General features: G+C 63.8%; 54 protein-coding genes and 1 tRNA gene (1 of these 55 only partly in view). 29 read left to right on the top strand and 26 right to left on the bottom strand.

Features of this window, described 5'->3' with window-relative positions; translation table 11 throughout:
* From ACK4OE_RS05190 to ACK4OE_RS05170, 5 genes are all read right to left on the bottom strand, one after another.
* A protein-coding gene (locus ACK4OE_RS05190; protein WP_409883500.1) for a TolC family protein crosses the window boundary here: on the bottom strand, positions 1-1310 show its 5' portion. 115 nt of this gene lie to the left of the window's left edge; 1310 of the gene's 1425 nt are visible here — the first part of the coding sequence; it begins with the start codon at positions 1308-1310; the stop codon falls past the left edge of the window.
* Complete coding sequence (locus tag ACK4OE_RS05185; protein WP_409883499.1) at positions 1307-1663, bottom strand: hypothetical protein; 357 nt, start codon at positions 1661-1663, stop codon at positions 1307-1309. The genes ACK4OE_RS05190 and ACK4OE_RS05185 overlap by 4 nt, the downstream gene beginning before the upstream one ends.
* Before the next feature lie 187 nt (positions 1664-1850).
* Positions 1851-2312: a hypothetical protein gene (locus ACK4OE_RS05180; protein ID WP_409883498.1), complete on the bottom strand. Its 462-nt coding sequence runs from the start codon at positions 2310-2312 to the stop codon at positions 1851-1853.
* Between the two features lie 304 nt (positions 2313-2616).
* Positions 2617-3102: a hypothetical protein gene (locus ACK4OE_RS05175; protein ID WP_409883497.1), complete on the bottom strand. Its 486-nt coding sequence runs from the start codon at positions 3100-3102 to the stop codon at positions 2617-2619.
* 107 nt (positions 3103-3209) lie between these two features.
* Complete coding sequence (locus ACK4OE_RS05170; RefSeq protein ID WP_409883496.1) at positions 3210-3872, bottom strand: YitT family protein; 663 nt, start codon at positions 3870-3872, stop codon at positions 3210-3212.
* A 320-nt stretch (positions 3873-4192) separates the two neighbouring features.
* Between ACK4OE_RS05170 and ACK4OE_RS05165 the strand changes: the two genes are divergently transcribed.
* Genes ACK4OE_RS05165 through ACK4OE_RS05150 form a run of 4 tightly spaced genes read left to right on the top strand, consistent with a single transcriptional unit; the run spans position 4193 to position 8674 of the window.
* Positions 4193-4996, top strand: a complete 804-nt coding sequence (locus ACK4OE_RS05165) for a DUF3348 family protein (RefSeq protein ID WP_409883495.1) — start codon at positions 4193-4195, stop codon at positions 4994-4996.
* A complete protein-coding gene (locus ACK4OE_RS05160) occupies positions 4993-7413 on the top strand; it encodes a DUF802 domain-containing protein (RefSeq protein ID WP_409883494.1) in 2421 nt (806 codons plus the stop codon). The genes ACK4OE_RS05165 and ACK4OE_RS05160 overlap by 4 nt, the downstream gene beginning before the upstream one ends.
* Positions 7413-8072, top strand: coding sequence for an OmpA family protein (locus tag ACK4OE_RS05155; protein ID WP_409883493.1), 660 nt, complete (start codon positions 7413-7415; stop codon positions 8070-8072). Before ACK4OE_RS05160 ends, ACK4OE_RS05155 begins: the two co-directional genes overlap by 1 nt.
* Positions 8069-8674 (top strand): DUF2894 domain-containing protein, encoded by a 606-nt coding sequence (locus ACK4OE_RS05150; RefSeq protein WP_409883492.1) that lies wholly within the window; start codon positions 8069-8071, stop codon positions 8672-8674. The genes ACK4OE_RS05155 and ACK4OE_RS05150 overlap by 4 nt, the downstream gene beginning before the upstream one ends.
* Before the next feature lie 70 nt (positions 8675-8744).
* On the opposite strand, the gene ACK4OE_RS05145 is transcribed toward ACK4OE_RS05150, so the two are convergent.
* Positions 8745-9023, bottom strand: a complete 279-nt coding sequence (locus ACK4OE_RS05145) for a hypothetical protein (RefSeq protein ID WP_409883491.1) — start codon at positions 9021-9023, stop codon at positions 8745-8747.
* Positions 9024-9157: 134 nt separating this feature from the next.
* On the opposite strand from ACK4OE_RS05145, the gene ACK4OE_RS05140 reads away from it, so the two are divergent.
* A complete protein-coding gene (locus ACK4OE_RS05140; protein WP_409883490.1) occupies positions 9158-9541 on the top strand; it encodes a response regulator in 384 nt (127 codons plus the stop codon).
* Positions 9542-9572: 31 nt separating this feature from the next.
* Here the strand turns inward: ACK4OE_RS05140 and ACK4OE_RS05135 are convergent, their stop codons facing one another.
* On the bottom strand, positions 9573-10220 hold the full coding sequence (locus tag ACK4OE_RS05135; protein WP_409883489.1) for a cation transporter: 648 nt from the start codon (positions 10218-10220) through the stop codon (positions 9573-9575).
* 75 nt (positions 10221-10295) lie between these two features.
* On the opposite strand from ACK4OE_RS05135, the gene ACK4OE_RS05130 reads away from it, so the two are divergent.
* From ACK4OE_RS05130 to ACK4OE_RS05115, 4 genes are all read left to right on the top strand, one after another.
* Entirely contained in the window at positions 10296-10760 is a 465-nt protein-coding gene (locus tag ACK4OE_RS05130) for a Cd(II)/Pb(II)-responsive transcriptional regulator (RefSeq protein WP_409883488.1), read from the top strand.
* Positions 10761-10927: 167 nt separating this feature from the next.
* Positions 10928-11728 carry an MlaE family ABC transporter permease gene (locus tag ACK4OE_RS05125; protein ID WP_409883487.1) on the top strand — a complete coding sequence of 267 codons (801 nt, stop codon included), beginning with the start codon at positions 10928-10930 and terminating at the stop codon, positions 11726-11728.
* A gap of 63 nt (positions 11729-11791) precedes the next feature.
* Positions 11792-12823 carry an MlaD family protein gene (locus ACK4OE_RS05120; RefSeq protein WP_409883486.1) on the top strand — a complete coding sequence of 344 codons (1032 nt, stop codon included), beginning with the start codon at positions 11792-11794 and terminating at the stop codon, positions 12821-12823.
* Positions 12824-12837: 14 nt separating this feature from the next.
* Positions 12838-13512: a hypothetical protein gene (locus ACK4OE_RS05115; protein ID WP_409883521.1), complete on the top strand. Its 675-nt coding sequence runs from the start codon at positions 12838-12840 to the stop codon at positions 13510-13512.
* A 54-nt stretch (positions 13513-13566) separates the two neighbouring features.
* On the opposite strand, the gene ACK4OE_RS05110 is transcribed toward ACK4OE_RS05115, so the two are convergent.
* The 5 genes from ACK4OE_RS05110 to ACK4OE_RS05090 all read right to left on the bottom strand — a co-directional run bounded on the left by ACK4OE_RS05110 (position 13567) and on the right by ACK4OE_RS05090 (position 16104).
* A complete protein-coding gene (locus ACK4OE_RS05110; protein WP_409883484.1) occupies positions 13567-13947 on the bottom strand; it encodes a hypothetical protein in 381 nt (126 codons plus the stop codon).
* A gap of 165 nt (positions 13948-14112) precedes the next feature.
* On the bottom strand, positions 14113-14295 hold the full coding sequence (locus tag ACK4OE_RS05105) for a hypothetical protein (RefSeq protein ID WP_409883483.1): 183 nt from the start codon (positions 14293-14295) through the stop codon (positions 14113-14115).
* A gap of 245 nt (positions 14296-14540) precedes the next feature.
* Positions 14541-14630 (bottom strand) — tRNA-Ser (locus ACK4OE_RS05100).
* A gap of 80 nt (positions 14631-14710) precedes the next feature.
* Entirely contained in the window at positions 14711-15625 is a 915-nt protein-coding gene (locus ACK4OE_RS05095; RefSeq protein WP_409883482.1) for an SPFH domain-containing protein, read from the bottom strand.
* Positions 15626-15678: 53 nt separating this feature from the next.
* Positions 15679-16104 (bottom strand): NfeD family protein, encoded by a 426-nt coding sequence (locus tag ACK4OE_RS05090; RefSeq protein WP_409883481.1) that lies wholly within the window; start codon positions 16102-16104, stop codon positions 15679-15681.
* A 147-nt stretch (positions 16105-16251) separates the two neighbouring features.
* On the opposite strand from ACK4OE_RS05090, the gene ACK4OE_RS05085 reads away from it, so the two are divergent.
* Together ACK4OE_RS05085 and ACK4OE_RS05080 are read left to right on the top strand one after the other, a co-directional pair.
* Positions 16252-18621 (top strand): Orn/Lys/Arg decarboxylase N-terminal domain-containing protein, encoded by a 2370-nt coding sequence (locus ACK4OE_RS05085; protein WP_409883480.1) that lies wholly within the window; start codon positions 16252-16254, stop codon positions 18619-18621.
* Positions 18622-18816: 195 nt separating this feature from the next.
* Positions 18817-19377, top strand: a complete 561-nt coding sequence (locus ACK4OE_RS05080; RefSeq protein ID WP_409883479.1) for a fasciclin domain-containing protein — start codon at positions 18817-18819, stop codon at positions 19375-19377.
* Between the two features lie 84 nt (positions 19378-19461).
* Here ACK4OE_RS05080 and ACK4OE_RS05075 read toward each other — a convergent pair whose 3' ends face one another.
* Both ACK4OE_RS05075 and fabI read right to left on the bottom strand, forming a co-directional pair.
* Entirely contained in the window at positions 19462-20310 is an 849-nt protein-coding gene (locus tag ACK4OE_RS05075; RefSeq protein ID WP_409883478.1) for a DNA ligase, read from the bottom strand.
* A gap of 76 nt (positions 20311-20386) precedes the next feature.
* Complete coding sequence (gene fabI / locus ACK4OE_RS05070) at positions 20387-21187, bottom strand: enoyl-ACP reductase FabI (protein ID WP_409883476.1); 801 nt, start codon at positions 21185-21187, stop codon at positions 20387-20389.
* A gap of 115 nt (positions 21188-21302) precedes the next feature.
* On the opposite strand from fabI, the gene ACK4OE_RS05065 reads away from it, so the two are divergent.
* From ACK4OE_RS05065 to ACK4OE_RS05050, 4 genes are read left to right on the top strand one after another with little or no spacing between them, the layout of a single operon-like run.
* Positions 21303-23129 (top strand): extracellular solute-binding protein, encoded by a 1827-nt coding sequence (locus tag ACK4OE_RS05065; RefSeq protein WP_409883474.1) that lies wholly within the window; start codon positions 21303-21305, stop codon positions 23127-23129.
* A 27-nt stretch (positions 23130-23156) separates the two neighbouring features.
* A complete protein-coding gene (locus ACK4OE_RS05060) occupies positions 23157-24188 on the top strand; it encodes a microcin C ABC transporter permease YejB (RefSeq protein WP_409883473.1) in 1032 nt (343 codons plus the stop codon).
* A gap of 22 nt (positions 24189-24210) precedes the next feature.
* Positions 24211-25257 (top strand): ABC transporter permease, encoded by a 1047-nt coding sequence (locus ACK4OE_RS05055; protein WP_409883472.1) that lies wholly within the window; start codon positions 24211-24213, stop codon positions 25255-25257.
* The gene (locus ACK4OE_RS05050; protein ID WP_409883471.1) at positions 25254-26888 is read left to right on the top strand and encodes an ABC transporter ATP-binding protein; all 1635 of its coding nucleotides are present in this window, start codon (positions 25254-25256) and stop codon (positions 26886-26888) included. The genes ACK4OE_RS05055 and ACK4OE_RS05050 overlap by 4 nt, the downstream gene beginning before the upstream one ends.
* 140 nt (positions 26889-27028) lie before the next feature.
* Here the strand turns inward: ACK4OE_RS05050 and ACK4OE_RS05045 are convergent, their stop codons facing one another.
* A complete protein-coding gene (locus ACK4OE_RS05045; protein ID WP_409883470.1) occupies positions 27029-27625 on the bottom strand; it encodes a lipocalin family protein in 597 nt (198 codons plus the stop codon).
* 283 nt (positions 27626-27908) lie between these two features.
* Here ACK4OE_RS05045 and ACK4OE_RS05040 point away from each other — a divergent pair, with 283 nt between their 5' ends.
* The gene (locus tag ACK4OE_RS05040; RefSeq protein ID WP_409883468.1) at positions 27909-28496 is read left to right on the top strand and encodes a DUF1003 domain-containing protein; all 588 of its coding nucleotides are present in this window, start codon (positions 27909-27911) and stop codon (positions 28494-28496) included.
* Positions 28497-28657: 161 nt separating this feature from the next.
* Here the strand turns inward: ACK4OE_RS05040 and ACK4OE_RS05035 are convergent, their stop codons facing one another.
* The 4 genes from ACK4OE_RS05035 to ACK4OE_RS05020 all read right to left on the bottom strand — a co-directional run bounded on the left by ACK4OE_RS05035 (position 28658) and on the right by ACK4OE_RS05020 (position 34416).
* Complete coding sequence (locus tag ACK4OE_RS05035; RefSeq protein WP_409883467.1) at positions 28658-29518, bottom strand: universal stress protein; 861 nt, start codon at positions 29516-29518, stop codon at positions 28658-28660.
* 19 nt (positions 29519-29537) lie between these two features.
* Positions 29538-31019 (bottom strand): SulP family inorganic anion transporter, encoded by a 1482-nt coding sequence (locus ACK4OE_RS05030; protein ID WP_409883466.1) that lies wholly within the window; start codon positions 31017-31019, stop codon positions 29538-29540.
* A gap of 600 nt (positions 31020-31619) precedes the next feature.
* Positions 31620-33323, bottom strand: a complete 1704-nt coding sequence (locus ACK4OE_RS05025) for a hypothetical protein (protein WP_409883465.1) — start codon at positions 33321-33323, stop codon at positions 31620-31622.
* Positions 33324-33447: 124 nt separating this feature from the next.
* Entirely contained in the window at positions 33448-34416 is a 969-nt protein-coding gene (locus tag ACK4OE_RS05020; protein ID WP_409883464.1) for a PhnD/SsuA/transferrin family substrate-binding protein, read from the bottom strand.
* 222 nt (positions 34417-34638) lie between these two features.
* On the opposite strand from ACK4OE_RS05020, the gene ACK4OE_RS05015 reads away from it, so the two are divergent.
* The 4 genes from ACK4OE_RS05015 (at position 34639) to ACK4OE_RS05000 (ending at position 39550) form a co-directional block, all read left to right on the top strand.
* Complete coding sequence (locus ACK4OE_RS05015) at positions 34639-35493, top strand: hypothetical protein (protein WP_409883463.1); 855 nt, start codon at positions 34639-34641, stop codon at positions 35491-35493.
* A gap of 23 nt (positions 35494-35516) precedes the next feature.
* Complete coding sequence (locus ACK4OE_RS05010) at positions 35517-35990, top strand: hypothetical protein (protein WP_409883462.1); 474 nt, start codon at positions 35517-35519, stop codon at positions 35988-35990.
* Positions 35991-36119: 129 nt separating this feature from the next.
* The gene (locus ACK4OE_RS05005) at positions 36120-37340 is read left to right on the top strand and encodes a hypothetical protein (RefSeq protein WP_409883461.1); all 1221 of its coding nucleotides are present in this window, start codon (positions 36120-36122) and stop codon (positions 37338-37340) included.
* Positions 37325-39550, top strand: a complete 2226-nt coding sequence (locus ACK4OE_RS05000; protein WP_409883459.1) for an ATP-binding protein — start codon at positions 37325-37327, stop codon at positions 39548-39550. Before ACK4OE_RS05005 ends, ACK4OE_RS05000 begins: the two co-directional genes overlap by 16 nt.
* A gap of 110 nt (positions 39551-39660) precedes the next feature.
* Here ACK4OE_RS05000 and ACK4OE_RS04995 read toward each other — a convergent pair whose 3' ends face one another.
* Both ACK4OE_RS04995 and ACK4OE_RS04990 read right to left on the bottom strand, forming a co-directional pair.
* Positions 39661-40677 (bottom strand): NAD(P)-dependent alcohol dehydrogenase, encoded by a 1017-nt coding sequence (locus ACK4OE_RS04995; protein ID WP_409883457.1) that lies wholly within the window; start codon positions 40675-40677, stop codon positions 39661-39663.
* 295 nt (positions 40678-40972) lie between these two features.
* The gene (locus ACK4OE_RS04990) at positions 40973-41866 is read right to left on the bottom strand and encodes a LysR family transcriptional regulator (RefSeq protein ID WP_409883455.1); all 894 of its coding nucleotides are present in this window, start codon (positions 41864-41866) and stop codon (positions 40973-40975) included.
* Positions 41867-41981: 115 nt separating this feature from the next.
* Here ACK4OE_RS04990 and ACK4OE_RS04985 point away from each other — a divergent pair, with 115 nt between their 5' ends.
* From ACK4OE_RS04985 to ACK4OE_RS04975, 3 genes are read left to right on the top strand one after another with little or no spacing between them, the layout of a single operon-like run.
* Entirely contained in the window at positions 41982-43349 is a 1368-nt protein-coding gene (locus ACK4OE_RS04985; protein ID WP_409883453.1) for an acyclic terpene utilization AtuA family protein, read from the top strand.
* Between the two features lie 16 nt (positions 43350-43365).
* Complete coding sequence (locus tag ACK4OE_RS04980; protein WP_409883452.1) at positions 43366-43767, top strand: hypothetical protein; 402 nt, start codon at positions 43366-43368, stop codon at positions 43765-43767.
* Positions 43768-43784: 17 nt separating this feature from the next.
* A complete protein-coding gene (locus tag ACK4OE_RS04975; RefSeq protein WP_409883451.1) occupies positions 43785-44804 on the top strand; it encodes a Bug family tripartite tricarboxylate transporter substrate binding protein in 1020 nt (339 codons plus the stop codon).
* Positions 44805-45077: 273 nt separating this feature from the next.
* On the opposite strand, the gene ACK4OE_RS04970 is transcribed toward ACK4OE_RS04975, so the two are convergent.
* Positions 45078-45971, bottom strand: coding sequence for a LysR family transcriptional regulator (locus tag ACK4OE_RS04970; RefSeq protein WP_409883450.1), 894 nt, complete (start codon positions 45969-45971; stop codon positions 45078-45080).
* A 137-nt stretch (positions 45972-46108) separates the two neighbouring features.
* Here ACK4OE_RS04970 and ACK4OE_RS04965 point away from each other — a divergent pair, with 137 nt between their 5' ends.
* Genes ACK4OE_RS04965 through ACK4OE_RS04955 form a run of 3 tightly spaced genes read left to right on the top strand, consistent with a single transcriptional unit; the run spans position 46109 to position 48214 of the window.
* Positions 46109-46975: an MBL fold metallo-hydrolase gene (locus ACK4OE_RS04965; RefSeq protein WP_409883449.1), complete on the top strand. Its 867-nt coding sequence runs from the start codon at positions 46109-46111 to the stop codon at positions 46973-46975.
* Positions 46976-47023: 48 nt separating this feature from the next.
* Positions 47024-47566 (top strand): hypothetical protein, encoded by a 543-nt coding sequence (locus ACK4OE_RS04960; RefSeq protein WP_409883446.1) that lies wholly within the window; start codon positions 47024-47026, stop codon positions 47564-47566.
* 3 nt (positions 47567-47569) lie between these two features.
* A complete protein-coding gene (locus tag ACK4OE_RS04955; RefSeq protein ID WP_409883445.1) occupies positions 47570-48214 on the top strand; it encodes a DsbA family protein in 645 nt (214 codons plus the stop codon).
* Positions 48215-48335: 121 nt separating this feature from the next.
* On the opposite strand, the gene ACK4OE_RS04950 is transcribed toward ACK4OE_RS04955, so the two are convergent.
* The 3 genes from ACK4OE_RS04950 to ACK4OE_RS04940 form a co-directional block, all read right to left on the bottom strand.
* Positions 48336-49367 (bottom strand): alpha/beta hydrolase family protein, encoded by a 1032-nt coding sequence (locus ACK4OE_RS04950; RefSeq protein WP_409883444.1) that lies wholly within the window; start codon positions 49365-49367, stop codon positions 48336-48338.
* Positions 49368-49509: 142 nt separating this feature from the next.
* The gene (locus ACK4OE_RS04945; protein ID WP_409883443.1) at positions 49510-50496 is read right to left on the bottom strand and encodes an NAD(P)/FAD-dependent oxidoreductase; all 987 of its coding nucleotides are present in this window, start codon (positions 50494-50496) and stop codon (positions 49510-49512) included.
* On the bottom strand, positions 50432-50947 hold the full coding sequence (locus tag ACK4OE_RS04940) for an Rrf2 family transcriptional regulator (protein ID WP_409883442.1): 516 nt from the start codon (positions 50945-50947) through the stop codon (positions 50432-50434). The genes ACK4OE_RS04945 and ACK4OE_RS04940 overlap by 65 nt, the downstream gene beginning before the upstream one ends.
* Before the next feature lie 250 nt (positions 50948-51197).
* Between ACK4OE_RS04940 and ACK4OE_RS04935 the strand changes: the two genes are divergently transcribed.
* Complete coding sequence (locus tag ACK4OE_RS04935) at positions 51198-51917, top strand: class I SAM-dependent methyltransferase (protein WP_409883441.1); 720 nt, start codon at positions 51198-51200, stop codon at positions 51915-51917.
* A 14-nt stretch (positions 51918-51931) separates the two neighbouring features.
* Positions 51932-52396, top strand: a complete 465-nt coding sequence (locus ACK4OE_RS04930) for a cupin domain-containing protein (protein WP_409883440.1) — start codon at positions 51932-51934, stop codon at positions 52394-52396.
* Between the two features lie 621 nt (positions 52397-53017).
* Here ACK4OE_RS04930 and ACK4OE_RS04925 read toward each other — a convergent pair.
* A complete protein-coding gene (locus tag ACK4OE_RS04925; protein WP_409883438.1) occupies positions 53018-54409 on the bottom strand; it encodes a hypothetical protein in 1392 nt (463 codons plus the stop codon).
* Positions 54410-54643: 234 nt separating this feature from the next.
* On the opposite strand from ACK4OE_RS04925, the gene ACK4OE_RS04920 reads away from it, so the two are divergent.
* A partial coding sequence (locus ACK4OE_RS04920; RefSeq protein WP_409883437.1) for an ROK family transcriptional regulator occupies positions 54644-55485 on the top strand: 842 nt, incomplete at its 3' end.

Raw genomic sequence — 55485 nt, 5'->3', positions numbered from 1 at the left:
CGCTGTGCTTCGATGGCGTTGGCTACGGCCTGGGTGCTGTTGCGGGCTTCGGCCAGCATCTCCCACACGCTGGCCAGCATGCCGTTGTAGCGCAGGGTGGTTTCTTCGCTGATGAGCTGGCGCAAGGGCACGACCTCGGCCTGCTGCTGGCGCGCCAGGTCGAGCGCGGTGCGGTAGGTGAGCCAGGCGGCGCGTACCTCGCTGCGGGCCCGCACAGCGGTGTCTTGCAGCTGGGCGGCACTTTGCTCCACCTCGGCCTGGGCGCGGGTGCGTGCGGCGCCGCCCCAGTCGAACAGTGGCAGGGGCAGCTCGATCTCCCAGCCGCGCGTGATCTCGCGGTGGCCGCCGCCCGGCTCGGTCGCAGTATTGCGGCTGTAGGCCAGTCCGATATCACCAAACAAGGCGCCCGCACGGCTCCAGCCCTGGCGGGTGGCCTGGGTGTCGAGCTGACGGCGGGCCGCCTGTACGTCCAACCGCTCGCGCAGCGCGGTGGCTTCGATGCCGTCTGCAGGCAGGGCGGTGGCGGGCAGGGGCGGCAGCTGGTTGGCCAGCTGGTACTGCGTCTGCAGCCCCCACACACCCATGCGGCGGTTGAGCTGTTCGCGTTCGTTGGCTGCGGCCAGGCGGGCGCGGGCGCGCTGGCGGATGGCCTCTTGCAGCACGGCCTGCTCGCGGGCCTGCTGCAGGCGGCTCCAGTTGCCCACCTGCACCATGCGGCGGGCCAGCTCGGCCCCGGCCTCGGCGGCTTCGACCATGCGGTCATGCGTGGCGGCCACCTGCTCGGCGGCGGCGGCGCGCAGCCAGGCGCGGCGGGTGTCGGCGGCAAGCGTCACCACGTCCTGCGCGGCTTGCAGCGTGGCAACTTGCATGCGCTCGGCTTGCCGCGCGGTGCGCCAGGGCAGGGTGATGAGATCCATCAACCCAAAGGCCAAGGTGCGCTCGATTTCGCGCTCGTGCCTGTTGGTGAAGCGGCCCAGCGCAAGGTGCGGGTTGGGCAGGGTGATGGCCTGCACGCGCTCGGCGTCGGCCATGCCCAGTGCAGCCAGGCGGCCTTGCAGGCCGGGGTTGTTGAGCAGGGCGATGCGCACGGCAGCGTCTTGCGTCAGCGGCTGGGCCAGCCAATCCTGGATGGACTGCTGTGCAGCGGCGCGGGCGGCCGGGTCCGCAGCAGGCAGCGCGGCCACGGTACCGCCCGTGCGGCCTGCCGTGAGTGCGGCTACATCGCTGCGCAGGCCGTCAGGCGACACACTGGCGCAACCCGCAAGCAGCGCAGCTGCAGCCAGCATGGAGAGACGATGCACCGTGCTCATGGTTTGACTCCCTGGGCTGGATGATGGCTGTGGTTTTTAGGCTTGCTGCCGTGGCTGCCATGGCTACTTTTGTGCATGTCATGGTCGGCGGGAGCGTGCGGGCTTGTGGCGGTGGAGGGCGATGCGGCCTGGGCGCCCTGGCGGGCTTCCCACGCCACGATGTCGGCATGGCCGCGCGGGAAGGCGGCCACTGCCTTGTGCCCATCGCTCCAGGACTGGATGGACGGCGATGCCTCGGCAAGGGGCGGCTGGGGTGCCAGGCTGTGGTGAACAAGCGGCACGGTGGCCGCTTCCGGGTTGGCCGCATCCGCATCCGCATCCGCAGCGGCGAGGCCTTGGGCCTGCAATAGCAAAGGGGTCAGCAGCGAAAGGCAAACCAGCCGCCTTGGCCACAAAAGCCGAGACAACGGTGGAAAAAGTAGGGGTGTAGGGGCGCGCACGGCGATCTCCAGAAAACGAACAATGCATTGCGCTGCCGCCCAAATTTCGCTGTGTTCAGCGACATTCAGGCCATGGCAGACACACTTCGGGCGTCGGAGATCAGGCGATGGGTGGTTTGATGACCAGTGCGGCGGGCGCACTGTCAAACGGGGCGGCAAAGAGCGCTAGCAAGCTGCCTGGTGTTGAGGGCGCCAGCGCCGTCTGGGTGGGCGCGTCCAGCATGGCTGAATGGCAGATTTCGCAGGCAGAGCAGGGGCCAGAGTGGTGGTCATGCCCCGCGCAGCCCGTGGCAGGGTCGTCACAGGCGCCAGTTGCTGCTTGTAGTCCATGGTGGCTGGCATGTTCTGCGGCGGCTGTGCCCATCAAATTGGCAGCGTCAGCCTCCGTATGCGCACCATTGTCGTGGTGGTTGGGCTGTGCATGCTGTCCTTGCGGCCCCCAATGCTGCTCGGCTGGGCCATAGGCGGAGAGCTGCGGTAAAACCCCGGCGGCCATGGCAGTGCCGGCAAGACCCCGAAGGACCAGCACCATCATCAACACGAAATACAGGCCGCGACGCATGGGTGAATGATAAGGCGGCTGCCACAAGGTTCCACTGCGACTTGAATCGCACGAGTGCGGCGACAGACAATTGGAGGACAAACCTGCGCCGAACCGGGGCTACGACCGGGGTATAGCCCCACCATGTCAATGTGCTTGCCCTCCCGTGGGGTGGACGCGCGTGCCACGGGCCTTTTTTGTATCGTTCGATTGAAAAGGTCGGTATGTCGTCATGGTTGGCTGCGACAGGGAGCGCGTTCGTCGCGCCGAGTACGCGGCCAAGCGTACCGTGCAGTCTGTGGCTGTCGCGCTGCGCTGTGCAGGCTCAGTGCGCGGCGGGGTACGGCGGCACGTGCCCGCCTTGGGCTAGTGTGCTGGCCACGGCAAACATCAGCTCCAGGTCGATTTGCTCAGGGTCGCGCGGTACTAGGTCGTAGTGGCACAGGGTGCCCAGCAGCACGCCGCTGGAGTCCATGACGGGCACGCCGCAGTAGGCGGGCACGGCCTCGCGGGCGGGGTGGCCCTCTGTGCGTGCGTCGAGCAGGGCATGGGCGGTTTTGAACACGCCTTTGCTGTCGCGCACGTAGCAGCAGTAGGTAGCGGTGTCTGCGACTTCCTGGGCGCGTAGCGTGTTCGTGTTTTCCTTGTCAAAGTGCACGGCGGCATCGGCCTTGCCGTCCTGAAAACGCCAGATGCCGATGAAGCGGTAGTCCGTGAGGTGCACCAGGTAGCCCAACGCATCACGGACACCGTTGGTGTTGAGGATGCTCTGGAACTGCTCGAAATCACGGACGGTATTGACTTGGGCCACGGCCACTCCAGAGAGAAAACAACTGTTGGAGGCGCGATTTTATGTGGCGTAGCGACTTTGGCGGGTCTCAACGAGAATGGCCGCGATCCGGTTCTGCGCCCGTCTGCCTACGTTCCCATGTACCGCCCGGGCCGGTGGTTCATTGCCAGTACCAAGTTGAGCGCGACAGCCCCCGCGATGGACCATGCCACGCGCAGGGGGTCCACCGTCCACAGCGCCAGCAGCACGATGCAGCAATCGACAGCCATCTGAATCTTTCCGGCGCGCCATCCATAGCGGTCCTGCAGATACAGCGCAGCAATGCCCACGCCTCCTAGGCTGCAGCGATGCCTGAACAGCACCAAAAACCCCGTGCCCGTGATCAGTCCGCCCGCAATGGCGGCATACAGCGGCTGCAACTGCGCAAACTGCAGAAACTGCGACTGCAGCTCTGTGAGCAGCGACAGCAGCAGCACTGCAATGAATGTTTTCACGGTGAACGCGCGTCCCAACTTGCGCAGAGCCAGCCAGTAAAACGGCAGATTGACGAAGAAGAAAATCTTGCCAAAGCCGATGCCGGTGGCGTAGTGCAGCAAAAACGCCAGCCCTGCTGTTCCTCCCGTCAGCAGCCCGGCGTTGGTAAAAAACGCAACCCCTACCGAAATCAAAAGTACCCCGGTGAAGATGGCCACCGCGTCTTCTGTCAGCGTGTGCGGGGTGGCCACGGGTGCGGCGGCAGGTGGGGCAACCGGTGCCGGATGGGGCGCAGGAGCGATGGGCGAGCTGGACATGGCGTAAGGCGAAGTGCGTGAAGATACTGACGAGAACGCGCCAGCGAGAGGGAATTAAGGGATCGGGGGAATCGGCGGAATTGGAGCACGCAAGTCCTGTGCCTCTCTTGTCGCCCATCAAGAAAGGCCACGGTCCGTTTTTGATCCCTGATCCCTTAAGACAGGTGTAACACCTGCAACGCCGGGGCACTTGCACCTGACTGCCTTCGCGTTCCTGCGAAAATAGCGGGCTTTGCCCACTGGGGACCTGTTCCCTGATGCAAGCGCCCTCTGGATCCATGCCCAGGCGCGCTGCCAGCACAGTGAATGGCCTCCACCGGATGATTCTGCACCATCGACTCAACAGCTCCAGACTTGTTGTTCTGCTCCAGCAATGGGCGCGGGACGATGGCGCGCGGGCGGGGCCAACCGCAGCGCAGCCGCCTGCCCAGCCCGATGTGGCCGAGCAGCTGAGCCAGTGGCTGGGCCCTGTGGATGCCGTCAAGCTCAGCCGCGCGTTGCACGCGATTGAGGCCTTGCCCCATGAACCAGCTTCCGGAGAGCACCCCGGCGCGCCACTTGACGTGCGCGCTGTCGAGAGGTTTTTTGAAAAGACCAAGACCGAGTTGACCGCGCTGCTCACCGCCGGGATTGCGCCCGCAAAGCCCTTGCGTGCGCGGGCCGACAACACCTCGGCGCAAGCGCCAGACCCGCAGGCCGAGGCTGATTTTTCTGCCCATGGGCCCCGATATCTCGATCTGCAAAGGCAAATGGATACCCGTCTGCTGGCGTTGCGGGCGCAGATGCGGCATGCGCTGACCAAGGGCTCGGTCGCCCTCAGGCAACTGGTGACGCTGGACGCCGTCATGGAGCAGATGCTTGGAGCCCGCGAGCAGCGCATGTGGGCATCACTGCCTGGTCAGTTGGAGCGGCGCTTTGTGCACCGGCAACATAAGCACCAGCAGCGGTTGCAGGCCAGTGGCGCCGCCGATGAACCCCTGCGCTGGCGTCAGCCGGGCGGCTGGTTGTGGGCGTTTGAACAAGATTTACAGGCGTTGCTGCTCGCAGAGTTGCAGGTGCGTCTTCAGCCGATCACGGGACTGCTGGACGCAGCCCAGCAAGAGAACACAGGACTACAGGAATGAACAAGAGTGTGATGACGGTCGTCTTTGCCATGGGCCTTGCGGTCGTGGGCTGGGTGGGTTGGGGTTTTGTGGGTTCAAGCCCGCTTGCGTTGGCGATGACGGTGGTGATAGGCGGGGTGTATGTGCTGGGTGCGTATGAGCTGATGCAGTTTCGCGCTGCCACAGCGTCTTTGGCGAGTGCACTGGCCGACCCAACACCTGGCCCGCTGGCGGACATGGGGGAGTGGCTGAACAGGCTGGCGCCTTCGCTGCGCAACCCGGTACGCCAGCGCATCGAGGGCGAACGCGTGGTCTTGCCAGGTCCGGCGCTCACACCCTATCTGGTGGGGCTGCTGGTCATGCTGGGTATGTTGGGTACGTTTTTGGGCATGGTGATCACCTTCAAGGGTGCCGTGTTTGCGCTCGAGGCCTCGTCCAACCTGGAGTCGATCCGCGCGGCACTCGCGGCCCCCATCAAGGGCCTGGGTTTGTCGTTTGGCACGTCGGTGGCTGGTGTGGCGGCTTCCGCCGCGCTGGGCCTGCTGTCGGCCATGAGCCGCCGCCAGCGACTGGAGGCTGTGCGCTTGCTCGACGCGCGCGTTCCGACAGTGTTCCGGGCGTTTTCATCCGCGCACAGGCGCGACGAAATGCTGCAGGCTCTGCAAGCCCAGGCCCATGCGATGCCGCTCATTGCTGAGCGCCTGAACGGACTTGTGGAGGGGCTGGAGCGCCGCAATGAGCAACTTGGTGAACAGCTGTTGGCGCAGCAACAAGGGTTTCATCGCGAAGCCGCTGCGGCGTACACACAGCTGGCCAGCGCCGTGGGCACATCGCTGCAGGACAGCCTGGGCGCCAGCGCCCGACAGGCGGGTGAGGCGATTCGCCCGGTGGTCGAGCAGGCCATGGCCACGCTGGCGCAGGAGGCCCAGAAATCACACGAGCGCTTGCGCGAAGCCACCGATGGCCAGATGCAGGCGCTCTCGGGCCACTGGGAGGGCACTGTCCGGCAGGTGGCTGATACATGGACCACCGCGCTGCACGGCCAAGCGCACACGCACAGCGCCTTGGTTGAGAAGCTCGACGGCGCGCTGCAGACCGTCACCCAGGCGTTTGACCAGCGCTCCAGCGCTCTGGTGGCTGCGTTGAGCGAGTCCGCGGTGCAATCCCGTACTGCCCAGGTTGTTGCCGACCAGCAGCGCCTGGAAGGCTGGAACCAGTCGATGGACGGCATGGCCCGCTCCCTGACCGCCGAGTGGCAGCGCGCAGGCGCTGAGGCCGTGGCGCAGCAGCGGGATGTGAGCAAGGCGCTGCAAACCACCGCAACGCAGCTTGCAGGCACCTTGCAGACCGCTGCGCAATCGTTTGGCCAGCGTTCTGATGCGCTGCTGACGGCGTTGCAAGAGACGGTGACTCAGTCGCACACCGCCCAGCGCGTGGCTGACCAGGAGCGGGTGCAGGGTTGGGCCCGATCGATGGAGGCAATGACCACCACACTGGCCGACGAGTTGAAATGCGCTGGTGAACACGCGGCGGCCCGGCATCAGAGCGTATGCAATGCACTGGAGTCCACAGCCGCGCAGGTGACCGAGCAGTTGACCGGGCAGGTAACGCGCACCTTGGGCGGTGCCACTGCGCTGATGGAGCAGTCGGACGCGTTGCTGCGCGCACGCCTGGAGGCGGAGGCGCAGTGGGTGCAGGCCCAGGGACAGCGCATGGACGACTTGACGGGCGTTTGGCGCACCGAGCTGGTGGCCCTGCGCGACGCAGAGGCGGTGCGTGGCCAGGCTGCGGTAGATCGGCTCGACACGCTCCAGGCCGCCGTGGCGCAGCACCTTGCCACACTGGGGTCGGCACTGGAAGCACCGCTCACGCGGCTGCTGCAGACGGCTTCGGATGTGCCGCAGGCTGCGGCCGAGGTCATCACCCAGCTGCGCCACGAAATGACGCGGCTGAGCGAACGCGACAACCTTGCGCTGGCAGAGCGCACCGCCATGATGGAGCAGGTAGGGTCGTTGCTGGAGTCCGTCAGCAACGCCGCCGTGCAGCAGCGCAGTGCGATTGATTCCCTGGTGGCATCGGCCAGCCAGGTTTTAGAACAGGCCGGGGCGCAGTTTGCCCAGTCGCTTGGCGCGCAGGCCGGCAAGGTGGACGAAGTGGCCGCGCACGTGGCCGCCAGCGCGGTGGAACTGGCCAGCCTGGGTGAATCGTTCAGTCATGGCGTGGGGCTATTCAGCGCCAGCAACGAAAAACTCATGGAGAGCCTGCAGGGCATCGAGGGTGCCATCTGCCAGTCGATGAGCCGCAGCGACGAGCAACTGGCCTACTACGTGGCCCAGGCCCGCGAGGTGATCGACCTGAGCATCAGCTCGCAGCAGGGCATTGTGGAAGACCTGCGCCGCCTGCATGGCAAATCGTCGGCGCAAGAGGTGGCCGCGTGATGGCGGGTGCGGACGACACCTTTGATGATGCTACTGAGCAGACAGCCCCGGCGTGGGCCGTGTTTGGCGACCTCATGTCGGGTCTGCTGGGCGCGTTTGTGCTGATACTGGTCGGTGTGCTGGTGGTGCAGATCGACTTGGTTGCCAGCCTCAAGCAAGAGGTGGAAAAGCGCCAGATGGAAGAGCAGCGCCGAATGGCGCTGGAGAAGGCCCTGGCTATTCCGCTGGCCAGTGGCCGGGTGACGGTGAACGACGGCCGCATCGGCATCAGTGGCAGCGTGCTGTTTGCAGCGGGCTCCGACCAGCTTCGACCCGAAGGCCGCCAGCTTCTTCAAAGCCTGGTGCAGCCGTTGGCGGTGTACCTGCGGGAGCGCGACGAAATGCTGATGGTGAGCGGTTTTACCGACAACACCACCTTGCTGCGCGGCACGCACCAGCGCTTTGCCGACAACCTGGAGCTGTCGGCCCAGCGGGCACTTACGGTGACCCGTGCATTGATTGACGAGGGCATGCCGTCTTCGCAGGTGTTTGCCGCCGCCTTCGGGGCCGAGCAGCCTGTGGCCGACAACGCGGACGAAGCGGGCCGCGCGCAGAACCGGCGGGTCGAGATGGCGCCCGTGCCCAAGGCGTCCAATGCAAAGACAAAAGCCGCGCGATGAATGAGCCGACGCTGGAGTCGCTGCGGGAGCTTGGGGCTCATGAACATGACGCTGTGCGTTTTCACTACCTGGAGGTGCTGTCCCTGCGTTTGCAGACACAGCCACCCGCCGTGCAACAGGTGTTGGCATTGCGGCTGAACGCGGCAGTAAACGAATATGCCGAGCGCGCCAGACGGGCCTGTGCTCCGGTGGGGGTTGCGGTTGGTACCGAGGGCAAGAGGCCATCGATCGGATCCCCGCTGGCTGAGTTGAACCGGGATCTCAGCGCCCGCACTCAGACCGAGGCTGACGACGTGCTCCTTAGCGACAGTGCCAACGTATCTGACATGAAGAGCGTGCGGCAGTTCAGCGAGGTCTGGTCAAAGATCTCTGCAGACCAGCAGGTGGTGCAGGCCTTGCACCGAGGGCCTGAGAACGCGGGGCCGCTTAATTCTCACAAGCTCATGCTCCGCTCACTCAGCCTGATGCGAACGCTGTCGCCAGACTACCTGCGGCGTTTCATGTCGCAGATGGATTCCCTGTTGTGGCTGGAGGCGGTGAATGCCAAACCTGCGCGTGCGCCAGCTGCGCGCCAGGGGCGTTCGGGTCGAGCAAAGTCCTGATTGCGGTCAACGGCTTGCCGGGCGCGTCAGCGGCGTGACTGGGTGTGATCACAAGCCAAGCGGCGCAGATTCACTTGTCCGACTCTTCGGCCAGGTGGCGCTGAAGCTGCTCATTCGACTTTTCAAGCGCCTCGGCGGTTTCCTGCAGTTTCTGTTCCAACTGGTCGGTACGCTCCACGGCTGATTGCAGATCACCCTTGAGCGCATCTGACGGTATCTGGGTAGCGAGCACCGCATGCACAACGTCCAGTTCGTTGGCAGTGGCCTTGATCTGTTCAGCGGTCTCCAGATTCTGATTCAGGATCTCGGCCATATCCGCGGATGAAGTCTGTGGGGTGTTGCTGGGCATGGTCGAACTCTATAGGGTTGTGGAATCAACGTTCGCTACCGCCACCAAGCGGCGCAACGGCCTACATGCCGCATTCGGTCTGTAGCGTAGATTGTAGGCAGCATCACAACGAACGGAACATCCGGCTCCCCACGATGCCTCTCAATACCATCCTTGTCGAAGACAGCAAGACCATTCAGGACACCCTGGTGCCCGCACTGGCTGAGTTGGCCGACGCGCGAGTGGTCGCCATTGCTACCACCGCCACGGAGGCCAAAGAGGCGCTGGACCAATGGGCTGGCAAATGGCAGTTGATCGTGGTGGACCTGTTCTTGCGGGAAGGTTCGGGACTTGAGGTCCTCCAGGCGTTGCGACAAATGTCGCTACCTCGGTCGCCAATCCAGCATGTCTATGTGTTGACCAACTACGCCACGGCCGACATGCGTCGCAGGTGCGAGCAACTGGGTGCGGACGGGGTGTATGACAAGTCGACCGAGCTGGAGGCATTTTTTGACCGGTGCGTCGCGTTGCGACGTTGACCGGTCAGGGGACGTCAGCGTGTGCGCTGGCTCAGCGCACGTGCGGCAGAGGTTGTGATTCGCTGGCCAATTCCTGGCGTGCCTGTCGGATCACACTGGTACCCCCCGCAATGGCAAGCCACGCCATGATGGCTGCCACGGCCAGATCGGGCCAGGCGCTTCCGGTGCCAAACACGCCCAGCGCTGCGCCCATCACCGCGATGTTGCCCAGCGCGTCGTTGCGGGTGCAAAGCCACACGCCACGCATGTTGGCATCGCCCTCGCGGTACGCATACAGCAGCACGGCCACTCCAAGATTCGCCGCCAGGGCCAGCAGGCCTATGGTGCCCATGGTCAAGGGCTCGGGGGCCACACCGTGCCAGGCACCCCAGACCACGCGGCCCACCACGAACACGCCGAACGCCAGCATGCTGACCCCTTTGACCAGGGCGGCGCGCGCCCGCCATGTGAGGGCCATGCCCAACACCCACAGCGACAACGCATAGTTGGCTGCGTCGCCCAGAAAGTCGATGGCATCGGCCAGCAGCGATGCGGAGCCGGACTGCAAACCCGCACCCAATTCGACCGCAAACATGGCCGCATTGACAATCAGCGCCACCCACAGGATGCGGCGGTAGCGTGGGTCGGCGCTGGCCGGGGCGCCGTGATTGTCGTGATCGTGTTGGCAATGGGCAGACATCGGGTTCTTCTCCAGTCAGGGTTTTCAAAGCGATGGCATGATTTGAAACCTTAAAGTCACTTGAAGGTCAAGCCCATGTCGCAAAACACTGCGCAGTACCGCATTGGTGAGGCAGCGCTGCAGTCTGGCGTTTCCGCCGCCAACATCCGCTACTACGAAAAAGAAGGCCTGCTGGCCCCTGGCGCGCGCAGTGACAACAGCTACCGCATGTACACCGCCACGGATGTGCACCGCCTGCGTTTTGTGCGCCTGTGCCGCGCCATGGACATGTCGCTGGACGAGGTGCGCACGCTGCTGGCACTGGACTGGAGCCGCAAGGAAGACTGCGATGCAGCGCGTGATACGTTGGACGATCACCTGCAGCATGTGCGCGCCCGCCTGGCAGAACTGCAGGCGCTGGAGGCCGACCTGCTGGCGCTGCGCGGTCGCTGCGACGGGTCGGACGCGCATTGCCACATCATCGAGGCGCTGCACGCGCGCGCCGATGCACAGCCTTGGGCGGCGTCCGCCAGCACCGGGCCCGGCAAGCGCCATGTCTGACGCCCATTGCAGCACGGGTGTGAGGACATGTTTCTCACGGGTGTTGGTAACTCCTGATTTGATAGCTTCTAACGCTTTATGGATAAGCGCTAGAGGCCAAAAAAACCTTAATTTTCGTGCCCTGTGACTTTTGGGCCGTGCCAAACATGCGCCGCTATGATCCGACCATGATTTCGCGCTTGCCCGGCTTCTCTCTGCCCGAACGTGTGCTGAACACGGTGCGGCGCTGGGCGGTGGCGTGGTGGCGCATCCTGTACCTGGGTGCCGTGGTGTTGGTGCTGGTGCTGTCGCCGTCCAGCTACGGCAAGGGCACGCGCAAAGCGCTGGCGCGTCATCTGTACCTGGACACGGCCCCCGTGCTGCTCGGGTTTACGGTGTTGGCGGCGCTGATCAGTCTGGTGCTCACCCGCATCGTGGTGGTCACAGCGCTGAGCTATGGCTTGTCGCGCTACGCGCTGGAGATGGTGATCCGCGTGCTGGTGCTGGAGCTGATCCCGCTGACGGCAGCCTTGTTTGTGGCCATGCGCTGCACCATCCCCAATGGCACGCAGATGTCGCGGCTGCGCCAGTCGGGCCGGTTCGAGCAACTGCGCCGCCACGGGTCCGACCCGGTTCGGGTCGAGCTGCTGCCCCGTGTCATCGCCGGGGTGTTTGCCAGCATCACCTTGGCAGCCCTCAGCTGTGTGGTGGCGCTGGTGCTGGCTTATCTGGGTGTGTACGGCTTCAACCTGGCGGGGCTGCCTAGCTATACGCGCATGTTTGGACAGGTGTTTTCGCCCAGCGTGACCATGGTGTTTGCGCTCAAGACCGTGTTCTTCAGCCTGGCGGTTGCGCTGATTCCCATGGCGGCTGGTTTGCACGACACGGGCGAGCGCTCCCAGCCCGACTCTGAACTGGGAGGCCTTGCCCGGATGTTTGCCGTGCTGCTGTTGATCGAGGTGGCCTCGCTCATGGGTAACTACTACTGATGCGGTCGGCCACACGCCAGCCGTGTTCCACGCAAAACCAATCGATGACCCTGACCGTTGCCTATGACCAATAAAAACAACGACAGCCACGGCAGCACGCCGCCACCAGGCCCACCAGCTGCGGGCGAACTGCCTCCGGTGGAAACCTTGCGCCCGGTGGCCTATCTGGAGATCAAGGCCGCAGCACTGCTGCTGTTCACGCTGGCGCTCATCGTCGGGTCGGGGCTGTACCTGTTGTACGCGCGCGGGGCGTTCGAGCCCACGCAAACGCTCATCCTCACTGCCGATGACTCCGAAGGCGTGGTCGTCGGTATGGATATGACCTTTTCGGGCTTTCCCATCGGCCGTGTGCGCCGCATCGAGTTGGCCGATGAAGGCAACGCGCGCATCCTGGTCGACGTCCCTCGCAAGGACGCCCACTGGTTGCGCCAGTCGAGCGTGTTCACGCTGGTGCGTGGCATTGTGGGCGGCACCAATATCCGCGCCTATACCGGCATGCTGACGGACGAGCCCCTGCAAGACGGCGCAGTGCGTCCTGTGTTGCGCGGCGACGCCACCGCCGAGATTCCCCAGCTCATGTCGTCCGCGCGCGAGCTGCTGACCAACCTCAATGCGCTGACCGCGCAAGACGCCGCGCTGGGCAGCAGCCTGACCAATGTGCAGGCGCTCACCGATCGCCTGAACGGCCCGGGTGGTGTGATGGGTGTGCTGATGGGTAACGAGGCCGACGCCAAAAGAATTGTGACCACGCTGGAGCGCACCAACGCCTTGCTCGCGCGGCTTGATGGCATGGCGGCACGTGCAGATCGCCAGGTGTTTGGCAGCGAAGGCAGCCAAGACGCACTGGTGCCCGAGGTGCGCGCCACAGTGGCGCAGCTCAACGGGCTGTTGGCAGACACCCGTACCAGCCTTAAAAAGGTGGACGCCGTTCTGGTCGAGGCCCAGGCCATCGGTGTCAACGCACGGGAGGCCACCACCGACCTGGGAGCCCTGCGTGCCGAGGTAGAGAGCAACTTGCGCAAGGTGGAAAGCCTGGTCAACGAGATCAATCGCAAATGGCCCTTTGCAAGAGACACGGAGCTCAAGTTGCCATGAAGCAATCATTACGGATGACTCTTGGACGGCGATCGTTGGGAGCGGCCGTTCTGGGCGGTTCCTTGCTGCTGATCATGGGCTGCTCCAGCAAGCCCCCGGTGCCGGACTGGCAGATGAATGCCCAAGCGTCCTCACAGAAGGCAGTGGAGGCATATCTGTCCGGCAACGCCCGTGTTGAAGCGCTTGAATGGAACCGCGCCCGAGCGGAGGTGGCCCGCACGGGCCGTCCCGATCTTCTGGCGCGGCTGGAGCTGCTGCGCTGCGCTGCCCAGGTTGCCAGTCTGATGGTGGGCCCGTGTGAGCGGTTCGAGTCGCTGCGTGCCGACGCCGCCCCGGCCGAGCGGGCCTATGCTGACTATCTGGTTGGGCGCTTGCAGCCGGAACAAGCCCCGATGCTGCCGGAGGCGCAGCGCAAGGTGGCAGCGGCGGGAAATGTGGCGACCCTTTCAGGTCTGGAAGACCCCCTGTCGCGCCTGGTAGCCGCCGGCGTGCTGTTCCAGTCGGGGCAAGCCAATCCAACGATCATCGCTGAAGCGACCGATACGGCATCGGCCCAGGGGTGGCGCAGGCCTTTGATGTCGTGGTTGACGCTGCAGGTGCAAAGGGCTGAGGCGGCCGGAGATGCGCAGGCCGCCACCGCATTGCGCAGACGTATCGCCGTTGCCGAGCAAGGTTCGCCTGTTCGGTAGCGCCCCGGTGCTGGCTGATTCAACCTGTGTGGGGCATGTAGCGCAACCCGCCATTCAGCGCAGACGAGCTTGCAACTGGGTCTCTATGTGCTCGCGCTCCATGGCAAATTGCCGGGCATCGATTTCATTGGCTTCGTATTTGCGAGCCGTGGACAGCAGCAGAACGATATTTTCCAGCCGCGTATCCTGCTGGATCGATGGGGGAAGGGCAGTCAACCGGTCAAAGCTCTGTTTGTAGAGCTCGCTCCAGGCCAGGGTTCCCGCCTGCGCCTGGGCGCGCGCGTTGTCGTGCCAGCGGCCAAATTCTTCCAGCGCCACATCGCGTGGGCTGGTGCAGCCGACTAACGCGGCAGCCAATGTGGTCAGAGCCAGTGAGCGGACAAAGGGTGAAAAAGAATCCAGCCTGTTCGCAGAGTATCGAAAACGTGGTGTCACGATCGTCCTCCATTCCTGAATAGCACCGAACTGTCGGTGCGCAGCGCCGAATGGTACTCCGATGCTATGGTTTTTGCTACTGCTGCAGTTTTACTTGGCGCAGCGAAATGTGTTGGGTGCTAAACGTTGCAGTCGCCTCGCCTTGATGGGCGGCCATGGGGGGACCTATTTAGAGGCCCCAACGGGCAGTATCTGATCCAAACCACTGGGTAGCGCCGTCAGAGAATCTACTGCGGGACCAGCAACGTCAGGGGTTAAAAGCGCCATGGAAGCCAGCAGCGCCAGCACCACAGTGCCAAGAAAGGTAACCAACGCACGTGCTCGGGGTGACAACGAACGGTGTTTCATGCTGGAGTCCTCAAAAAGGGTGCGGGGGCCACAATGACCGCCCAGTCAGCCTCAATGGCTGGTGGGTGAGATTTCAGCAAAAGGCCCCGGTTCCGTCTGTCAGACAAGTGCGATACCGCTGCTGTTTGGCCTGCTGTTACGGTTGGTTGCGGTTTCGGAAAACACGTGCCAAAAACAAAAAACCCGCACTGTTGATGGTGCGGGTTTTGTGGGGGTGCTTTCGTTGGAAGTGAAAGCTTGCTAACTGGCGGAGAGGGCGGGATTCGAACCCGCGGTGGGGATTAGCCCACACACGCTTTCCAGGCGTGCGACTTAAACCGCTCATCCACCTCTCCGAAGCCCTCGATTATAGCCATACGAAAACGTCGATTTGGCGGTCAGCGCAATTCGGTGCAAAAAACGCCAGGTTCGGGGGTCAAACTACTTTTTGCGCCTGCACCATTTTCATAGCCGATCCGATGAGCGCCGACACCTCGGTCATGTTGCTGGGCACGATGAGGGTGGTGTTCGAGTCTGCAGCTACCTGGCTGTACGCTTCCACGGCTTTTTCGGCGACCTTGAGTTGTACGGCCTGCTCGCCCCCGGGCTGGCGGATGGCGTAGGCCACGCGTTCGATGGCCTGTGCATTGGCCTCGGCAACGGCCTTGATGGATTCAGCCTCACCCTGCGCCTTGTTGATAACGGCCTGCTTTTCACCTTCGGAGCGGGCAATGAAAGCTTCGCGTTCACCCGTGGCGATGTTGATCTGCTCCTGGCGGCGGCCTTCGGAGGCTGCGATCAGCGCGCGTTTTTCACGTTCTGCGGTGATTTGTGCCTGCATGGCGTGCAGGATCTCTTTGGGCGGAGTCAGGTCTTTGATTTCGTAGCGCAGCACCTTCACGCCCCAGTTCAATGCGGCTTCGTCGATGGCTTGTACAACCTGGGCGTTGATGATGTCTCGCTCTTCAAAGGTCTTGTCCAGCTCCAGCTTGCCGATGACGGAGCGCAACGATGTCTGGGCCAGCTGTGTCACCGCCATGATGTAGTTGCTGGAGCCGTAGCTGGCACGCATGGGATCGGTCACCTGAAAGTAGAGGATGCCGTCAACCTGCAGTTGGGTGTTGTCCCTCGTGATACAGACCTGGCTGGGTACATCCAGCGGAATTTCTTTCAGGCTGTGTTTGTAGGCGACCTTGTCGACAAAAGGCACCAGAAAATTAAGCCCCGGGGTGAGCGTGCCCGCATATTTGCCCAGCCGTTCTTTGACCCAAGCGTTTTGCTGGGGAACGACCTTGACGGAGCGTGCTATGAAGATCCCGGCAATGATGAGAATGACGATAGCGATTTCCATGGATGCCTACTTTCTTGTAAATCTGTTGCGAGAGTGAAATTCAGGAGCCCGCTTTACACAGGGTCGACCAGCAGGCGATTGCCTACCAGTTCTGCCACGCGGTGCATGCCGGTTGATGGGGTGACGCCAGGGCGATGAATGGCAGTCCACGTTGCTCCCCGGTATTTCACAGAGGTGGTGCCGTCAGCGTTCCAGCTTTCGATCATGATGGTTTCGCCCACATCCAGATTCACGCTGCGGTCTGCCCGGGCGGAAGGGTCTCCCGGGCGCCGTTTTTTGACGAGATACCACGCCACCACAGCGCCGCCGCCAACGATGGCCGCAGCGATGATTTGCAGTGTCATTGGCAGCCCTAAATGCGCGGCCAGCGCTGCGGCCACCAGTCCCACGGCCACCATGAGCAGGTAAAAGGTGCCGGTTAGCAGCTCCGTGGCGACCACGGCCCCCGCTGCCAGCCACCAGATGGTGGATTCCTCCATGTCATACCTCCTCGTTATGGTTGTGTTTACCGCACCACATTCTGGGTCAAAAGGGTTGCAGTTCAAAGGCGCGTCAAGGTTATTCCTTACACTTCGCGCCTATTTCGTTTTTTGGCCGGGCAGGCCACGGTTGCACGGAGGCTGCGCATGAAGTTTCGCTTTCCCATCATCATCATCGATGAAGACTATCGTTCAGAGAACACATCGGGCCTGGGCATTCGTGCGCTGGCGCAGGCCATTGAGGCCGAGGGCTTTGAGGTGGTCGGCGTCACCAGCTACGGTGACCTGTCGCAGTTTGCCCAGCAGCAAAGCCGTGCAAGCGCTTTTATTTTGTCGATCGACGATGAAGAGTTCACGGGCGGAGACGGGCTCGACCCCATTGTTCTGAGCCTGCGCAACTTCATCGGCGAGGTGCGTCGCAAGAACACCGAAGTGCCTATTTACGTGCACGGAGAGACCAAGACCAGCCGCCACCTGCCCAACGACATCCTGCGCGAGCTGCACGGGTTCATCCACATGTTCGAGGACACCCCCGAATTCGTGGCGCGCCACATCATCCGTGAGGCCAAGAGCTATCTGGAGAGCGTGCAGCCCCCGTTCTTCAAGGCGCTGCTCGACTATGCAGAGGACGGCTCGTACAGCTGGCACTGCCCCGGCCATTCGGGAGGCGTCGCGTTTTTGAAGAGCCCCGTGGGCCAGATGTACCACCAGTTCTATGGTGAAAACATGCTGCGCGCCGACGTGTGCAACGCGGTGGAAGAGCTGGGCCAGCTGCTGGACCACAACGGCGCCATTGGCGAATCGGAGCGCAATGCCGCGCGTATCTTCAATGCCGACCACTGCTTCTTTGTAACCAACGGCACGTCTACATCCAACAAGATGGTGTGGCACCACACCGTCGCGCCGGGCGACGTGGTGGTGGTGGACCGCAATTGTCACAAGTCCATCCTGCACAGCATCATCATGACGGGCGCGATCCCCGTGTTCATGAAGCCCACGCGCAACCACTTCGGCATCATCGGGCCCATCCCGCAAAGCGAGTTCGAGCCTGCCGCAATTCAGGCCAAGATCAAGGCCAACCCGCTTTTGAAGGGCGTCGACCCCAAGAAGGTCAAGCCGCGTGTGCTTACGCTCACCCAGTCCACCTACGACGGCGTTCTTTACAACACAGAGACCATCAAGAGCATGCTTGATGGCTACGTGGATAACCTGCACTTCGACGAGGCCTGGCTGCCCCACGCGGCCTTCCACCCCTTCTATGGCACCTACCATGCCATGGGCAAGAAGCGTACGCGCCCCAAGCACTCAGTGACCTATGCCACGCAGTCCATCCACAAGCTTCTGGCTGGTATCAGCCAGGCCAGCCACGTGCTGGTGCAGGACTCGCAGACCACCAAGCTGGACCGCCACCTCTTCAACGAGGCCTACCTGATGCACACCAGCACCAGCCCGCAGTACAGCATCATCGCCAGCTGCGACGTGGCTGCTGCCATGATGGAGCCGCCCGGCGGCACCGCGCTGGTGGAGGAAAGCATCCTGGAGGCGCTCGACTTCCGCCGCGCCATGCGCCAGATCGAAAACGACTTCGGCAAGAAGGACTGGTGGTTCAAGGTCTGGGGCCCCGACAAGCTCGTGGATGAAGGCATGGGCCGTGCGGAAGACTGGATCATCCGCAGCGACAGCAAGAGCAAGAAGGCTGGCGCCAAGTGGCACGGCTTTGGCCAGCTGGCCGACGGCTTCAACATGCTGGATCCGATCAAGTCGACCATCGTCACCCCCGGCCTGAACCTGGATGGCAAGTTCGACAAGACCGGTATCCCCGCGTCCATCGTCACCAAGTACCTGGCCGAGCACGGCGTGGTGGTCGAGAAGACGGGCCTGTACAGCTTCTTCGTGATGTTCACCATCGGCATCACCAAGGGCCGCTGGAACACGTTGCTGACTGCGCTGCAGCAGTTCAAGGACGACTACGAGAAGAACCAGCCCATGTGGCGCATCCTTCCCGAGTTCTGCCAGCAGCACAAGCGCTACGAGCGCATGGGCTTGCAGGACCTCTGCCAGCACGTTCATGAGATGTATGCCAAGTACGACATCGCGCGTCTGACGACCGAGATGTACCTGTCTGACCTCACGCCCGCCATGAAGCCATCGGATGCGTATGCGCACATCGCGCACCGCCAGACGGATCGCGTGGAGATCGACCAACTCGAGGGCCGCATTACCGTGGGGTTGGTCACGCCATATCCACCGGGCATTCCGCTGCTGATCCCCGGTGAGGTGTTCAACAAGAAGATCGTGGACTACCTCAAGTTCGCCCGCGAGTTCGCCAAGCTGTGCCCGGGCTTCGAGACCGACATCCACGGCCTGGTCGAGGTGGAAGACGAAAACGGGCAGGTGCGCTACTACGCCGACTGTGTGGCCGAGCGAGCCAAACCCGAAAAAAATCCGAAGCCCTTGGCCACGGCCAAAAACCTGGTGCAGGTGGGTGATGACGGGCCTTACGGCCGCAATGTCTAAGGTTGTGCCCAGGATTTGGCGGGTGCTTTAAACGAGCCCCTGTCCCAAGTCCCTGTCCAAAGAATCGCTCCCCAGCGCTTGCTGTGGAGCGATTTTTTTTGACAGGTTGAATCCGCAAATGGATTGCCTGCGTATTGACTGACAGCCGCGTGATTCTTCATGCGGTGACAGTTCATCCACACTCAGGAGATTCTCATGACCTTTCGTTTGACTGCCCGCCTTGCTTCCATTGGCATGACTGCCGTCTTGGCCGCTGCTGCAGTGCCTGCCATGGCGCAAGTGATGGTGGGCGGCGCCCCCATGCTGGCCAGCAAGGACATCATTGACAACGCCGTGAATTCGAAGGATCACACGACGTTGGTCGCAGCCGTCAAGGCCGCTGGCCTGGTCGACACCCTCAAGGGTGCAGGTCCGTTCACCGTGTTTGCGCCGACCAATGCCGCATTCGCCGCTCTGCCTGCTGGTACGGTCGACACCCTTCTCAAGCCAGAAAACAAGCCCACGCTGACGAAGGTACTGACGTACCACGTGGTGGCAGGAAAATACGACGCAGCCGCTCTGTCCAAAATGATCGCCGACGGCAAGGGGATGGCCAGCTTCAAGACCGTGGCGGGCGGCACCTTGACGGCCAAGGCCAGTGGCTCCGCCATCATGGTGAGCGACGAAAAGGGTGGAACTGCCAGCGTGACTATCGCTGACGTGTACCAGTCCAACGGCGTGATCCATGTGGTGGACAAGGTTCTGTTGCCCAACTAAGGCTGGAAGAGCACACACTCTCCAGAGGCGCGGGGCCCCAGGGTGGGGCCCCGTCTTCTTGGGATTGCAGGATCAGCGTATGGACTAGTCAGGCCGCACGCGCACAAAGCTCGCAAACCGCGGTAGCCCGCCGTCGTGCGTGCCGCGAAAGCGGTAGGTCACCCAGCTGCCAACCGGCGGTGGGTCGGTGCGTTGCACGTCGGTGAACCCTGCGCCCAGCTTGAAACGCTGGCCGTTGGGCATCTCCACCAGCAGCGCACCCATGCGGCCTGCGTGTTTGCCCTTGCCCGGCAGGTGGGCCACCACGCGGGCTTCGGTGTCTTCGTGGGTTTTGACCTTGATGAGGTCATCGCTGCGGCCAGACCGGTAGAGCGATGCTCCCCGGTGCAGCATCAGCCCTTCGCCGCCCGCGCGCATAGTGCGTTGCAGCAGCGCCTGCAAAGCCGCATCGCTGGCCACGCGTTTTTGCGGTACGGCCTGCACCCAGGGCTGGCCGATGCGCTGCACCAACGCGTTGAGCGTGGGCAGCCGTTCATCAAAGCTGCCGCCTTGCTGGGGCAGGTCAAACACCATGAATCGGATAGAGCGCCACGCCGCGTCGTCGGCCTGCTGGGTGCGTGTAGTGGACTGCGCCTGGCTGAAGCGTCCGCGCCCGGCCCACAGTTCGCCGTCCATGGGCGTGTCGGGCCAGCCTGCCGTGAACCAGGCCGGTACCGCCACCGTTTCGCCGCCGCGTGTGCGCAGCGTGCGGCCATCCCAGTAGCCGCGCACTCCGTCGTACTTTTCGCTCACCCAGTAGTCCGCCAGCGGCATGCCGGGGCGGTACACATTGGCAAGAAGCAGCGCAGGTGCGTCCGCCGCGTGTGCGGGCAGCGCCGCTATCGCCAAACAGGGTAGGCAGGCCAGCCAAACCAGGCAACGTCTGCGGAGCATTTGCTACTGAATGTATAGCTGCTAGCGCTTATTCAATAAGCGCTAGAGCCTGTTTTGGCTCAAATTTACGCCGCAATCAGACCTGATCGGCGCTCAGGCCTGCTGTCTGGCTGAAGCCGCCGTCCACATACGTGATCTCGGCTGTCATGCCAGATGCCAGGTCGGACAGCAGGAACGCCGCCACATTGCCCACGTCTTCAATCGTCACGTTGCGGCGCAGAGGCGATGCGTCGGCTACGCGGCTCAGTAGCTTGCCAAAGTCCTTGATGCCGCTGGCGGCCAGCGTCTTGATGGGGCCTGCGCTGATGCCGTTGGCGCGGATGCTGCGGCCGTCTTCGGTGCGGCCCACGGCCTCGGCCAGGTAGCGCACGCTGGCTTCCAGGCTGGCCTTGGCCAGGCCCATGGTGTTGTAGTTGGGGATGGAGCGCAGCGCGCCCAGGTAGCTCAGGGTCAGCAGCGACGACTTGTCGTTCAGGTGCGGCAGCGCGGCCTTGGCCATGGCCGGGAAGCTGTAGGCGCTGATGTCGTGCGCAATGCGGAAGCCTTCACGCGACAGGCCGTCCAGAAAGTTGCCTGCGATGGCTTCGCGGGGGGCAAAGCCGATGCTGTGCACAAAACCGTCAAACTTGGGCCACACCTGGGCCAGGTCTGCAAACATGCGGTCGATCTGCTCGTCGCTGCCCACATCGCAGTCAAAGATCAGCGTGGAGTCGAACTCGGCAGCAAAGTCGGTGATGCGGTCCTTGAAGCGGTCGCCCACGTAGCTGAAAGCCAGCTCAGCGCCTTGTGCGTGGCAGGCCTTGGCGATGCCGTAGGCGATGGAGCGGTTGGACAGCACGCCCGTGATGAGCAGCTTTTTGCCGGTCAGAAAACCCATTGTTCTTCTCCTGAGGAATGCGAGGAATTGGCGTTGAGCGTGGCAGCCGACCGGCCTGCGGGGAAATCCCCACAGGCTCTGCGGTGGCGCCACCGACGTAGTGCAGAATTGTCGCATGCGGTATTGGCTGACTTTTCTGCTGTTGGGTTGTGCTGGTCCGGCGTGGGCCGCGCATGCATATGCTCTGTGGGGCGAGCCTCGGTACCCCGCCGGGTTTGCACATTTCGACTATGTCAACGCTGACGCCCCCAAGGGCGGCGAGCTACGGCTGGTGAGCAACCTGCGCACGTCCACGTTTGACAAATACAACCCGTTCACCATCAAGGGCAACGCGCCTGCGTACCTGTCGAGCCTGATGTTCGACTCTTTGCTGGTGGGCGCCATGGACGAAACTGCCACGGGTTATGGCTTGCTGGCTGAAGACGTTGACGTGTCGGCCGATGGCCTGTCGGCCACCTTTCGCATCAGGCCCGAAGCGCGGTTTCACAACGGCAAACCCGTGCTGGCGCAGGACGTTAAACACAGCTACGACACCCTGGTGGGCCCGTTCACCTCGCCCGCCTACAAAACCACCTTGATCGACGTGGCAGGGGTGGACGTGCTGGACGACCGCACCGTGCGCTACCGGTTCAAGCAACCCAACCGCGAGCTGCCGCTAACGGTGGGAGGCCTGCCCGTGTTCAGCCGCGACTGGGGCGTAGAGAACGGCAAGGCCAAGCAGTTTGACCAGGTGGTGATGGACATCCCCATTGGCAGCGGCCCCTACAAGATTGGCCCGGTGCGGTTCGGCAAGGACATCACCTACGTGCGCGACCCGCAGTACTGGGCGCGCGACCTGAACGTGCGCAAGGGCACCGCCAATTTCGACCGCGTGCTGGTCAAGATCTACAAGGACAGCACCGCGCGGCTGGAGGCACTGAAGGCTGGCGAATTCGACCTCATGCGCTTTTTCAGCGCTGGCGACTGGGCCCGGCGCGTGACGGGCAAGAAGTTCGACACCGGCGAGCTGGTCAAGGGCGAGTTCCAGCACAAGCTGCCGTCGGGGTTTCAGAGCTACGTGCTCAACACCCGCCGGCCCCTGCTGCAGGACGCCCGCGTGCGCGAGGCACTGGGCTTGGCCATGGACTATGAGTGGATGAACCGCCAGCTGTTCTACGGCGCCTACCAGCGGGTCAACGGCCTGTTTGGCAACACCGCGTGCGAGACACGCGGCACCCCGTCGCCCGAAGAGCTGGCGCTGATGGAACCGTACCGCAAAGACATTCCCCCCGCAGCCTTCGGCCCCATGACGGTGCCGCCACGCACCGATGGCGATTCATCCCTGCGGGCCAATCTGCGCCGGGCGCAGGCGCTGCTCAAGGACGCTGGCTGGGAGGTGCAGGGCGGTGTGCTGCGCAATGCCAAGGGCGAGGCCATGGTCCTTGAATACATGGACAGCAACGAAGGCGGTGTACGCACCATCACGCCATGGATGCGCAACCTGGAGAAAATCGGCATCACGATGCGTTTTCGCTCGGTGGACTTTGCGCTGTACCAGCAGCGGCTGCAAAAGTTTGACTTCGACATCACCTCGCTGGCCTACCAGGGCACCAACAACCCCGGCCAGGAGTTTGCCGACATGTTCGGCAGCCAGGCCGCCGATACGGAAGACTCTGGCAACTTCCCCGGGGTCAAGAACCGGGCCGTGGACGCCATGATCAAGGCCATGACCTCGGCCAAAACCGAAGCGCAATTGCTGCCCGCTTGCCACGCACTGGAGCGCATCATCGCGCACAGCCACTACCTGATCCCGCAATGGACGGCGGGTACCCACCGCATGGCCTACAACGCCTGGCGCCTGGCCAAGCCCGAAACCGTGCCGCCCTATTCAAGCGGTGAAGGTTGGGTCATCGACACCTGGTGGGCGCGGGTGCCACTGCAGACCGCGCCAGACAAGAAGTAGCCACCTTACGCACCCACCAACTCGCCCATGTTTGCCTACATCCTCAAACGCATTCTGCTCATGCTGCCCACCTTGTTCGGCGTGCTGCTGCTGACCTTTGTGGTGATCCAGTTTGTGCCCGGTGGCCCGGTAGAGCAGTACATGGCCGAAGCCAAAGCGGGAGCGGGCGGTGGTGGCGCTGAAGGCGGCGGGCTGAGCTACCGCGGATCGCAGGGCGTGGACCCCAAGCGGGTCGAGCAGATCAAGGCGCTTTACGGGTTCGACAAACCCGCCCACGAACGCTTCTTTCAGATGCTCGGCCAGTTCGCGCGGTTTGACCTGGGCAAGAGCTTTTTCCAGAACAAGGACGTGTGGCAGCTCATCATCGAGAAGCTGCCGGTTTCGATCAGCCTGGGGCTGTGGACGTTTCTCATCAGCTACCTGGTGGCTGTGCCGCTGGGGGTGGCCAAGGCCGTGCGCGCTGGTTCGCGGTTTGACTTGGTGACCACGCTGCTCATCCTGGTGGGCTACGCCATCCCCGGCTTTGTGCTGGGCGTGGCGCTGCTGGTCATCTTTGGCGGGCAGTTGCAGTGGTTCCCGCTGCGCGGGTTGACGTCGGCCAACTGGGACGAGCTGAGCTGGGGCGCGCGCATTGTGGACTACCTGTGGCACATCACGCTGCCGGTCACGGCCATGGTGCTGGGCAGTTTTGCGGTGACTGCCATGCTGACGAAGAACGCCTTTTTGGAAGAGATCCGCAAGCAGTACGTGCTGACGGCTCGCGCCAAGGGCCTGAGCGAGCGGCAGGTGCTGTGGAAGCATGTGTTCCGCAACGCGCTGATTCCCATCGTCACTGGGTTTCCTGCTGCGTTCATCGGCGCATTTTTTGCGGGCTCATTGCTCATCGAGACCTTGTTCTCGCTCGACGGCCTGGGCCTGCTCAGCTACGAAAGCGTCATCCGACGCGACTACCCCGTGGTGTTGGGCACGCTGTACTTCTTCACGCTGATTGGGCTGGTGACCAAGCTGGTCAGCGATCTTTGTTATGTGTGGGTAGACCCCCGCGTGAAGTTTGACTAGCCCGAACGGACCCATTGCACTGATGAGCCCCGCTTCCACATCGATCTCCCTGTCCCCCTCGCGCCGCGCCTGGCTGCGCTTCAAGCGCAACCGTCTGGGCTACTGGAGCCTGCTGATCTTTTGCACCCTGGTGCTGGTCAGCTTGGGTGCCGAGCTGGTCAGCAACGACAAGCCACTGGTGGTGCGCTATGAGGGGCAGACATATTTCCCCATGCTCAAGGACTACCCTGAAAAGACCTTTGGCGGTGACTTTGAAACCCCCACCGACTACCTCGACCCCTTCATCAAGGACCGGCTGACCACAGGCAGCAACTGGGCGCTGTACACCATCAACCCTTACGGCCCCAACACGCTGAACTACTTTGCCAAGTCACCCAACCCTTCGGCACCCACCGGCGACAACTGGCTGGGCACCGATGATCGGGGGCGTGACCTGCTCGCGCAGCTGTTGTACGGGTTTCGGGTGAGTGTGCTGTTTGCGTTGGCGCTGACTGTGACGGGGGTGTTTCTGGGCGTGGTCACCGGCGCCATCCAGGGCTTTTTTGGCGGCAAGACCGACTTGGCTTTTCAGCGTTTCATCGAGATCTGGGGATCCATGCCCGAGCTGTATCTGCTCATCATCTTCAGCGCGGTGTTTGCGCCCAGCATTGCGCTGCTGCTGGTGTTGCTGTCGCTGTTCGGCTGGATGGGGCTGTCGGACTATGTGCGGGCCGAGTTTCTACGCAACCGCCAGCTTGACTACGTAAAAGCGGCGCGCGCCCTCGGGGTGAGCAACACGCAGATCATCTGGCGCCACATCCTGCCCAACAGCCTGACCCCGGTGGTCACGTTCTTGCCGTTTCGCATGAGCGCGGCCATTCTGGCGCTCACCTCGCTCGATTTTCTGGGCCTGGGCGTGCCGCCGGGTACGCCGTCGCTGGGCGAGTTGCTGAGCCAGGGCAAGAACAGCATTGATGCGTGGTGGATTTCGCTGTCTACCTTTGCGGTGTTGGTGACCACCTTGCTGCTGCTGACCTTCATGGGCGACGCGCTGCGCGACGCCCTTGATCCCCGAAAGGCCGACCAGTGAACCCATCGGCCAATACTCCGTTGTTGCAGGTGCAGGATCTGCATGTTCGCTTTGGCTCCAAAGAGGTGGTGCGGGGCGTCAACTTCAGCATCGCGGCCGGTGAAAAGCTCGCGCTGGTGGGCGAATCCGGCTCGGGCAAGACCATCACCGCGCTCAGCCTGCTGCGGCTGGCGGGCAATGCCGCCATCACCGGGCAGGCGATGCTGCAGGGCCGGGGCGACCTGCTGGCGCTGACAGAACGCGAGATGCGCGGCGTGCGGGGTGGCGACATTGCCATGGTGTTCCAGGAGCCCATGACCGCGCTCAACCCCCTGATGACCATCGGCTTGCAGATCGCCGAGATCCTGCAGCTTAAGCAGGGCCTGACCGGCGCCCAGTGCGCGCAGGCCGCCATCGAGTTACTGGCCAAGACGGGCATCCCCGAGCCCGCGCGCCGAGCCAACAGTTTTCCGCACCAGCTGTCGGGCGGGCAACGGCAGCGCGCCATGATCGCCATGGCCCTTGCCAGCGCACCCAAGCTGCTGCTGGCCGACGAGCCCACCACCGCGCTGGATGTGACCTTGCGCGGCCAGATCCTGGACCTGTTGAGTGACCTGCAGCGCCAAACCGGCATGGCCGTGTTGCTGATCACGCACGACCTGAACCTGGTGCGCCGGTTTGCCGACCGTGTGGCGGTGATGGAGCAGGGCGTGCTGGTAGAGCAAGGCCCGGTGGCCGATGTGTTTGGCAACCCTCAGCACGCCTACACCCGCCGCCTGATAGCCAGCCAGCCCAAACGCGATGTGGTCGAGGCCGACCCACCTGGGGGCACTGCCCCGGTGGTGTTGTGCAAAGCCCTTCGTGTGGTGTACCCCACGCCGTTGCCGGGGGTGCGAGGGTGGTTCAAGAAGGGCGAGTTTGTAGCGGTGCAGGGCGCCAGTCTGCAACTGCTGCCCGGCCAAACGCTGGGCGTGGTGGGCGAATCCGGCTCGGGCAAGTCCACGCTGGCCCAGGCTATTTTGGGCCTGCTGCCTTATGGCGGGGACCTTCAGGTTGGGGGGCAGGCCTGGCAGCAACCCGCCATGCGCAACACGCCCTCCAACCAGAAGCTGCGCCGCCGCGTACAGGTGGTGTTTCAAGACCCGTTCTCGTCGCTGTCGCCACGGCTCACGGTCGAAGAAATTGTGGGCGAAGGCCTCAAGGTGCATGAACCCGCCCTGGGCGTGGCCGAGCGGCGCGTGCGGGTGCAGGCTGCACTGGCCGAAGTGGGCCTGGCCGAAGACCAGTACCCGCGCTTGCTGGAGCGCTACCCGCACGAGTTCTCGGGCGGCCAGCGCCAACGCCTGGCCATTGCGCGCGCGCTCATCGTGCAGCCGCAGGTGCTGGTGCTGGACGAGCCCACCAGCGCGCTGGATGTGACCATTCAGCAGCAGGTGCTGGGGCTGCTGCAGCGCCTGCAAAAGGAAAAGGGTTTGAGCTACCTCCTCATCACCCACGACGTCGATGTGATCCGCGCCATGGCGCACGACGTGCTGGTGATGAAAGACGGCGAGGTGCTGGAAAGCGGCACTGTCACCGAGGTGATGGAAGCGCCCAAGCACCCTTACACCCAGAAGCTGGTGGCGGCGGCTACCGTGCCACACCCGGTCTGAAATTTTAATGAAATTGGCCTCTAGCGCTTGATGGTAAAGCGCTAACAGCTATCAATAGTGTAGTGTTTTGCGGTGTCTATGCCCGGTGCCAAGCCCACGGCGTGTTGGGCGCAACCCATCGGAACGCCGCTGAACTGAGTTCAGGTGCGCACAGCCTGCCTGGCGTGCTGCTCGCCCGCTGGTGGCGCAAACACAATCTTGCTCACGTCCACACCCATGGCCCGGGCACGCTCCAGCAAGTGTTCGCGCACATGCCAGGGCAGGGCGGGGGTGCGCGACAGGATCCACAGATAGTCTTTGTTCGACCCAATCACCATGGCCCACTGGTAGTTTTCATCCAGCGCCACCACGTTGTAGCCGCCGTAGAACGGCCCGAAGAACGACACCTTCAAAGCCGCCTGGTCGGGCTCGCCCACAAAGCGGGCGGTGCCCTCGGCTTCTTTCCATTCCTTGCGCACGGGGTCGTAGCCCCGGTTGACGACCTTGATGGTGTTGTCTGCATTGCGCGTGTAGGTGGCAGTGGCCTGGGTGAGGCCCCGTTCAAACGAGTTGTCGATGCGCGCCACTTCATGCCAGTGCCCGGCGTAGCGGTCTACATCAAATCCGCTTACCGCCTTGATGCCGTCGGGTGTGCGCGGCGTGGAGCAGGCAGACAGCGCTAGCACCGCCATCAACGCTGCAGCACCCATCAGCAGCGGCCAGGGCGAATGGCGAAGGGGTGGGCTGTAAATGCGCATGGGGCTTTCTCCTGAGGCTGTTGCAGCGGGCGGCGGTCACTTCAAACCATGGTCACCAACGCGTGTGTTGTGATGTGTTTTCAAGTTGCTCTCTGTTGTGAATGAATGTAGGCAGCCCGCCACGGGTGCTGTGTAGGAGTGCGCTGGCAGCGCATGTCGGCCATTGCGGGGCGGGATAGCCGCCAGTGCTGCGACTGGCCTGATGTTGTGCGCGATCCCAGGGAGTAGAGTGCAAAGACGCCCTGGTGTTGGGTTGCCTTCACCGCTCTTGCTGAGAAAACCCATGACCAAAACACCTACTCACGCTGGGACCCCCACGCAAACCCCTGTGCAGACGTCTGTCGAGCACGGCAAGCCGCCGGTGGACCATCTGCGCTTTCACCGCCCCCATGCGCATCTGGCGCCCACGTTTGGTACAGACCGCTTTGCATTGCGCGCCGAGGCCTTCGCGCGGTTCTTTGGAACGCCGTTGTTTCTGGGAGCGCAAACGTTGATCGTGGCCGCGTGGATCGCCATCAATGCGCTGGGTGTGGCCCAGTTCGACTTGTATCCCTTCATCCTGCTCAATCTGGCATTCAGCTTGCAGGCGGCCTATGCAGCACCGCTCATCCTGCTGGCCCAGACGCGCCAGGCTGCGCGCGACAAGTCCCAGGCAGAGGCCGACGCCCAGCACCGCGAAGCGCTGGCCGTGGCTAACGAACAGCGCCTGGCCATCGCCGCAGCCAATGCGGCCCAGGTTCTGGAGCTGCTTCAGCAAAACACACTGCTTACCGCACAAACCCGCGAGCTCACGGCACGGATTGAGGCGCTGACCGTCGAGATTCATCAACGCTTTGTGGGGCAGGCCGCCCAGCCGCGAAGCGCATCCTGACGCGCCCGTTGCTGTGCCTAGCGCAGATCCGTGTTGCGGAGTTGCTATGAGAGCGTTTGGATGATTTTGGCCTCTAGCGCTTATCCATAAAGCGCGAGTAGCTATCAAAATGATATTAATTCATGTCCCGGCGCTGGGCCGGGGCATGAGGGTGTGGCGCCTCAGCGCAGGATCAGCACCGGTACTTCGCTCACTCGCAGTAGTGTGGTCGTGGTGCTGCCCACAATCAGCTGGCGGATGCGCGAATGGCCGTAGGCGCCCATCACCAGCAGGGCGGCGCCCTGGGTTTTGAGCAAGGCGGGCAGGTCGGTTTCCGGCTCGCCGGGCAGCAGCGTCACATCGGCGATGAAACCGGCGGCTTGCAGAATCTGCTGGGCCTCTTGCAACTGCTGGTGGGCGGCCGGGGTGTCGGCGCCCGCCATGGCCAGCAGTGCGGGCAGGCCTTTGAGCAGAGGGCTGCGCGCCACGGTTTCCACCGTCTTGCGTGCGGTGGCGCTGCCGTCGTACGCCAGCACAAACCGCTCGGGCGCCACAAACTGCTCGGCCGTGGCCACCAGCACCGGGCGCTTGACTGCGCGGATCACACGCTCTACATGGTGGTCCAGATGGATTTTGCGGGTACCGCTGGCGCGGTAGTGCTCGCCCAGCACAAACAGGCGGGCATCAGGCTCCAGGTCCAGCGCGGTGTCCGCCAGGTCGCCGTGGCGCATGCGGCTATCGACCTGTGCAATACCAGCGGCCGTGGCCCGCGCGCGTGCCTGCACCAGCATCTGACGGCCTGCCTCTTGCGCGATCTTGCCGCGCTCTTCGTCCAGCGCGCTCAGCTGCTTGAGCAGGATCTCCTGCGCGCCCAAGCCGATGGCTCCGCTGTAGTCGCCCACGGGGGGCAAGGCCTCGGGGGCGCGTTCCAGCACGTGCAGCAGTTCCAGCGGCACATCAAGCCGCAGGGCCGACCAGGCGGCCCAATCGATCACAGCGGCGGTGGCCGCAAGGCCGTCAATGCAGGCGTATACCTTGTTCATGGTGTTTGTCTCCTGTGTATTAGTGCATCAGCTTTTCAACAGCGCCGGGCTTGTCGTGAATGGCAAAGCGGTCCACCAACGTGGCGCTGGCTTCGTTCATGCCGATCACCTCGACCTCTGTGCCCTCGCGGCGGAACTTGAGCACGGCCTTGTCCAGCGCGCTCACGGCGGTAATGTCCCAAAAGTGTGCGCGGCTCACGTCAATACGTACCTTGGGCACCACTTCCTTGAAATCGAATGCGGCCAAAAACGCTTCAGACGACGCAAAGAACACCTGGCCGACCACGCCGTACACCCGTGTGCGGCCATCGTCTTCGCTGCTGCGGTCCACGCGCAGCACGCGGCCCACTTTGTGCGCAAAGAAGATGCCCGACAGCAGCACGCCCACAAACACGCCCTTGGCCAGGTCATGCGTGGACACGGTGACCACCACGGTGGCAATCATCACGATGGACGAGCTGGGCGGGTGCTCGCGCAGCTTGCGCACCGAGTCCCAGCTAAAGGTACCAATGCTCACCATGATCATCACTGCTACCAGTGCCGCCATGGGTATCTGCTTGACCCACTGGCCGAGGAACACCACCATCAAAAGCAAAAACACACCTGCCAGCAAAGTGGAAAGCCGACCTCGGCCACCCGACTTCACGTTGATGACCGACTGGCCAATCATGGCGCAGCCTGCCATGCCGCCGATAAAGCCGGTGGCAATGTTGGCCACGCCTTGGCCCATGCATTCACGGTTCTTGTTGCTGGGGGTGTCGGTCAGCTCATCCACGATGGATGCCGTCATCATCGATTCGAGCAGGCCCACCACAGCCAGGGTCACCGAGTAGGGGAAGATGATTTGCAGCGTTTCCAGGTTCAGCGGGATGTCGGGTATCAGAAACACCGGCAAGCTGCTGGGAAGTTCGCCCATGTCACCAACGGTGCGAATGTCCATGCCCATTGCGATGGAGATGCCCGTCAGTACCACGATGGTGACCAGCGGCGACGGTATCGCTTTGGTGATGTAGGGGAAGCCATAGATGATGGCCAGGCCTGCAGCTGTCATTGCATACACCTGCCAGCCTACGTTGGTCAGTTCGGGTAACTGGGCCAAGAAGATAAGGATCGCCAGCGCGTTCACAAAACCCGTGACCACAGAGCGGGAGACAAACCGCATCAGCAGGCCCAGCTTTAAAACACCCGCCAGGATTTGCAGGATGCCGGTGAGCACCGTGGCGGCCAGCAGGTACTGCAGGCCGTGTTCTTTGACCAAGGTGACCATGAGCAACGCCATGGCGCCGGTGGCGGCAGAGATCATGCCGGGGCGCCCGCCCGCGAACGCGATGATCACGCAGATGCTGAAGGAGGCATACAGCCCCACTTTGGGGTCCACGCCCGCGATGATGGAGAACGCAATCGCCTCGGGAATCAGCGCCAGCGCCACCACCAGCCCGGCGAGCACATCGCCCCGAATATTAGAAAGCCATGTCTGGCGGAGAGAAGAAGAGAAGTTCATAGGCAGTCGAACAGAAAAATACAACGCAAAGCGCACGCAGCGCCGCACAAAAATGCGGGACGCAGGGCACTTCAAAAAAGATGGGAATGGGGGTGGGGTTGGCGCGCACCCGCAGGGGGTAGAGCCAATCGCCAGCGCGCTAGCCTCGCGCTATGGCGGCGTGACGGAGCAGAAATACCCGCGTGGCAACAGCTTGCACCGGCTGCTGCCCGGGGAGTGCAAGAGGGGTTGTTGCGGGTTGTGCATCGCAGCATTGTAACGAGGCATCTGCGTAGCGACTCTCCGCGTGACCGTCCGCGCAGTGCTCGTCGAAGCCAGGGCGCCACCCTCCCGTTCAGGCCTGTCGAAGCCTTGCGCTGATAGTGGTGCGTGCCTTTGTTGAAACCGGAGGCCGGGAGTCGCCCGGCATGCGAATAACTTTCTTTTGGTCGCAAAGAGAAAGTTACTGCGCCGCCGGGCGCACACCCCGGCCTCCACACTCGAAAAAAGACATGCAGATTACTACTAAAACAATAGCTGCTAGCGCTTTATAGATAAGCGCTAGCGGTCAATAACACCACAAATTCTCGTACTGAGGCCTCCCTCCATCCCCGAACCCTCTTAAATCCCAAACACCTTGAGTAGCGAATCCGCCACCCCCTCCAACCCCCTCCGCGCCCGCCCGCCCTTCACCTGCGTGTGCGGCATTTCCTCGTACACATAAAACCCGTCTGCTCCGTGAAAGCTGTCATTCAGCAACCCCTGCTTGCCCAGCAGATACGCGCCAAATGTATCGCTGCGCCGGGTGGTGTAGGCCAGGTTGGCGTTAAAGCCGATGGTGGCCGCCTGCTGGATGTTGCGGCCCTGGTCGGCGCGCTCCACGCGCACGCCACGGCAGCCCTGCACGATGAGCTGCGCCGGGCCATGGAACGCCAGGTAGCGCAGTTGCAGCGTCAGCCACGCATGCAGGCTGCCCAGCCGCCAGTGCGACGTGATGCGCACCGGCTCGCCCCGGCGCTGCAGCACGCCGACCAGGTTGTGTGGCTGCATGACCAGCGCGGCGCCTGGGGGCAGGTGCAGCATGCCGATTTCGCTGTGCGGGTCTTGCGTGGCCGAGATCACGTAGCGCGCCGTGGCCTGCGTGCGCACGCGGGTCAGCGCCACCATGCCCGATGCGAGGCTGGTGAACGGGTAGCGTTTGCTGAACAGCCAGCACGTGTCCTTGTCGCCCTGCACCGCAGTGCTTTGCAAGAACTCGGGGTGCACCAGCAGTTCATGGTCCGGGTCTACGCTCACCTCATGCGACACGGCTGAGGGGCCGGGCACCAGCGCCACCCCGCCCAGGGTGTGTGGCAGCAGCTGCACGGGCGGCCGGCGCTGTGCCAGGGGCGCCAGCACAAAGTACATCACCGCCTTGATGCCCAGCGGCGTGAGCACGATGCCCAGCAGAATCAGCAGCGCCGTGGGCACCACCTGCTGCACGGGCGCGGCAAGGCGGCTGGCCCAGTGCTGGGCCTGCTCGGTGATCAGCGCGGCCTGGCGGGCTTGCAGTGTGCGGAGCAACTCCTGCAGCGGCGCCTGGTGGGGCTCGAATTCACCCAGCGGTGCGGGGGTGGGTGCCGCCTGTTGCACCCGCACGCGCTGCGCAGCGTGGTCGGCAGCGGCGCGCTGGTTGGCGGCCAGCAGGGCGGCCTGTTGCTGGCGCAGGTCTTCGCATGCCGTGCGCTCGGGCGACGCCACGGGCAGGCGGCATTTGATGGGGTGGCTCTCCAGCAGCGCCTGGCGCGCGGCTTGCACGGCCTGCCATTGCGCATACAGCCGCTCGTGTTCCTGGCGCAGGCGTTCCAGGCCGGCGCGCTGCTGTTCGGCGCTCTGGGTGGCCTGCAGGCGCCAGCGCAGCTCTTGCACATAGGCGCGCTCTTGCTGCAGCAGCTGTATGTCCACGTCCAGGCGCATGGCCTGCAGATGGGCTTGAACAAAAGGCGTCCGTTCGGAGTCCAGCAGCACCACGCCCTTGAGGCCCTCGCGCGCCTGCTGCTTGCTGCGCAGGCGCTCGTCCAGGGTGTGGATACGCTCCGTCAGCACGGCCAGCGGGGCCGATGCCAGGCTGGCGGTGCGCTGGCGGCTGGCGGTGGTTTGTTCGTCAATGTGGCCCGACAGCGCGGCCTGCGCGGCCGTGAGCTGGGCTGCCTCGGTGCGCAGGTCTTGCCACGTGCGCCACTGCGCCCAGCCCCACTGCGCAAGCAGCAGCACGCAACAGATCAGCAAGAACGACAACAGGTGGCGCAGCACAAAACGGCCAAGGGCCGTGGCAAGGGCGATCAACGGGCTTCTCCAGCAAGGTGGGGTGGTAGTGGCCTGCCCCAACTTAACATGCAGACCGCCGTGCCGGTGTCAGCCTTGTCCCCCGGATCGCTGCATGGTGCACCGGGGGTGTCAGACCAGGGGCTTATTTACCCTTGGCCGCCTGGGTCTTGTTGTAGACCTCCATCACGGTTGCAAAGTCGCGTTCGAAGCTGATGGGCAAGAAGGTGTCATTGCCCGGCAGCAACTGGCGCAGTTTGGGCGAGAAGCTGTAGCTGTACGAGCATTTTTTCACGCGGTTTTGCAGGTCAGCCGACACGTCCTTGCCCATGGTCCAGGTTTCGGTCATGAAAGGCGGGCTTTCCCACAGCGTGCGGATGCTGGAGCCCTTCACGTCGCCCTTGAGCACCATGCGCTGGTACAGGTCGCTGGCCACGGCGGCAGCGGGGTAAAAGCCGTGCATCACGCCAGTCACAGAACGCTCGTGGCCGTTGGAGAACACCACTTCGTAGTTTTGGTCCGGCAGCAGTCCCAGCGCCGGGAACAGGGCGCGCGGCGCCAGGTTGCCGGAGTTGGACGTGGGCGTGGAATGCGCAATCTTCTTGCCGATCAGGTCCTTGGGTTTTGTAAAGGGGCTGTCCACCCGCGAGATCAGGATCAGCGTGTACGAGTTGCGTTTGCCGCTGGCCTTGTTGCCGGGCACGCTAAACGGTGCGGGCTGGCCAGCGCTCACCAACTGGGGCACCAGGCCAGGGTTGACCTGTGCCAGCTGCGCCTTGCCGGTAAGGATGTTGTCGATCAGTTCCTTTTCGCCCAGCACATCGATGTTGGTGCTCTTCTCCAGCGATTCGCCTTGCAGGTTCTGCAGATCGATGTTGCCGCAGCGTGCGAGATGGTTGAAGTAGTCGCCCCACAGCAGCATGGTTTCGCTTTTGGCATAGGTCTTGGGCATGGCCACCACCATCTTTTCGCGGGGGCTACTTGCAAAGCTCGTGGCGGCAGGGGCTGCGGCGGCGGTGCGGGCAGTTGCGCCCCGGTCGGTCTGTGCAGCTACCGGGCCCAGCATCAGAGCGGTGCCAGACAGCAGTGCGTAAAAGCGGGTATCGAATCGCATGGTGGTTTTCCCTCCAGTTGTGGGTGAAAGCGCGCACCGCGCGCAGGTCGTCGAGTATGCATGAACGTTTTGTGACAATCATCGCCTTGGCGACTCGTGCCGGTGGACGTTTTGTCAACCTTGCGCCGCCATTGCATGGACAAGCCCGCAGGGGACACGCGCGGGCCTGGTCCACACAATCCCAATCCATCGCAATGCCTACCGCTGTGAACAGCGTTTCCCATGTCGCAAAACACCCTGACCTTGCAATTGTTTTTCGAAGAGCCTATCAAGCTGAAGATCGCTCAGCTGACGTACCAGTACCTGTGCTCAGACAACACAGAACAGGCCCAACGCTGGGCCGACAAGCTGGGGGCCTCTGACCTGGAGGCCCTGTGGGACGCGCAATGGTTCAACACATCGGTATCTGCCGCTACCACGCACCTGCTGCTCCGGTTCGACACGGGTACGAGCGACCCACCACCCCTGCGCCAGATCGAAACCCTGTTCGCCCACGGCCTGCGGGCTGCGGTGCTGGAGATCTTCTACGACCAGGTGGGTGAAACCGAGCGCATGCACTTCGACCGGGGCCAGTGGGTGTCACGCAAGGCATTCATGGATGCCAACCCGCAGTGGCGCACGGTGGTGGAGCCCGCGCAGCAGGACAGCGAAGACAGTGAGGGTGCGGCGGATGACCCCTACGCCTGCTCCAAAGACCCGGCCAAACCCCTTGCCGTGGCCAAAATGCGCCAGCAGGAAGAAAAGCGCATGCGCGAGGCCCAGGAGGCGGCCGAGGCGTTTATCGACATGGCGCGGGCCATGGGCAAGAGCGGCAAATCGCCCATGCAGGGCCTGATTGCGGTGCTGCTGCTGCGCGCCGGGCTCAAGGGGCTGCTGCACGCGGTGGCATTCACGGTGGTCACCGTGCTGCTGTTCAAAGGCTTCTGGCTGTGGATGGGCCTGGGGCTGGTGCTGGCCGTGGCGCTGCCGCTGTACTACATCGTCACCGAGCACAAGGAGCTGCGCGGAGACGACGGAGACGATGACGCCAACCCGCCTGGCGACGATGGCCCCGCCACAGTGATGGCCCCCCAGTAAGTGAATTTAAGGAGAACAACAACATGCTGACGCAAATCGAATGGTGGGGTGGGGTGATCTTTGTGCTGGGGGCGCTGACCTACCGCATGGTCATGGGCGCGCTGGAAAGGCCAGCGGACGGCTTTCCCTGGTACCGGCTCATGATGCACGTGTTCTTTCTGGCCCCGGCCGCGCTGTTGGCGGGCTATTTTTACCCGCTCACGCAGCCCGCGCTGCAATATGGCTACCTGGCGCTGCTGGCCGTATCGCTGCTGGTGGTGGCCGTGATGCTGGTGCAGGAAATGACCGGCGATTCTGGACCAGGAGAGGAAGAAGGCGGCGACAAGGAAAAGGGGAAGGAAAAAGTGAAGGGGGGCGAGGCAGCCGAAACCGACGAGGACGAGGAGCCAGGCTGGCTGATGTCGGTGGTGGGCGCCATCGTGCTGTACAGCCCGGTACTCACGGCATGTGGCTTGGCCTGTACCAAAGCGTGGCCCATGGTGCAGAGCTTGACCTAGCGCATCCATCCAGCCCCGTCGGCGGCTGTTGGCCTGCCAATGGTGACAATCCTCGCCAGCCACTCGCCGATTTTTCGCGGGCCCGCTTTTGTCTGGCGTACCGGTCCTCGCCCTTCAACTTCCCTATCCATGCCTCTCGAATCCTTCGCTGATCTCTTGTCGATTTACATGCGCCGCATCCGCGCCAGCGCCTCGGGCGTGGCCACCGAAATCGGCCTGAGCCGCGAGGCGGTGAACAACTGGCGCAACGGCATCTCGGTGCCCAACCCCCGCTCACGCGACCGCGTGGTGGCCTGCACACGCTACCTGCGCCTGACAGAGAGCGAGGCCAACCGCCTGCTCAGTGCCGCAGGCTTCGCGCCTGAGTTTCCGCTGCAGGCCGAGTCGGTGGGCGCGCAGCCGTTTGCTGGGTTTCAGGACAAGGTGTTCGCCCAGCTTGCGCAGGCCGTGCCGTACCCCATCTCGCTGCTGCTGTCGCCCGCGCACTGGGGGCAGCCACCGTTCCGGCATGAGCTGCTGCAGCGCGCCCGCGCGCAGTACGGTGAAGGCTCGGTGCTGCACATTCAGCCGCCCTACAGCGTGAGCACCGTGCCTGCAGAATATTTCGCCGCCATCGCCCGCCAGTGTGGCCTGGGCGATGTGGCGTCGGACTATGAATTCGAGTCGGCGCTGGAGCGCCGCCTGCTGGCAGGCGAGCGCATTTTCTGCCTGGTCAGCCGCTTCGAACAAGGCACGCCCGCGCTGCGCGAAACCCTGGCGGGCATTTTGCGCAGCCTGAGCGAGATGCACAGCGGCCGGCTGCACCTTCTACTGTGCGGCGGCGAAGCGCTGGCCGACCTCAAGTACCGCAGCGGCGACCTCTCGCTGCTCAACATCGCACAGGTCCACCACTGGCCCGACCCGTCGCAGGGCGACCTGATGCAACTGGCCCGCCGCCGTTGGCCCGAGCACACCTGGACCGAACCCGTGGTGGCCGACTTGCAGGCGCTCAGCGGCGGCCACCCCGCGTTGTTTGAAGAAGGGCTGCAGTGGCTGGTAGACCAAGGTGTTGGCGATGGTTATGCGTCGTCTGCAGCGCTGCGCACGCACCTGGCCAGCAGCCCGCGCCTGTGGCAAACCTTTTTGCCTCTGGCGCAGGCGCCCGCCAGCCGCGCGCGCCTGCAGCAACTGCTGCAGGCCGACGACCTGGGCCGTGCACGGCCCTATCTGCAGGACGACGAACTGCGCAGCCTGTTCTGGGGCAACCTCATCCACATCCGCGGCACGGGCGATGCAGCGAGGCTGCACTGGCGCTGCGCCACCATTCGGGATGCAGGCTTGATGGTGCTCGAATCATGTTTGAGCGCTTAAGCCCCTTTTTCTCCAGGGCCGTGGTGCGCGCCGTGGTCATTGCGGTGGTCACGCTGTTCGTGGCCAGTGCGCTGTTCACGCCCCAGCTCAACCCGGTCACGCGCGGCTCGTTTCTGGCGTCGGTCAACGTAGGCCCGGTGTGGGGCGAGTTGGTGCAGTGGCGCGTCGCCATGATCGAGGCGCGCAACGAGCTGGATGGCTGGCCCAAGGACATCCACAAATACGCGCCGCCCATTGCCAACCCGCAGCTGCGCGTGACCTCCCCACGCCCCAACGTGCTGCAGGCCGACATTGCCCACAACCCCGAGCTGGGCAAGCTGGCAGGCACGCAGGTGGTGGTGGAGCTGAAACCTGGCACCCACACCTGGACGTGCCGCCCCGGCAACCCGCCTATTCCACCCGGCTATCTGCCCATCAACTGCCTGGAAGGCAGCACCGACGACTTTGAGCCCGCCAAGCCGACTGCTACTGCCGCCGATGCCGACCCGTTCGGCTGGCTGCGCTCGCTCATCCTGTGGTGCGGCGTGATCTTTGCCGTGGGCGCCGTGGTGTGGGTGGTGCGCCACCCCATGATCGGCGCTGGCCAACTGCGCCCCGCGCGCCTGCGCCGCACCCCGCTGGCGCGCCTGCCGCAGATCGACCGGCTGCTGCGCTGGCTGCGGCGGCTGGAACCCACGCTGCTGGCTGCCGACATCCGCATGGTGGACTGGCGCCGCGCTGTGCTGTGCGCGCAGGCCACCGGCGCCGACCACGCCCCGGCCCTCGCCCGCGCGCTGGCCGAGCGCGTGTCGGCCCGCTGCCAGCCCAGCACCGACTGGGCACTGCCCGGCCAGGTGTTTGAGTGGCAGTTTCCGCCCGACCTGCCGGTGTCGCTGGACCGCTGCATGGTGTTTGTGCCCACGGCGGGTATCGACGAAGCCACCGTGCTGCGCCAACTGCGCGCCGCACAGACCGGCAGCGATGTACTGCTCATCCTGAGCCCGCACAGCGTAGACACGCCCTGGCCGCTGCTGCACGCCCACGCCAGCGACCGCGCCAACCTGCATGTGATGGTCGACAGTGCCAGCCAGACCGAATGGCTGATCGGCGGCGATGCGCTGCAAGTGTTGCTGCGCCAACTGGCCGCGCAGTTGCGCATCACGCGCATCTCGCCCTACCAGACACGCGGCGGCGTCACGCGCGAAGGCGCCTTCTTTGGCCGCGCGCAGCTGCTGGCCCGCGTCATCAACCGCGAGCCCGCCAACTACCTCGTGGTGGGTGGGCGCCAGCTGGGCAAAAGCAGCCTGCTCAAGGCCGTGCAGCGCCGCATGCAGGGCCACCCGCACACCGTGTGCCACTACGTGTCGCTGCGCGACCACCGCCTGGCACCGCGCATGGCGCTGCAGTTTGGATTGCCTGCGGACACCCCGCTCGAAGCCATCGTGGACCACTTGCAGGCGCAGTACCAGGGCAAGCGCCTGGTGCTGCTGATCGACGAGGCTGACCTGTTCTTCCGCGACGAGTCGAACAACGGCTACGTGCAGCTGTCCACCCTGCGCGCGCTCAGCGAAGAGGGCCGCTGCTGGTTCATGCTGGCGGGCTTTTGGGACTTGTACGCCACGGCCGTGCTCGACTACCAGAGCCCCCTGCGCAATTTTGGCGAGGTGCTGGCCATCGGCGGGCTGGAGCGCACTGCCTGCCGCGAACTGGCCACCGAGCCGCTGCGCAAATTGCGCCTGGGCTTTGACAACGAAAAGCTCGTGGACCGCCTCATCTACGCCAGCGGCCAGCGCGCCAACCTGGTGGCCATCCTCTGCCAGGAATGCCTGGAAGCGCTGGCGCCCGGCGAACGTGTCATCGAAGCCCGCCACCTCACCCAGGCCCTGGCATCGCAGGCCGTGCAAGACGCCCTGGCCGGCTGGGGCCGCCTCAGCCACGACGACGCCGCTTGCCGCCTCGACCGCATCGTGGTCTACCACATCGCCCAGACCGGGCAGACCAGCCTGGTGGCCCTGGCCCAACTGCTGCACAGCCACGGCATCACAGCTGACGCGCAAGCGCTGCGCCAGTCATTGGCGCGCCTGCAGCTGGCCTACGTGCTGCGCAAACATGAGGCAGGCGAATACCGCTTTGCCATCCCGCTGCTGCAGGACCAGTTCGAGTCGGCTGAGGTGGAGCTGCTGTTGCACCAGGAGCTGGCGGTGCTGGCGCGCAGCGACGTGAAAAAATGAGTCAAATATGGCTCTAGCGCTTGATGGATAAGCGCTAGTAGCTATTATTTTGGTAGTCGTCGCAGCAACCATGCGGGACAGAACCATCCACCCGTGTCGCGGTGTGTCCGCTATGGCTCCGCCCAAGTCACGACCACCGCCCCGCGCTTGCGCCCCGTCTCTACAAAGGCGTGCGCTGCAGGCAGGTCGGCAAAGGGGTAGGTGCAGTCAATCACCGGCCGCAGCAAGCCCGTCAGCGCCAGTTCCATCAGCAACTGCAGGTCCTGCTCGCGCTCTGCCGCCGGGCCACCGATGCTGCGGCGCGTGCCGCGCGGGCGGGCCAGCAACTCCATCAGGCTGCCCGCCATCGACAGGTAGCGGCCGTGCTCGTTCAAGCGCGGCAGGCAGGCGGCAAAAGTGCTCGCGCCTACGGTGTCGGCAATCACGTCCCACCGTTGGTCGATCTGCGTGTAGTCCTGCTTGGTGTAGTCGATGACGGCGTGTGCGCCCAGCGACCGCACCAGTGCTACGTTGCCCGCGCTGCACACCCCCGTCACCAGCGCACCCCGGTGCAGCGCCAGCTGCACCATGGCGCTGCCCACTGCGCCCGATGCACCTATCACCAGCACCTTTTCGCCTGGCTGCACTTGCGCCTTGTTCAGGTAGTGCAGCGCCGCCATGCCCCCAAATGGCAGGCTGGCGGCCTTGGTAAACGACAGGCGTGCGGGCTTGTGCACCAGGGGTTTGGTGGTAGGCAGAACGCAGTACTCGGCGTGGCAGCCCATGGCGGCACCCGTCACACCCACCACGGCGTCGCCGGGCGCAAAGCCCTGCACATCACGGCCCACGGCCTCCACCACGCCGGCCACATCGGTGCCCAGCACCGGCTGGCGGGGCCGCGCCAGCCCAAACGCCAGCCGTCCCAGCAACGCAAAGCCACGCGGCAAGTTTTGCGTGCGAATGCGCACGTCGGCCGACGACACACTGGCGGCCACCACCCGCACCAGCACATCGCGCGGGCCGGGGACTGGACGGGGGCGCTTCTGCAGCGCCAGCACCTCGGTGCCCCCGTAGTCGCGGCACACCCAGGCCTGCATGGTGGTGGGCGCGTGGACGGCGGAGGGGTTCGCAAGGGTGTTGGAGGGCATAGGGGCTGGCAAGGTGATTGGAAGCAAGAAAGACAAGCAGATGAGGCGCGCGGGTGCGCGCAACCGCAGAGCGTAGGCAGCTGCGGGCCCTGCGCGCAACCCGACCTTGGGCGGGGTGCTGGCGCGCAGCCGATAAGCCTCAGAAATTGCCCGTTGGCCCTGGGCTTTTCGGAGCACTCCACCTCAACAAAATGAAGACCATTGAGGAAGTTTGAGTTTCAAGAAAAATTTGCCTCTAGCGCTTATCTGGTAAGCGCTAGTAGCTATCAATTAAGTAGTTATCCGATGAGCTCCATCAAGGCCGCTGCGCCATTACCAGCGCATACAGCGCCTGCGCTGCCACCGACAAGCTCTCGTCCCTTCGCCGCACCAGGTAGATCTGCCGCGTGAGCCCCGGCAGCGACAACGGCCGCGTAACCAGCCCCGGCTGCTCAAAGTGAAACAGCGTGAGCGCAGGCACCACGCTGATGCCCAGCCCCGCGCGCACCATGCCCATCACGGTGGCCAGCTGCTCCACCTCCATCAACGTGTGCATGGCCTGCGGGTGCAGGGCGGCCTCCAGGTACTGGCGCACGCTGCTGGTGCGCGCCAGGTGAATGAACGGCCAGGCGGCCAGGTCTTGCGCGGTGATGGCTTTGCGCCGGCGCGCCAGCGGGTGGTCGGCGGGGCACACCAGGTAGAAGTTGTCGCTGCAAAAGGGCTCGGCCTGCAGCGCGGGCGTGTCGGCGCGGATGGCGGCCAGCGCAAAGTCGGCATGGCCGCTGGCCACGCGGTCGATGCAGGGCTCGGACAGCACATCGGCAATGTCGATCTCGATGCCTGGGTGCGCCGCGCGGTACTGCGCCAGCACGCCCGGCAGCCAGCCCGCGGCCAGCGATGGCAGCAGCGCCACGGCCACGCGCCCGCGCTGCAAGGTGGCCGTGTCGCGCACGGCGGCCAGCGCCAGCGTGATTTCGGCGCGGATGCGGCGGGCTGATTCCAGAAAATTCTGCCCCTCGGGCGTCAGGTCCACATGGCGCGTGCTGCGGTCAAACAGGCGCAGGCCCAGGTCGTCCTCCAGCGCGCGAATCAACGCACTGAACGCGGGCTGCGACAGATGGCACAACACGGCGGCGCGGGTAAAGCTGCGCTGCTCGGCCAGCGCAATAAAGGCGTCGAGCTGGCGGCTGGAGAGGTGGTGGGCGCTCATCGGGTGCAAGGTGGTGGATGGGCATTCATCTGAATATCAGATGGATTGATCGTAACAATCGATTTCACAGAATACAGCAGCCTGCCTACAGTGAACGCAGGAGACAACAAACCCCATGGCGAACCACGCTGATAACAACCACCTTCTGGTCGGCTGCGCCGCAGGCTTTTCGGGCGACCGCACCGACGCTGCCTTGCCCGTGGTGCAGACGCTCATCGCCAGCGGCCAGCCCTCGGTGCTCATCTTTGAAACCCTAGCCGAGCGCACGCTGGCCCTGGCCCAACTGGCGCGCCGCACCGACCCCGATGCGGGCTACGAACCCCTGCTGGTCGATTTGCTGCAGCCTGTGCTGGCGCAGTGCCTGGCGCACGGCGTGCGCATCGTCAGCAACTTTGGCGCGGCCAACCCGCATGGCGCGGCCCGCCGCATCCACGCACTGGCGGCCGAACTGGGCCTGCGCCGCCCGCGTATTGCGGTGGTGCAGGGCGACGACCTGAGCGGCCCCGAGCACCGCGCGCTGCTGCAGGGCGCGCTGGGCAACGCCATGCCTACCGACCCCATCGTCAGCGCCAACGCCTACATCGGCGCGCAGGCCATCGCCGATGCGCTGCGTGCGGGCGCCGACATCGTGGTCTGCGGCCGTGTGGCCGACCCATCGCTGGTGCTGGGCCCGGCGCTTGCGCACTACGGGTGGGCGCTGGACGATTGGGACCGGCTGGCGCGCGCCACCATGGCGGGGCATCTGCTGGAATGTGGCGCACAGGTCACGGGCGGCTACTTTGCCGACCCCGGCTACAAGGACGTTCCGGGCCTGGCCCAGCTGGGTTACCCCATCGCAGAGATCGACGCCGACGGCCACTGCACCATCACCAAGCCACCGGGCACCGGTGGGCGCATCGACGAGCGCACGGTGAAGGAGCAACTGCTGTACGAACTGCACGACCCTTCGGCTTACCTCACGCCAGACGTAGTGGCCGACATCACCCAAACCCACGTGCAGTCCGTGGGCGCCGACGCAGTGCGGCTGGAAGGCGTGCGTGGCCACGCGCAGCCCGCCACGCTCAAGGTCAACGTATGTTTTGAATCGGGCTGGTTTGCCGAGGGCGAAATCTCCTACGCCGGCCCACGCGCCGAGGCCCGCGCCCGCCTGGCGGGCGAGGTGCTGCGCGAGCGTTTGGACGGCCTGGGCCCGCTGCGCATCGATTTGATCGGCGTGACCAGCATCTTTGGCGACGACACCAGCCGTTGGCTGGATGCGCCCGCCAACGGCAGCCACGACGCCCGCGATGTGCGCCTGCGTGTAGCCCTGCAGCACCGCGACCACGCCAGCGCCCAGCGCCTGCTGCGCGAGGTGACCGCGCTCTACACCTGCGGCCCCGCAGGCGGTGGTGGGGTACGAACCGCCATGCGGCCACGGCTGGGCACGGTGTCATGCCTGGTACCGCGCGATGCGGTGGCCGTGCGCTTTGAGATGGTTGATTGATGAGGAAACACGCACCATGAGTTCCGCAACTGCTTCCACGATCAACGTCCCTCTGTACCGCCTGGCCCACAGCCGCACCGGCGACAAAGGCAACCGCTCCAACATCAGCGTCATCGCCTGGCACCCCGCGCTGTGGGATGTGCTGGTCGACCAGGTCACCGAGGCCGCCGTGGCCCGCCAGTTCGCACTGCGCCAGCCGCGCCAGGTCACGCGCTACCTGCTGCCGCAACTGCAGGCCATGAACATCGTGCTGGACGATGTGCTGGATGGCGGCGTGAACGATTCGCTCAACCTCGACAGCCACGGCAAGGCGCTGAGCTACCTGTTGCTTGACTTGCCTATCAAGGTGCCCACCGCGTTGGCGCGGCATCTGGCTGGCCCACCCATTTCCGTTTCGCGTACCTCACCAACCATCTAACTAAACCAGGAGACAACATGACCCGTCCAACCACCCATCATTCATCCAACCGTCCCGCACGCCGCCATGTGCTGGCGACTGCCGCTGCTACGGTGCTGGGGCTCGGCGCCTTGCACAGCACCGCCGCGCTGGCCCAGGCCCCTGCGTATCCGACCAAGGCCATCACCTTCGTCGTACCCTTTGCCGCAGGCAGCGCCACCGACCAGCTGGCGCGCGCGCTGGGCCAGTCCATCACCAACGACACCAAGCAGCCGGTGGTCATCGACAACAAGGCGGGCGCCAGCGGCATGATCGCTGCAGCCGCCGTGGCCAAGGCCCCTGCAGATGGCTACACCGTGCTCATCACCACCAACACCACGCATGCGGCCAACGAGCATCTGTACAAGAAACTCTCGTACGACCCGGTGAAGGACTTTGCACCCCTGACCGGCCTGGGCAAGGGCGGGCAGGTGCTGGTGGTCAACGCCGCGTCTCCCCACAAAACCGTGGCCGACCTGGTGGCGTTTGCCAAAAAGAACCCGGGCAAGCTCAGCTTTGGCAGCGGCAGTTCATCCAGCCGCGTGGCGGGAGAAATGTTCAAGCAGATGGCGGGCGTCGAGATCCTGCATGTGCCGTACCGCAGCAACCCGTTCGCCATCACCGACCTGCTGGCAGGCCAGATCGACCTGATGATCACCGACACCTCCACCGGTGTGCCGCAAGTCAAGGCCGGCAAGCTGAACGCGCTGGGCTACTCCACCCAAAAGCGCAGCGCGCAACTGCCCGACGTGCCCACCATCGACGAAGCGGGCGTCAAGGGTTACGACATGGGCTACTGGTTTGCCGCCTATGCGCCCGCAGGCACCCCCGCGCCCGTGGTGGCGCGCCTGAATCAGCTGCTGGGTGCCGCCACGCAGAGCACTGTGGCCAAGAACTTCTTTGACAACGCGGGTTCCGAAGCCTGGCGCACCACGCCGGATGATCTGGCCAAGTTCCAGGCGGCTGAGACGGTGAAGTGGGGCAAGGTGATCAAGGCAGCGGGGATTGAGGCGGAGTAAATCTAAGGCCTGGTAGCGGCGGGGGGTAACACGCGCTGCGCCGGGTCTTCACTCCCTCTCCCCTCGTGGGAGAGGGCGGGGGAGAGGGGGCTCTTCTTCCGGGCGCCGCGCCCCGTGCTCCCCCCTCTCCCCAACCCTCTCCCACCAGGGGAGAGGGAGTGTTAGTGCGCCTTCAAAGTGTGGAGAAAATCAAGAGAAATAGGCCTCTACCGCATGATGGATAAGCGCTAGCAGCTATCAAATTGGTAGTAACTCAGCCGGGGCGAGCATCCCTCACCAAGGCACCCCTGCAAAGCGCTCCACCAAAAAATCCAGCAACGCCCGCACCGCAGGCGACAAGTGCCTGCGCGATGGGTACAGCGCATAGATCGTCATCACCGGCAAGTCCCACCCCGGCAACACGGCCTGCAACTCGCCACAGTGCAGGTAGGGGTTGACCAGATACGTCGGCTGCATCGCAACGCCGCCGCCCGCCAGCGCGGCGCGCATCAGCGTGGTGGCCTCGTTGGCGCTGAAATGGCCGCTCACTCCCACACGCTCCACCACATCGCCCTGCGTCAGCTGCCACACGCTTTTGCCAAAGTTGGCATAGCTCAGGCACCGGTGCTGCGCCAGGTCGGCGGGTTGCTGCGGCGTGCCGTGCGCGGCCAGGTAGGCGGGGGATGCCACCAGCACCGAATCACACCGCGCCAGCGGCCGGCCGATGAGCAGCGGGTCAGGCTCGGCGCTGATGCGGATGGCCAGGTCGATGCGCTTTTCCACCAGGTTCAGCGACCCCTCGCTCGCGTCCAGGTCAATCTTTAGCTGCGGGTGCAGCGCCAAAAAGTCCGCAATCGCCGCGCCCATCTGCGCAAACGCAAACGACACGCTGCAGGTGATGCGCAGCTGCCCGCGCAGTGCGCCCTCGGTGGTGGTGGCGGTTTCTTCCTCCAGGTCTTGGCTCAGCGCCAGCATCTGCTGGCAGCGGCGCAGTGCGTGCTCGCCCGCGTCGGTCAGGGTCACGCTGCGGGTGGTGCGCTGCAGCAGGCGCGCTTGCAGCCACTGCTCCATCTCGCCCACATAGCGCGTGACCATGGCGCGCGACATGTCGAGCTTGTCGGCGGTGGCGCTGAAGCTGCCGCTGGTGGCGACTTCGGCAAACACATGCATGGCGGTCAGGCGGTCCATAGGGTGAAAGTTTTGGGGTTATTTGATCGATTGATGAAACAAATATGCGCGGATTATCGGGTTTATTAGATCGTTTTGCGCAAATAAACTTCATTCTGTCATCAACACCAACCTCTCAAAACCCTGGAGAACTCACTATGTTCCGCACCACCCTCATCGCTGCCACCCTCGCCGTTGCCTTCACTGGCGCCCAGGCTGCTCAGCCCCTGCAAGTCAAGGTCTACAACGCCGACGGCAACAGCTTCAACGTCAACTCCACCCTGGTCTATGGCGAGAAAGAGGCCATGGTCATCGACGCTGGCTTTACCCGTGCCGACGCACTGCGCATTGCTGCCAACGTGCTCGACACCGGTAAAGAGCTCAAAACCATCTACGTGAGCCAGGCCGACCCCGACTACTACTTTGGCGTCGAAACCTTGAAAGAGATCTTCCCCAAGGCCGACGTGGTGACCACGCCCGCCGTGCTGGAGAAGATCAATGCCAAGCTGGCCACCAAGCTCTCGTTCTGGGGCCCCAAGATGGGCGCCAACGCACCGCGCACGCCTGTGCTGCCCAAGGCCATCAGCGGCAACACGCTGAGCGTGGACGGCCAGACGGTCGAGATCCGTGGCACCACCGGCCTGCTGGCGCACCGCCCGTATGCGTGGATTCCGTCGGTGAAGGCGGTGGTCGGCAACATCGGCGTGTTTGGCACCAACACCCACGTGTGGACGGCCGACACGCAAACGGTGGCCGAGCGCAGCGCCTGGGTGGCCCAGCTCGACGAAATGGCCGCCCTGCAGCCCACCGTGGTGGTGCCCGGCCACATGCCCGCCGGTGGCACGCTGGACGCTGCCAACATCAGCTACACCAAGGGCTACCTGCAGGCGTTTGAAAAGAACGCCGCCGCCACCAAGACCAGCGCCGAACTCATCGACGCCATGAAAAAGGCCTACCCCGCAGCGCCCATGGGCCTGTCGCTGGACATCGGCGCCAAGGTCAACAAGGGCGAGATGAAGTGGTAAGCCGCGGGTTGGCTCACCCCCATCCCACTGTTTGAAAGGAACCAGATCGTGACCACGCACCCGCTCCAACAAGTCCTGCAGCACCTGCACGCCGGGCGCTGGAACGCGGCGCACGATCTGGTGCAACACGACGGCTCCATGCTCGCCGCCTGGCTGCACGGCATCCTGCATGTGCAGGAAGGCGACCTGGAGGATGCACAGAGCCTGCTTCCGGTCTCCCAGGGGTCGCGCAGCGGTCTTTGCGGGATGGGATGCAAGGCGCGGTGTGCGGCCAATAGCTCGGCTATTGGCAATCGCCGCAACGCCGCAGACCGCCCGCAAAGACCACTGCCCGAAGGGTTGGAGCGAAATCGGGCGATTGAACGCCTCGGCTGCTTTCATGGGCACGAGCCCATGCTGCGCATCCGAAGCATCCACTCATCCCGATTGCGCTCCAACGCGACCCCTGCGAGACCGGAAGCAGGCTCTGCCAACTGGTACGACCGGGCCGCCCGCCACTTCCGCAGCCGGGGCTCGCTGGCCGAAGAGATTGCGGCGTTTGAAGCCGCACTGGCTGCGTCCGAAACCTCAGACCCTCAAGAAAGAACCTGACCCATGCCCAACGTCACCGTGACCTACCTGTTCGACCCCCTGTGCGGCTGGTGCTACGCCGCCGCGCCCGCGCTCAAGTTTCTGCAAGCGCAGGAGGGTGTCGATGTGGTGCTGGCCCCCACCGGTCTGTTTGCAGGCGCAGGCGCGCGGCCCATGGACGCGCAGTTTGCCGCCTACGCATGGTCCAACGACCAGCGCATCCAGCAGCTCACGGGCCAGCCCTTCACGCAGGCCTACCGCGACCGCATTCTGGGTGCCGCAGAAGGCCGTTTTGACTCAGGCCCCGCCACGCTTGCGCTGACTGCCGTGGCCCAGGCAGAGCCCGAGCGCGAGCTGGACGTATTGCACGCCCTGCAGCGCGCCCGCTACGTAGACGGCAGCGACACGGGCAATGCGCAAGTGCTGGCCGACGTGTTGACAGCCCTGGGCTTGGCAGATGCGGCGGCCAGGGTGGTGGCGCCTGACGCCGCACTGCATCACGCCGTGGCAGATCGCGTTGCCAAAGCCCAGGCCGCGCTGCGTGCCGTGGGTGCCCGGGGCGTGCCGCAACTGGTGGTGGCGGGGCAGGGTGGGGCACTGCGGCTGATCGGTGGCGATGCGCTGCTGGGGCCGCATGAGAACTTGCTGGCGCAGGTTGTAGCGGGCTGAGGGCGTTCGTCACACCCCACCCGTTCGGGCTGCGCTTGTCGAAGCCTTGCTCAGCCCTTGCACATCTTCAGCCCGTAAGAAACTGTGGGGCGCGCATTCCGCCGCTGATGTTCACGCGCGCTCAGGGTGCCTTGCTTGCCGGAATGTGCCGCTGAAAGAACCCCGCCACCTGCGCGTTGAACGTCTGGTGAAACGCTGCCCGGTCGAACCCCGCCGCATCGCGGCAAATCTCGGGCGCTGCCTCAGCCAGCGCGGGCGAGCAGGGCGCTAGAAACGCGTAGTGCTCTGCGTTCGCGGCCACATGCCAGTCGGGTGCACGGGGCAGGCCTGCGCGCAGCACCTCCACGCTCTGCAGCGTGACGCCACTGCCACCCAGTGCCGAGGCCCACAGCTGCACCGGCACGCTGACCTGCCCCAGCCCCTTGGCGTCAAACACACTCAAAGGGTCCACGATGACCGCCGCCTTGATGCGTGGGTCTGGCGCGGGGGTAGCGGGGATTTCGTTGCGCCGAATCTCGCCGCACAGGGGTCGCATGGTTAGTGGCGGGCACAGGTCCGGGCGCAGCGTCCAGTCCGGCTTGGCACCGATGGCCACCAGCCCCGTGTAGCCGCCGCGTGAATAGCCAAAAAAGCCCACCTTGCCCGCGTCCAGCTGCGCGCGTTGGGGCCAGGCGCCCAGCATGTAGTCCGTCAGCCGCCGCATGTCCACCGGCCGCGTGGCAAACGCCGACAGGTGGCCTTGGCGGCTCATATCCTGAAAGTTGTCGCCGGGGTGGTTGATGGCCGCCACCACATAGCCCGCATCGGCCAGCGCAGCCGCCGTGTCGTGGTGCCCCAGGGCCGATCCGCCTGCGCCGTGCGACACCACCACCAGCGGCAGGCCTTGCCCGGCAATGGCGCAGTCGCGCGTGCCTTGCAGCACCAGCGGCGCCAGGTCAATGCGGCCCGGCTGCGTGCTGCAGGGCGACCACACGGCGCCGCGCAGCGCGGGCCCGTCCTTGTCTGCGGGCACCTCAATGAATGCAAAGCCCGCCGCCTGGGCCAGGGTGGCGGCGCAGCTTAGCGCTGCGGCCGACAGCCAACGAATGCCCAGGCCGAAGCGTGAAGAAGAACGGGCACGAAGGCGCAAGCGATGCAGCGATGAAATAGTCATGGCGATGTAGTGACGCAGTTGGGAATCACAGAGGCTTTGCCCGCCGAGTGTGCCGCAGCTTGCGCACCAGGGCTTCACCGATCTTGCAAGCGTGCGGCACGCCCTGTGCCGGTCAGGGCTGGTGCTGGTGCTGCTGCACTAGTTACTGCCCAAACACCATCGCCTGGTGCGCAGAGATGCCTGCCAGCACCCCTTCAGCCGACGCCAGTGTGGCGTTGTGGCGCATCAATGTCAGGTCGCCAGCGGCATACACGCCCGGTACCGTGGTCATCTTGTTCGCATCGGTGCGGACGAACGGGCCCATGGGCCCATCGTCGAACGCGCAGCCCAACTGCTCGGCCAGCGGGCTGGATGGGCGCGTGGACGCCGCTACATACAGCGCATCGACTGGCACCACATGCGCATCGCCGCCGCCGCTGGCCTGCAGCCGCACGCCGTGCAGCGCCTGGCCCGGGCCTTCCAGGGCGGCGATGGGGGCTGGCTCCACGGCAATCCCCAGCGCCCGCAGCCGCTCGTGCTCGCTGGGCTCCAGCGTGGTCTCGCCATTCAAAAAGAGGGTGGTTGGCCCCCAGTCGGCAATCAGCTGCGCGTGCATGCCCGATGGCGGCGAGTGGTACAGCACACCCAGCCGCTGGCCCGCAAACTCATAGCCGTGGCAATACGGGCAGTGCAAAACCGATGCACCCCAGCGCTCGCGCAGGCCATCAATGTCGGGCAGGCCATCTGCCACACCAAAGGCCAGCACCAGCTTGTGGGCCTCCATGGTGGCCCCATCGTCCAGCACCACTTCAAAACCGCTCTCGGGTGACCCGGCGCGTTGCTGCGCCGTGGCAGACACCGCCGTGCCCTGCCGCAACGTCACTGTGGGGTAGGCCAGCAGCTTGCGCCGCGCCTGCTCGATCATCGCCAGCGGCGGCTCGCCGTCTTGCCCAAAAAAGCCGTGCGACGCTGCCGCAAACCGGTTGCGCGGCTGGCCTGCGTCCACCACACACACCCGCCGCCGGGCGCGCGCCAGCTGCATCGCGGCCGACAGGCCGGCAAAGCTGCCGCCAATCACGATCACGTCATACGCCGTTGTTCTGGGTGTCGGTGCTGCCGTTGGGGTCGTCTTCGTTGTCATCGTCGTCATGAGAAATCTCCTTGTGCGAATGGCCCCCGGCCACCATGCGTTGATGGAACTCGGCCGACAGCTGCGCCAGCGTCACCTCGCCCAGCCGTGCCAGCAGCACCTCTTCGGCCGCTTGATAAGCGTCAGACAGCGCGCGGTTCACCGCTTGCTCCACGATGCAGCCGGGGCTCTCCACCCTGTTGCCCACTGCCAGCAGCGTGGGCGCGCCCAGCGCTTCGTGGATGTCGCGCAGCGTGATGTCCGCCAGCGGGCACGACAGCACCCACCCGCCGCCATGCCCCTTGGCCGACGCCACAAACCCCGCATAGCGCAAGCCCGCCATCAGGCGGCGGACAACGACGGGATTGGTCTGCATGGCCTGCGCCAGCGATTCAGACGTGGCGGGGCCGTCCATCTCTGCCATGTGCAGCAGCGCGTGGAGGACGTTGGAAAGGCGGCTATCTCTTTTCATGCAACATTCAAAGTTGCGAGATGCTAGCATGATCCCAAAGGGAACGCTGGCGGACGATTGGGTAACTATTGAATTGATAGCTGCTAGCGCTTGTTGGATAAGCGCTAGAGGCCAATTTGTCTTTATTTCTGACTGATGTTATCCACCCTAACCGTTCGGGTTGAGCCTGTCGAAACCCTGCGCTGACCTGGCAAACCCGTTGGACAAACTCATCGCAACAGCGCAGTACCCACCGCGCGGACCACGCACCATGACCCATCCCACCAACGCCCCCTTCACCGACCCCGCCGCCGTCGCCCGCTACGCCGAAGGCCCCCGCCGCAACGTGCCCGGCTACGACAGCCTGCTGCGCATGTCCCGCATCCTGCTGGCCGAGCGCGTGCCCGCCGACGGCCGCGTGTTGGTGGTAGGCGCAGGCGGCGGGCTGGAGCTGGAAGACATGGCGCTGGCGCACCCCGGCTGGCGGTTTGACGGCGTGGACCCCAGCCAGCCCATGCTGGACCTGGCGGCGCAGCGGCTGCAGAGCGCGGGGGTGCCAGGCGACCGCGTGGCGCTGCACCACGGCTACGTGCAGAGCGCACCGGCCGGGCCGTTTGATGGCGCTACGTGCCTGCTGACTTTTCACTTTGTGCCGCGCGAGGAGCGCGTGCCCATGCTGGAGGAGATCCGGCGGCGGCTGAAGCCCGGCGCGCCGTTGGTGGTGGCACATCTGAGCGTGGCGGATGGTGCAGGCCCTGGCGGCCAAGGCGGGGCAGGGGAGCGCGATCTGTGGCTGTCGCGCTATGCCGCGTTTCAGGTGGCGTCCGGCGTGCCGCCGGAGCATGCGGCCAGGGCGCGGGAGAAGGTGGCTGCGGAACTGGCTGTGCTGACCCCGGAGGAGGACGAGGCGATTCTTCGCGAGGCCGGGTTCAGCGATGTGCGGATGTTCTACATGGGGTTTGCGTTCAGGGGTTGGGTGGGGCTGGCGTAGTGATGGCGGTTGTCGTGACGAGCAACAACAACCTCGCAGATGTGATCGTGGCCCAGGCGCTGGAGCGTGCGGGCCTGGCGGACTGGATGCCCGAAGGCGAAGGCAAGTGGTCCCTGCCCATCCAGTTCTTGCCCGACGATGCGGGTTGGATAGAGCTGATGCGCCTGTCGCCCGGCACGCAGCCGGGCCTGCACCGGCACACGGGCGAAGTGCACGCCCTGACGCTGGCGGGCGAGCGCCGCCTGAACGATGGCCGCGTGGTGCGGCCGGGCGACTACATCCACGAGCCCGCCGGCAATGTGGACTGGTGGGAGGCGACGGGCACCGAAGAGCTGCTGGTGCATGTGGTGGTCAAGGGCAGCGTGGAATACCTGGGGCCGCACCATGCGGTGCTGCAGCGGATCACTACGTCTGATCGGCGGGCGGATTACTACCGCTGGTGCGAAGCGGTGGGGGTGGTGCCGCGTGATCTTTGCTAGGGACCCAGTCGGGCGGGGCACGCTATGTAGCGCAGGCAAGCACATGTTCATCAGAAATGTGATTAAAACAGGATCTAGCGCTTGTTGGTAAAGCGCTAGCAGCTATAAAAATTAGAGCATATCCGTCACGCCCCACCACTGCGTGATGGCGGCCGGCTGGAACTGGGAGCCATAGCGTGGGCGCACCCCGGCTGCGGTTCGAAGGCGCGAACCCTAGCCAGCCGGTGCTGGACTCGGCGGCACAGTTGTTGGAGAGCGGGGGGGCAGACCGTATGGTGCTGCACCACGGTTGTATTGAAAACGCACCGGCCGGGCCGTTTGATGGCGCTATGTACCTGCTGACTTGTTAGTTTGTGCCGCGCTAGGAGCATATTTCCATCGCGCGGCCGGGGAGCGGGACTTGTGGCTGCAGCGCTATACCGCTTTTCAGATGGCGTCAGAGTTGGCGGACAAGGGAAGGGCCAAGGTTGCTGTCGAGTTGGCTGTTCTGACGCCCGAAGACGAGAAGCGATTCTTCGGGAGGCTGGGTTCCGCGATGTGGGAATGTCTTATATGGGGGTCGCGTTTAGGGAATGGCTATGTGAGAACTGCACTTGTTAATCTTCACGAGCAACACACGTGCTAGCGTTGCCCTTGCCCTGCTCTTTTTGCACACTCGATGACAATTTCTGCAGGACTGCGACTCCAATCGATTGCTCTTTTTTCTCGGTCCCACCAACTGTAGAGAACAACAAAAGCAAACGCTGCTCGCCTAGATTCATATGGGCCCAGAGGAACGCGTGATCGATGCGAGGCGGCATTTCGATATCGAATCAGTTCGGTAAGCATAAGCTGCACCCGCGCCGGAAAAATAGAAATCTTTCTTTCAGTTTGACCGATTTTATCTATCTTTGTTGTTAAAAATTTGTTGCTTTCAATAATCTGGCCTAGAGTTTTTCGAAGAATATGGAGCGACGCAACGCTATCAGGTTCTGAAGCGATCGCTTGGTTTATGTCGTTATAGAGGGTGGATAGATCTGGAGCATTCTCCTCCTTCTTGGGGAAATACGCCGCAGTTCGTGCATTTATTTCATCAACAAGCTGTCCGAGCGTTAATCCTTTGTTGAGTTGTTCTCGGAAAAATGTCTCAAATACTTGTGTGAGAACGTCTTCGCCGGCCAAACCCAGTGAGCTAATCGCTTCCGTAAAATTCGCCTCTGAAAAATTTCCCAATGCTTTATCAACGATTGGTCCCAAATGCTCTTGGCGGACAAGGTGTTCACGGACTAAGCCAAAAAGATCGAAGTACGGAGCAAATGCTTCCTCCTCAGGCGAAAATACGGGCATCAACTCAATATCTTGGATCTTCCCGAGTAGTTTTAGGAACTGCGCCATAGCTTCTAGTGGCTCGCGCGACCAAGAAATTAAAACAGTAGCACTCCCGTGAGCTGGACCGTTTAGCAGTATGAATGAGCCCGATTTAATTCGGGTAACAACATTCAGAACAGTTTTCGGCGAAAAAGACTGGTGACAAAGTTGCTTGTCGAAGAACTCAAGAGCTTCAGCGTACTTTTCTGCAATTGCACGAGTATCCACGAGATCTAGAACTGTTTGATCTTCGTCCGAGTCCGTTTCTGACGCATCCTGACTTTCTGCTTGCCCAGATGCCTGTTGTGCAAGAAATTGGAACAACGTCATCAGGAAGGTGATGCGGTCAAAAACTCTTGTGCGAATTTCCTCTTTCCATTCTTCCGTGACACGTAATTTCCGTTCACGTCTTCCTGTGCGGATTTGAATGACATCACGGCCATTAATTTCCTTTTCGATGTCATTCCATAGGTCAAATGATACGCCGCTATTGGAAACCCATTTGGCCGATAGCCGCCACAAGCCTACACGGACAGGGTCTTCAAGATATTCGAGGATATGCTTTGCCTCGTCTACTGTTACTTTTGACCGCTGACGACTTCGCATGCGATTAAAGCCGCTAAGTGCAAGAGATTTTGAACTGAGGATTCGCATGGATGTTGACACTGTGTCTCCTTTATTAATGCTCTTTCATGCAAGCAACTTGATGCACGTATGTTACAGACAATAACTTGTAGAAAGTTTCTCTACGTGCGGTCACACGCCTCAATGATGAATTGTGATCTTTGCGTATTTTTAGGTCAAAGTTCAGTCTTGCCCGGCCAAAGTAGACCGCATAGCATCCCTGTCAAGCACCCACCCCCATGAGGTGCTGCACAAAAACATGACAGGAGACAAGCCTTGCCATCCACCCGCTGGAGTCACTGCGGCACCGAAGACCTGAACGTCTTGCAGACCATCTTCTGGTCCGCAGGCGCGTCGCGCAATGCGTTGGCGCAGCGCCTGGCCTATTCCAAGAGCAAGGCCAACGCCATGGTGGCGGCGCTGCTCGATGAAGGCCTGCTCGACGAGGTGGGTTTGCAGGAATCCTCTGGCGGCCGACGGGCCGAAACCCTGCGTTTGAGCGAAACCCTGGGCGTGGTGATTGGCGCCGACCTGGGCGCCACCAGCATGCAAATAGCTGTGATGCGCCCCGACATGACGGTGCTGGCGCGGCACCGCGAGCCCATTGATGTGCGCCAGGGGCCGGGCGTGATCCTGGCGCGGGTGCGGGGGCTGATGCGCGAGCTGCTGGCGCGCTGCGGGCTGGCGCCCAACCAGGTGATTGCCATTGGCATGGGCGTGCCGGGGCCTGTGGATTTTGAAAGCGGGCAGCTCGTCAACCCGCCGCTGATGCCCGACTGGGACGGCTTTTCCATCCGCGACTACCTGCGCGAGGCGTTTGCTGCGCCGGTGTTTGTGGACAACGACGTGAACCTGATGGCGCTGGGCGAGATGTACCGGCTGCAGCGCAATTTGCCCAACTTCCTCGTCATCAAGGTGGGCACGGGCATTGGCTGCGGCATCGTGTGCCACGGGCAGGTGTACCGGGGTGCCAATGGCTCGGCGGGCGATGTGGGCCACATTTGTGTGGACCAGCACGGGCCGCGCTGCCACTGCGGCAATCAGGGTTGTGTGGAGGCGATGGCCGCAGCGCCCGCCATGGCGCGCATGGCCATGGAGGCCGCGCAGCGCGGCGAGAG

This window comes from Acidovorax sp., assembly GCF_046314175.1.
In the GTDB taxonomy this organism is placed as follows: Bacteria; Pseudomonadota; Gammaproteobacteria; order Burkholderiales; family Burkholderiaceae_C; genus Acidovorax.
Note: the sequence above shows the minus strand (reverse complement) of the source record. Positions and strands in the feature narration are given on the sequence as shown.

Excerpts from the sequence above, each read along its gene's own strand:
- ACK4OE_RS04975 (WP_409883451.1), top strand. The coding sequence starts at position 43,785 with ATGACCCGTCCAACCACCCATCATTCATCCAACCGTCCCGCACGCCGC.
- ACK4OE_RS05120 (WP_409883486.1), top strand. The coding sequence starts at position 11,792 with ATGACCAATAAAAACAACGACAGCCACGGCAGCACGCCGCCACCAGGC.
- ACK4OE_RS05090 (WP_409883481.1), bottom strand. The coding sequence starts at position 16,104 with ATGGAGGAATCCACCATCTGGTGGCTGGCAGCGGGGGCCGTGGTCGCC.
- ACK4OE_RS05080 (WP_409883479.1), top strand. The coding sequence starts at position 18,817 with ATGACCTTTCGTTTGACTGCCCGCCTTGCTTCCATTGGCATGACTGCC.
- ACK4OE_RS05180 (WP_409883498.1), bottom strand. The coding sequence starts at position 2,312 with ATGCGTCGCGGCCTGTATTTCGTGTTGATGATGGTGCTGGTCCTTCGG.
- ACK4OE_RS05010 (WP_409883462.1), top strand. The coding sequence starts at position 35,517 with ATGCTGACGCAAATCGAATGGTGGGGTGGGGTGATCTTTGTGCTGGGG.
- ACK4OE_RS04995 (WP_409883457.1), bottom strand. The coding sequence starts at position 40,677 with ATGCCCTCCAACACCCTTGCGAACCCCTCCGCCGTCCACGCGCCCACC.
- ACK4OE_RS05055 (WP_409883472.1), top strand. The coding sequence starts at position 24,211 with ATGAGCCCCGCTTCCACATCGATCTCCCTGTCCCCCTCGCGCCGCGCC.
- ACK4OE_RS05045 (WP_409883470.1), bottom strand. The coding sequence starts at position 27,625 with ATGCGCATTTACAGCCCACCCCTTCGCCATTCGCCCTGGCCGCTGCTG.
- fabI (WP_409883476.1), bottom strand. The coding sequence starts at position 21,187 with ATGGGTTTTCTGACCGGCAAAAAGCTGCTCATCACGGGCGTGCTGTCC.
- ACK4OE_RS05005 (WP_409883461.1), top strand. The coding sequence starts at position 36,120 with ATGCCTCTCGAATCCTTCGCTGATCTCTTGTCGATTTACATGCGCCGC.
- ACK4OE_RS04970 (WP_409883450.1), bottom strand. The coding sequence starts at position 45,971 with ATGGACCGCCTGACCGCCATGCATGTGTTTGCCGAAGTCGCCACCAGC.
- ACK4OE_RS05150 (WP_409883492.1), top strand. The coding sequence starts at position 8,069 with ATGAATGAGCCGACGCTGGAGTCGCTGCGGGAGCTTGGGGCTCATGAA.
- ACK4OE_RS04940 (WP_409883442.1), bottom strand. The coding sequence starts at position 50,947 with ATGAAAAGAGATAGCCGCCTTTCCAACGTCCTCCACGCGCTGCTGCAC.
- ACK4OE_RS05145 (WP_409883491.1), bottom strand. The coding sequence starts at position 9,023 with ATGCCCAGCAACACCCCACAGACTTCATCCGCGGATATGGCCGAGATC.
- ACK4OE_RS04945 (WP_409883443.1), bottom strand. The coding sequence starts at position 50,496 with ATGACGACGATGACAACGAAGACGACCCCAACGGCAGCACCGACACCC.
- ACK4OE_RS05125 (WP_409883487.1), top strand. The coding sequence starts at position 10,928 with ATGATTTCGCGCTTGCCCGGCTTCTCTCTGCCCGAACGTGTGCTGAAC.
- ACK4OE_RS04935 (WP_409883441.1), top strand. The coding sequence starts at position 51,198 with ATGACCCATCCCACCAACGCCCCCTTCACCGACCCCGCCGCCGTCGCC.
- ACK4OE_RS05160 (WP_409883494.1), top strand. The coding sequence starts at position 4,993 with ATGAACAAGAGTGTGATGACGGTCGTCTTTGCCATGGGCCTTGCGGTC.
- ACK4OE_RS05115 (WP_409883521.1), top strand. The coding sequence starts at position 12,838 with ATGACTCTTGGACGGCGATCGTTGGGAGCGGCCGTTCTGGGCGGTTCC.
- ACK4OE_RS05095 (WP_409883482.1), bottom strand. The coding sequence starts at position 15,625 with ATGGAAATCGCTATCGTCATTCTCATCATTGCCGGGATCTTCATAGCA.
- ACK4OE_RS04985 (WP_409883453.1), top strand. The coding sequence starts at position 41,982 with ATGGCGAACCACGCTGATAACAACCACCTTCTGGTCGGCTGCGCCGCA.
- ACK4OE_RS04965 (WP_409883449.1), top strand. The coding sequence starts at position 46,109 with ATGTTCCGCACCACCCTCATCGCTGCCACCCTCGCCGTTGCCTTCACT.
- ACK4OE_RS05130 (WP_409883488.1), top strand. The coding sequence starts at position 10,296 with ATGTCGCAAAACACTGCGCAGTACCGCATTGGTGAGGCAGCGCTGCAG.
- ACK4OE_RS05065 (WP_409883474.1), top strand. The coding sequence starts at position 21,303 with ATGCGGTATTGGCTGACTTTTCTGCTGTTGGGTTGTGCTGGTCCGGCG.
- ACK4OE_RS05015 (WP_409883463.1), top strand. The coding sequence starts at position 34,639 with ATGTCGCAAAACACCCTGACCTTGCAATTGTTTTTCGAAGAGCCTATC.
- ACK4OE_RS05165 (WP_409883495.1), top strand. The coding sequence starts at position 4,193 with ATGATTCTGCACCATCGACTCAACAGCTCCAGACTTGTTGTTCTGCTC.
- ACK4OE_RS04990 (WP_409883455.1), bottom strand. The coding sequence starts at position 41,866 with ATGAGCGCCCACCACCTCTCCAGCCGCCAGCTCGACGCCTTTATTGCG.
- ACK4OE_RS04980 (WP_409883452.1), top strand. The coding sequence starts at position 43,366 with ATGAGTTCCGCAACTGCTTCCACGATCAACGTCCCTCTGTACCGCCTG.
- ACK4OE_RS05140 (WP_409883490.1), top strand. The coding sequence starts at position 9,158 with ATGCCTCTCAATACCATCCTTGTCGAAGACAGCAAGACCATTCAGGAC.
- ACK4OE_RS05030 (WP_409883466.1), bottom strand. The coding sequence starts at position 31,019 with ATGAACTTCTCTTCTTCTCTCCGCCAGACATGGCTTTCTAATATTCGG.
- ACK4OE_RS05020 (WP_409883464.1), bottom strand. The coding sequence starts at position 34,416 with ATGCGATTCGATACCCGCTTTTACGCACTGCTGTCTGGCACCGCTCTG.
- ACK4OE_RS05170 (WP_409883496.1), bottom strand. The coding sequence starts at position 3,872 with ATGTCCAGCTCGCCCATCGCTCCTGCGCCCCATCCGGCACCGGTTGCC.
- ACK4OE_RS05075 (WP_409883478.1), bottom strand. The coding sequence starts at position 20,310 with ATGCTCCGCAGACGTTGCCTGGTTTGGCTGGCCTGCCTACCCTGTTTG.
- ACK4OE_RS05155 (WP_409883493.1), top strand. The coding sequence starts at position 7,413 with ATGGCGGGTGCGGACGACACCTTTGATGATGCTACTGAGCAGACAGCC.
- ACK4OE_RS05105 (WP_409883483.1), bottom strand. The coding sequence starts at position 14,295 with ATGAAACACCGTTCGTTGTCACCCCGAGCACGTGCGTTGGTTACCTTT.
- ACK4OE_RS05035 (WP_409883467.1), bottom strand. The coding sequence starts at position 29,518 with ATGAACAAGGTATACGCCTGCATTGACGGCCTTGCGGCCACCGCCGCT.
- ACK4OE_RS04955 (WP_409883445.1), top strand. The coding sequence starts at position 47,570 with ATGCCCAACGTCACCGTGACCTACCTGTTCGACCCCCTGTGCGGCTGG.
- ACK4OE_RS04950 (WP_409883444.1), bottom strand. The coding sequence starts at position 49,367 with ATGACTATTTCATCGCTGCATCGCTTGCGCCTTCGTGCCCGTTCTTCT.
- ACK4OE_RS05085 (WP_409883480.1), top strand. The coding sequence starts at position 16,252 with ATGAAGTTTCGCTTTCCCATCATCATCATCGATGAAGACTATCGTTCA.
- ACK4OE_RS05060 (WP_409883473.1), top strand. The coding sequence starts at position 23,157 with ATGTTTGCCTACATCCTCAAACGCATTCTGCTCATGCTGCCCACCTTG.
- ACK4OE_RS05000 (WP_409883459.1), top strand. The coding sequence starts at position 37,325 with ATGTTTGAGCGCTTAAGCCCCTTTTTCTCCAGGGCCGTGGTGCGCGCC.
- ACK4OE_RS05135 (WP_409883489.1), bottom strand. The coding sequence starts at position 10,220 with ATGTCTGCCCATTGCCAACACGATCACGACAATCACGGCGCCCCGGCC.
- ACK4OE_RS05040 (WP_409883468.1), top strand. The coding sequence starts at position 27,909 with ATGACCAAAACACCTACTCACGCTGGGACCCCCACGCAAACCCCTGTG.